This window comes from Kitasatospora sp. NPDC057904 (genome assembly GCF_042887925.1).
Taxonomy (GTDB): Bacteria; Actinomycetota; Actinomycetes; order Streptomycetales; family Streptomycetaceae; genus Kitasatospora.
Genome location: NZ_JBHVOL010000005.1, coordinates 1 through 55788, shown reverse-complemented (window position 1 = coordinate 55788; position 55788 = coordinate 1). Strand labels below are relative to the sequence as shown.

At 72.7% G+C, this 55788-nt stretch carries 53 protein-coding genes and 1 tRNA gene (1 of these 54 only partly in view); 17 read left to right on the top strand and 37 right to left on the bottom strand.

Annotation, left to right across the window (positions count from 1 at the left end):
- Positions 1-399 carry the end of a TIGR02452 family protein gene (locus tag ACFVSN_RS14665; RefSeq protein WP_380440626.1) on the top strand. The gene continues 426 nt to the left of window position 1, outside the view, so 399 of the gene's 825 nt are visible here — the last part of the coding sequence; its start codon lies beyond the left edge, outside the window; its stop codon occupies positions 397-399.
- A gap of 16 nt (positions 400-415) precedes the next feature.
- Here the strand turns inward: ACFVSN_RS14665 and ACFVSN_RS14660 are convergent, their stop codons facing one another.
- Entirely contained in the window at positions 416-754 is a 339-nt protein-coding gene (locus tag ACFVSN_RS14660) for a hypothetical protein (RefSeq protein WP_380440624.1), read from the bottom strand.
- 125 nt (positions 755-879) lie between these two features.
- A complete protein-coding gene (locus tag ACFVSN_RS14655; protein ID WP_380440622.1) occupies positions 880-1974 on the bottom strand; it encodes a hypothetical protein in 1095 nt (364 codons plus the stop codon).
- A 127-nt stretch (positions 1975-2101) separates the two neighbouring features.
- Here ACFVSN_RS14655 and ACFVSN_RS14650 point away from each other — a divergent pair, with 127 nt between their 5' ends.
- Together ACFVSN_RS14650 and ACFVSN_RS14645 are read left to right on the top strand one after the other, a co-directional pair.
- Entirely contained in the window at positions 2102-3256 is a 1155-nt protein-coding gene (locus ACFVSN_RS14650; protein ID WP_380504239.1) for a low temperature requirement protein A, read from the top strand.
- A complete protein-coding gene (locus tag ACFVSN_RS14645; RefSeq protein WP_387955328.1) occupies positions 3249-3689 on the top strand; it encodes an RICIN domain-containing protein in 441 nt (146 codons plus the stop codon). Before ACFVSN_RS14650 ends, ACFVSN_RS14645 begins: the two co-directional genes overlap by 8 nt.
- 24 nt (positions 3690-3713) lie before the next feature.
- Here the strand turns inward: ACFVSN_RS14645 and ACFVSN_RS14640 are convergent, their stop codons facing one another.
- The 3 genes from ACFVSN_RS14640 to ACFVSN_RS14630 form a co-directional block, all read right to left on the bottom strand.
- Positions 3714-4418, bottom strand: coding sequence for a tyrosine-protein phosphatase (locus ACFVSN_RS14640; RefSeq protein WP_387589782.1), 705 nt, complete (start codon positions 4416-4418; stop codon positions 3714-3716).
- A 99-nt stretch (positions 4419-4517) separates the two neighbouring features.
- On the bottom strand, positions 4518-5276 hold the full coding sequence (locus ACFVSN_RS14635; RefSeq protein WP_387955327.1) for an SDR family oxidoreductase: 759 nt from the start codon (positions 5274-5276) through the stop codon (positions 4518-4520).
- 80 nt (positions 5277-5356) lie between these two features.
- Positions 5357-6580, bottom strand: coding sequence for a DNA glycosylase AlkZ-like family protein (locus ACFVSN_RS14630; RefSeq protein ID WP_387589787.1), 1224 nt, complete (start codon positions 6578-6580; stop codon positions 5357-5359).
- 183 nt (positions 6581-6763) lie between these two features.
- On the opposite strand from ACFVSN_RS14630, the gene ACFVSN_RS14625 reads away from it, so the two are divergent.
- The 6 genes from ACFVSN_RS14625 (at position 6764) to ACFVSN_RS14600 (ending at position 12385) form a co-directional block, all read left to right on the top strand.
- Positions 6764-7534, top strand: a complete 771-nt coding sequence (locus tag ACFVSN_RS14625; RefSeq protein WP_387955326.1) for a DNA polymerase beta superfamily protein — start codon at positions 6764-6766, stop codon at positions 7532-7534.
- A gap of 36 nt (positions 7535-7570) precedes the next feature.
- Positions 7571-7643 (top strand) — tRNA-Lys (locus ACFVSN_RS14620).
- A 223-nt stretch (positions 7644-7866) separates the two neighbouring features.
- The gene (locus ACFVSN_RS14615) at positions 7867-8199 is read left to right on the top strand and encodes a hypothetical protein (protein WP_380436721.1); all 333 of its coding nucleotides are present in this window, start codon (positions 7867-7869) and stop codon (positions 8197-8199) included.
- 80 nt (positions 8200-8279) lie between these two features.
- Positions 8280-8597, top strand: coding sequence for a pore-forming ESAT-6 family protein (locus tag ACFVSN_RS14610; protein WP_380436719.1), 318 nt, complete (start codon positions 8280-8282; stop codon positions 8595-8597).
- Positions 8598-8624: 27 nt separating this feature from the next.
- Positions 8625-11504 carry a hypothetical protein gene (locus ACFVSN_RS14605; protein ID WP_387955324.1) on the top strand — a complete coding sequence of 960 codons (2880 nt, stop codon included), beginning with the start codon at positions 8625-8627 and terminating at the stop codon, positions 11502-11504.
- A gap of 14 nt (positions 11505-11518) precedes the next feature.
- The gene (locus ACFVSN_RS14600; RefSeq protein ID WP_387955323.1) at positions 11519-12385 is read left to right on the top strand and encodes an immunity 49 family protein; all 867 of its coding nucleotides are present in this window, start codon (positions 11519-11521) and stop codon (positions 12383-12385) included.
- Positions 12386-12461: 76 nt separating this feature from the next.
- On the opposite strand, the gene ACFVSN_RS14595 is transcribed toward ACFVSN_RS14600, so the two are convergent.
- From ACFVSN_RS14595 to ACFVSN_RS14530, 14 genes are all read right to left on the bottom strand, one after another.
- Positions 12462-13016 (bottom strand): hypothetical protein, encoded by a 555-nt coding sequence (locus tag ACFVSN_RS14595; protein WP_387955322.1) that lies wholly within the window; start codon positions 13014-13016, stop codon positions 12462-12464.
- The gene (locus tag ACFVSN_RS14590) at positions 13013-14812 is read right to left on the bottom strand and encodes a pentapeptide repeat-containing protein (RefSeq protein WP_387955320.1); all 1800 of its coding nucleotides are present in this window, start codon (positions 14810-14812) and stop codon (positions 13013-13015) included. The genes ACFVSN_RS14595 and ACFVSN_RS14590 overlap by 4 nt, the downstream gene beginning before the upstream one ends.
- 89 nt (positions 14813-14901) lie before the next feature.
- The gene (locus ACFVSN_RS14585; RefSeq protein ID WP_387589803.1) at positions 14902-15795 is read right to left on the bottom strand and encodes a pentapeptide repeat-containing protein; all 894 of its coding nucleotides are present in this window, start codon (positions 15793-15795) and stop codon (positions 14902-14904) included.
- Positions 15796-15848: 53 nt separating this feature from the next.
- Positions 15849-16862 (bottom strand): hypothetical protein, encoded by a 1014-nt coding sequence (locus ACFVSN_RS14580; protein ID WP_387955319.1) that lies wholly within the window; start codon positions 16860-16862, stop codon positions 15849-15851.
- Positions 16859-20338, bottom strand: coding sequence for a hypothetical protein (locus ACFVSN_RS14575; RefSeq protein WP_387955317.1), 3480 nt, complete (start codon positions 20336-20338; stop codon positions 16859-16861). The genes ACFVSN_RS14580 and ACFVSN_RS14575 overlap by 4 nt, the downstream gene beginning before the upstream one ends.
- Complete coding sequence (locus ACFVSN_RS14570; RefSeq protein WP_380436717.1) at positions 20335-20769, bottom strand: DUF6507 family protein; 435 nt, start codon at positions 20767-20769, stop codon at positions 20335-20337. The genes ACFVSN_RS14575 and ACFVSN_RS14570 overlap by 4 nt, the downstream gene beginning before the upstream one ends.
- Positions 20770-20811: 42 nt before the next feature.
- Complete coding sequence (locus ACFVSN_RS14565; protein ID WP_380436719.1) at positions 20812-21129, bottom strand: pore-forming ESAT-6 family protein; 318 nt, start codon at positions 21127-21129, stop codon at positions 20812-20814.
- A gap of 119 nt (positions 21130-21248) precedes the next feature.
- Entirely contained in the window at positions 21249-21581 is a 333-nt protein-coding gene (locus ACFVSN_RS14560; RefSeq protein WP_380436721.1) for a hypothetical protein, read from the bottom strand.
- Between the two features lie 141 nt (positions 21582-21722).
- Positions 21723-23141: a DUF6177 family protein gene (locus tag ACFVSN_RS14555; RefSeq protein ID WP_387589812.1), complete on the bottom strand. Its 1419-nt coding sequence runs from the start codon at positions 23139-23141 to the stop codon at positions 21723-21725.
- 17 nt (positions 23142-23158) lie between these two features.
- Entirely contained in the window at positions 23159-27133 is a 3975-nt protein-coding gene (eccCa, locus tag ACFVSN_RS14550; protein ID WP_380436726.1) for a type VII secretion protein EccCa, read from the bottom strand.
- A 2-nt stretch (positions 27134-27135) separates the two neighbouring features.
- Positions 27136-28305: a MinD/ParA family protein gene (locus ACFVSN_RS14545; protein WP_380436728.1), complete on the bottom strand. Its 1170-nt coding sequence runs from the start codon at positions 28303-28305 to the stop codon at positions 27136-27138.
- 42 nt (positions 28306-28347) lie between these two features.
- Complete coding sequence (gene eccD, locus ACFVSN_RS14540) at positions 28348-29703, bottom strand: type VII secretion integral membrane protein EccD (RefSeq protein ID WP_380493934.1); 1356 nt, start codon at positions 29701-29703, stop codon at positions 28348-28350.
- A 49-nt stretch (positions 29704-29752) separates the two neighbouring features.
- Entirely contained in the window at positions 29753-30169 is a 417-nt protein-coding gene (locus ACFVSN_RS14535; protein ID WP_380493936.1) for a hypothetical protein, read from the bottom strand.
- A 212-nt stretch (positions 30170-30381) separates the two neighbouring features.
- Complete coding sequence (locus ACFVSN_RS14530; protein WP_380493938.1) at positions 30382-31857, bottom strand: tryptophan 7-halogenase; 1476 nt, start codon at positions 31855-31857, stop codon at positions 30382-30384.
- A gap of 157 nt (positions 31858-32014) precedes the next feature.
- On the opposite strand from ACFVSN_RS14530, the gene ACFVSN_RS14525 reads away from it, so the two are divergent.
- Complete coding sequence (locus ACFVSN_RS14525; protein WP_359973862.1) at positions 32015-32242, top strand: DUF6269 family protein; 228 nt, start codon at positions 32015-32017, stop codon at positions 32240-32242.
- A gap of 54 nt (positions 32243-32296) precedes the next feature.
- Here the strand turns inward: ACFVSN_RS14525 and ACFVSN_RS14520 are convergent, their stop codons facing one another.
- Complete coding sequence (locus tag ACFVSN_RS14520; protein ID WP_387955314.1) at positions 32297-34180, bottom strand: BTAD domain-containing putative transcriptional regulator; 1884 nt, start codon at positions 34178-34180, stop codon at positions 32297-32299.
- A 218-nt stretch (positions 34181-34398) separates the two neighbouring features.
- On the opposite strand from ACFVSN_RS14520, the gene ACFVSN_RS14515 reads away from it, so the two are divergent.
- The gene (locus ACFVSN_RS14515; protein ID WP_380436737.1) at positions 34399-34626 is read left to right on the top strand and encodes a hypothetical protein; all 228 of its coding nucleotides are present in this window, start codon (positions 34399-34401) and stop codon (positions 34624-34626) included.
- Between the two features lie 21 nt (positions 34627-34647).
- On the opposite strand, the gene ACFVSN_RS14510 is transcribed toward ACFVSN_RS14515, so the two are convergent.
- The 4 genes from ACFVSN_RS14510 to ACFVSN_RS14495 form a co-directional block, all read right to left on the bottom strand.
- Positions 34648-37632, bottom strand: a complete 2985-nt coding sequence (locus ACFVSN_RS14510) for a BTAD domain-containing putative transcriptional regulator (protein ID WP_387955312.1) — start codon at positions 37630-37632, stop codon at positions 34648-34650.
- Positions 37633-37747: 115 nt separating this feature from the next.
- On the bottom strand, positions 37748-37960 hold the full coding sequence (locus ACFVSN_RS14505; protein WP_380436741.1) for an acyl-CoA carboxylase epsilon subunit: 213 nt from the start codon (positions 37958-37960) through the stop codon (positions 37748-37750).
- Positions 37961-37977: 17 nt separating this feature from the next.
- Positions 37978-39522 carry an acyl-CoA carboxylase subunit beta gene (locus tag ACFVSN_RS14500; RefSeq protein WP_380436917.1) on the bottom strand — a complete coding sequence of 515 codons (1545 nt, stop codon included), beginning with the start codon at positions 39520-39522 and terminating at the stop codon, positions 37978-37980.
- 50 nt (positions 39523-39572) lie between these two features.
- Positions 39573-40631 (bottom strand): polyprenyl synthetase family protein, encoded by a 1059-nt coding sequence (locus tag ACFVSN_RS14495; protein ID WP_380436744.1) that lies wholly within the window; start codon positions 40629-40631, stop codon positions 39573-39575.
- A 233-nt stretch (positions 40632-40864) separates the two neighbouring features.
- Between ACFVSN_RS14495 and ACFVSN_RS14490 the strand changes: the two genes are divergently transcribed.
- A complete protein-coding gene (locus ACFVSN_RS14490; protein ID WP_387955311.1) occupies positions 40865-41566 on the top strand; it encodes a hypothetical protein in 702 nt (233 codons plus the stop codon).
- Here the strand turns inward: ACFVSN_RS14490 and ACFVSN_RS14485 are convergent.
- From ACFVSN_RS14485 to ACFVSN_RS14470, 4 genes are read right to left on the bottom strand one after another with little or no spacing between them, the layout of a single operon-like run.
- A complete protein-coding gene (locus tag ACFVSN_RS14485; protein WP_387955310.1) occupies positions 41560-42054 on the bottom strand; it encodes a lasso peptide biosynthesis B2 protein in 495 nt (164 codons plus the stop codon). The two genes, ACFVSN_RS14490 and ACFVSN_RS14485, sit on opposite strands and share 7 nt — an antisense overlap.
- Positions 42051-42308 carry a lasso peptide biosynthesis PqqD family chaperone gene (locus tag ACFVSN_RS14480; protein ID WP_359973877.1) on the bottom strand — a complete coding sequence of 86 codons (258 nt, stop codon included), beginning with the start codon at positions 42306-42308 and terminating at the stop codon, positions 42051-42053. The genes ACFVSN_RS14485 and ACFVSN_RS14480 overlap by 4 nt, the downstream gene beginning before the upstream one ends.
- 32 nt (positions 42309-42340) lie before the next feature.
- Positions 42341-44143, bottom strand: a complete 1803-nt coding sequence (locus tag ACFVSN_RS14475) for an asparagine synthase-related protein (protein ID WP_387955309.1) — start codon at positions 44141-44143, stop codon at positions 42341-42343.
- Positions 44144-44168: 25 nt separating this feature from the next.
- Positions 44169-44282: a lasso RiPP family leader peptide-containing protein gene (locus ACFVSN_RS14470; RefSeq protein WP_380436753.1), complete on the bottom strand. Its 114-nt coding sequence runs from the start codon at positions 44280-44282 to the stop codon at positions 44169-44171.
- 312 nt (positions 44283-44594) lie between these two features.
- Between ACFVSN_RS14470 and ACFVSN_RS14465 the strand changes: the two genes are divergently transcribed.
- Both ACFVSN_RS14465 and ACFVSN_RS14460 read left to right on the top strand, forming a co-directional pair.
- Positions 44595-45143, top strand: coding sequence for a hypothetical protein (locus ACFVSN_RS14465; RefSeq protein ID WP_387589842.1), 549 nt, complete (start codon positions 44595-44597; stop codon positions 45141-45143).
- 54 nt (positions 45144-45197) lie between these two features.
- Positions 45198-47156, top strand: coding sequence for an ABC1 kinase family protein (locus ACFVSN_RS14460; RefSeq protein WP_380436757.1), 1959 nt, complete (start codon positions 45198-45200; stop codon positions 47154-47156).
- A 62-nt stretch (positions 47157-47218) separates the two neighbouring features.
- On the opposite strand, the gene ACFVSN_RS14455 is transcribed toward ACFVSN_RS14460, so the two are convergent.
- The 6 genes from ACFVSN_RS14455 to ACFVSN_RS14430 all read right to left on the bottom strand — a co-directional run bounded on the left by ACFVSN_RS14455 (position 47219) and on the right by ACFVSN_RS14430 (position 50063).
- Complete coding sequence (locus ACFVSN_RS14455; RefSeq protein ID WP_387955307.1) at positions 47219-48307, bottom strand: methyltransferase domain-containing protein; 1089 nt, start codon at positions 48305-48307, stop codon at positions 47219-47221.
- Positions 48308-48496: 189 nt separating this feature from the next.
- Positions 48497-48724, bottom strand: coding sequence for a hypothetical protein (locus ACFVSN_RS14450; RefSeq protein WP_387955306.1), 228 nt, complete (start codon positions 48722-48724; stop codon positions 48497-48499).
- A gap of 35 nt (positions 48725-48759) precedes the next feature.
- Positions 48760-49323: a glycine-rich domain-containing protein gene (locus ACFVSN_RS14445; protein ID WP_387955305.1), complete on the bottom strand. Its 564-nt coding sequence runs from the start codon at positions 49321-49323 to the stop codon at positions 48760-48762.
- 168 nt (positions 49324-49491) lie between these two features.
- Positions 49492-49677: a hypothetical protein gene (locus tag ACFVSN_RS14440; RefSeq protein ID WP_380436765.1), complete on the bottom strand. Its 186-nt coding sequence runs from the start codon at positions 49675-49677 to the stop codon at positions 49492-49494.
- Positions 49667-49858, bottom strand: coding sequence for a hypothetical protein (locus ACFVSN_RS14435; RefSeq protein WP_387955304.1), 192 nt, complete (start codon positions 49856-49858; stop codon positions 49667-49669). Before ACFVSN_RS14435 ends, ACFVSN_RS14440 begins: the two co-directional genes overlap by 11 nt.
- Positions 49845-50063 (bottom strand): hypothetical protein, encoded by a 219-nt coding sequence (locus tag ACFVSN_RS14430; protein ID WP_387955303.1) that lies wholly within the window; start codon positions 50061-50063, stop codon positions 49845-49847. The genes ACFVSN_RS14435 and ACFVSN_RS14430 overlap by 14 nt, the downstream gene beginning before the upstream one ends.
- A 252-nt stretch (positions 50064-50315) precedes the next feature.
- Here ACFVSN_RS14430 and ACFVSN_RS14425 point away from each other — a divergent pair, with 252 nt between their 5' ends.
- The 3 genes from ACFVSN_RS14425 (at position 50316) to ACFVSN_RS14415 (ending at position 52526) form a co-directional block, all read left to right on the top strand.
- Positions 50316-51569, top strand: coding sequence for a helix-turn-helix domain-containing protein (locus ACFVSN_RS14425; protein ID WP_387955301.1), 1254 nt, complete (start codon positions 50316-50318; stop codon positions 51567-51569).
- Positions 51570-51697: 128 nt separating this feature from the next.
- Positions 51698-52165 (top strand): NUDIX hydrolase, encoded by a 468-nt coding sequence (locus ACFVSN_RS14420; RefSeq protein WP_387955300.1) that lies wholly within the window; start codon positions 51698-51700, stop codon positions 52163-52165.
- Between the two features lie 160 nt (positions 52166-52325).
- Positions 52326-52526 (top strand): hypothetical protein, encoded by a 201-nt coding sequence (locus ACFVSN_RS14415; RefSeq protein ID WP_387955298.1) that lies wholly within the window; start codon positions 52326-52328, stop codon positions 52524-52526.
- A gap of 46 nt (positions 52527-52572) precedes the next feature.
- Here the strand turns inward: ACFVSN_RS14415 and ACFVSN_RS14410 are convergent, their stop codons facing one another.
- From ACFVSN_RS14410 to ACFVSN_RS14400, 3 genes are all read right to left on the bottom strand, one after another.
- The gene (locus ACFVSN_RS14410; RefSeq protein ID WP_380436779.1) at positions 52573-53367 is read right to left on the bottom strand and encodes an ABC transporter permease; all 795 of its coding nucleotides are present in this window, start codon (positions 53365-53367) and stop codon (positions 52573-52575) included.
- Positions 53364-54350 (bottom strand): ATP-binding cassette domain-containing protein, encoded by a 987-nt coding sequence (locus ACFVSN_RS14405; RefSeq protein WP_380436781.1) that lies wholly within the window; start codon positions 54348-54350, stop codon positions 53364-53366. Before ACFVSN_RS14405 ends, ACFVSN_RS14410 begins: the two co-directional genes overlap by 4 nt.
- A gap of 26 nt (positions 54351-54376) precedes the next feature.
- The coding region (locus ACFVSN_RS14400; RefSeq protein ID WP_387955296.1) for an alpha/beta fold hydrolase at positions 54377-55788 on the bottom strand (1412 nt) is incomplete at its 5' end.

Genomic DNA, 55788 nt, shown 5'->3' with positions numbered 1-55788 from the left:
CGGTACAGCCACCGGGTGATCGTCTCGCCCGGCGTGCCCGTCGTCCGGGGCGAGGGCGGCGCCCTCCTCGCCCGGCCCTACCCCGTCACGTTCCTGACCTCGCCCGCGCCCAACGCGGGCCAGCTGGCCCGGCGTTCGCCCGGCGTCGACGTCCGCGGCGTGCTCGCCGAGCGGGCCGTGCGGGTGCTCGCGGCGGCGGCCCGGCACGAGGTCCGCACGCTGGTGCTCGGGGCGTGGGGCTGCGGCGTGTTCGGCAACGACCCGGCGGAGGTCGCCGAGGCCTTCGAGGGCGCGCTGGCCCGGTACGGGGCCGCCTTCGAGCGCGTCGTGTTCGCGGTGTGGGACCGCTCGCCGGTGTCGGCGAACCGGGCCGCGTTCGAGGCCCGGTTCACCGGCTGAGCGCTTCGGCGGCCGGTCAGGCCTCGGCGCGGCCGGACAGCGCCGTCGCCACGGCCGAGGCGGCGGCGACCACCCCGGTGACGGCGAACACGGACGGCCACGCGCCGATCCGCTTCGCCAGCGGGTGCGAGCCGCCGAAGGCCACCACGTACAGCCCGGTCAGCACGGCCGCCGTCCGCGCGCCCGAACGGCGGTGCCACTGCGCGGCCGCCCCGGCACCGGCCACCGCCAGCACCGCGCCGCCCAGCTCGCGCCGCCCGGTCCAGCGGGCCACGCCGTAGCCGCCGACCAGGCCGCTCGCGGCGGTCAGGGCGGCGGGCGCGCCGTCCGCGATCACGTTCGGGACCTTCGCCATCGTCGACTCCACTCGTCCGCTCGGGGGATGCGTTCCGGCTTCCGACCATAACTCCACGCGCTCGGGCACCCGCTCGCGGCCCTTGGTGCCTAGTGCCGTGGCCCTTGGTGCTTACTGCCGTGGTCCTAGCGGAACGCCTGCGCGGCGGTCTGCGCGGGCACCGTCCGCGACAGCCGCTCGGCCGCCTCCGCCGGGGACAGCACGCGCTCCAGCCGCAGGTCGCCCGGGAGGTCCGGGATGAACCGGCCCGCCGACCACGTCCGCTCGTACGGCTGCGGCTCCAGCACCAGCGTCCGAACACCGTCCAGCACCGGGATGTCGGCCGGCGTCCCCTCGTTCCAGAGCCACGAGCCGTCCGGCGCCACCAGGTTGAACGCGCCGGCCGCGATCAGGCGGCGGCCGTCCGGGTGCGCCGTGCGGCACAGCGCCACGACCTCCGGGTCCTGCCGGACGCCCGGCAGGTGGCCGCCGCCGATCAGCACGTCGGCGAGGAGCGTGTGCAGCTGGAAGGTGTCGCTCAGGCCGTCCATGCGGAGCAGGTAGCCCGTGCCCGTCGGCCGGTCCAGCACCAGCAGCGGTTCGTCGTCGAGCACCTGGGCCAGGTACGAGAGGCCCTTGAGGTCGTGCCGCTCACCGCCGTACCGGGCGATCAACTCCAGCAGCACGGCCGTCACGCCCGAGGCGCGCGCCTCCGCCCGCACCGGCGCGTGCGCCAGCACCGCCCACGCGGCGCGCTGCCACAGCTCCAGCGTCCACCAGCCGACGACGGCCAGGTGCGCCTGCCAGGCGTCCAGGACGGCCGGATCCGCGATCCGCCCGTGGGCCGCGCCCGGGTCGTCCTCCTCCGGATCGGGCAGCGGACCGCCGCCCGTCGCCTCCCACCGCTCCACGAGCCGCTGCGCGCCCGTCAACGCGCCCCGCAGCCCGGCCAGCACCGGGCCCGCGCACGCCGACGGATCGGCGCCCCGCTCGACGCAGGCGCCCACGAGCATCGCCAGGTGCGAACGCGGGAACGGCGGCGCGTCCGGCAGCAGCGCCGCCAGCCGGGGCCCGGCGGTCGCCACCTCCTCCGGGCCGGCCGGGCCGAAGAGCCCGCCGACCAGGCCGAGCGCCGGGCCGAACCGCTCCTCGTCCTCCGCCGCGACCACCGCCTCCAGGACGGCCACCGCCTCGGCGAAGGTGGGCTGCTGATGGGGCGTGGGGGTGTGCTGGGAGGCCATTCGCCGCAGCATAGGCGGCGGGCGGGGCGGGGCGGGGAGCGGAGCGGGGGCCGTGCGGGGCCGCGTGGGGTGCGTGCGTCGGCGGAAGCAGCGGCGCGGCGAAGGCACCGTGACGCATACTCACGCGGTGACTGCGCCCCATCCGATACGAGTCCCCGGCCCCGGCACCGAGGCGGAACCCGCCCTGAAGGTCGCCCCGCTCGAACTCTTCCTCGACCTCGTCTTCGTCTTCACGATCACCCAGCTCACCGGCAGCCTGGCCCACCACCTCACCGTCGACGGCCTCGTCCAGGTGCTCGTCATGCTGGCGGTCATCTGGTGGATGTACGACGCCTTCATCTGGCTCACCAACGCCATGCCGCCCAGCAACCACCGCCGGCGCGGCCTCCTCATGCTCGCCATGGGCGCGTTCCTGGTGATGTCGCTGTCCGTCCCGCACGCCTTCGAGGGCAGCGGCGTCGCGTTCGGCTGGGCGTACCTGGTGGTCGTCGCCGTGCACACAGGCATGTTCGCGGCCTCCGGCGTCGCGCTGCCCGCCGTGCTGCGGATGGGCGGGGCCAACCTGGTGGGCGGCGCGCTGGTCGTGACCGGCGGCTACTGCACGGGCACCCTCCAACTCGCCTTCTGGGCCGCCGCCTTCGCCATGCAGTTCGTGACCCCGCGGGTCGCCCGGCTGCCCGAGTTCCGGCTCCGCGCCGACCACTTCGTCGAACGCCACGGACTGATCGTGATCATCGCCTTCGGCGAGTCCGTCATCGCGATCGGCGTCGGCGCCGGCGGCCTGGACCTCACCCTGCCCCTCGTCGCCGTCGCCCTGCTCAGCCTCGCCGTGTGCGTCGGGCTCTGGTGGGCCTACTTCGGGCACGACGACGACGCCCGCGCCGAGCACCACATGGCCGCCCTCACGTCCGCGCGCCGCAACTGGACCGCCGTCACCGTCTACTACCTCGGGCACGGCGGACTCCTGCTCGGCATCCTGCTGTTCGCCGCCGGGGTCAAGTCCGCCGTCGCCCACCCGGGGGCCCCGATCACCCTCCCGCAGGCCGGCGCCCTCGCCGGCGGCATCGCGCTCTACCTCGTCGTCAACACCGCCGTCCGCCGCACCTTCCGCCTCACCCCGAACGCGCCCCGGCTCGTCGCGGCGGCCCTCCTGCTCGCCACCGTCCGGCTCGGCACCGCCGTCTCCGCCCTCGCCCAGGTCGCGGCCACCGCCACCGTCCTCGCCGCCGCCTTCACCTACGAGGCCCGTCGGTCCCCGGTGGCAGACTTCCCCCGTGACTGACACCGCGATCACGGACGGCGCCTACCTGATCCGCAACGCCGCCGACGGCCTGCTCCTCGAAGTCGCCGACGGCAGCCGCCGCAGCGGAGCCCGCATCCGCTGCGGCGAGGCCACCGGCACCGACGCCCAGCTCTGGCACCTCACCGCCGTCCACCCCGGCGGCGCCCTCTACCACCTGGAGAACGCCAACAGCGGCAAACGCCTCGACGTCACCAACGCCTCCCCCGACGACGGCGTCCCCATCCAGCAGTGGTCCGCCAACGCCTTCGGCGCCCAGGAATGGCTCCTCGAACACCACGACGACGCCCCGGGCACCTACACCATCACGAGCTTCATCAGCGGCAAACCCCTGACGGCCACCGAGGGCGGGGTCGAGCAGCGGGCGGACACCGACTCCCCGACACAGTGGTGGCACCTGGAACGCCGGGGGTAAGCGGGTGGGGCTTCGGCGGTTCGCTCAGGCGGAGAGGTTGGTGCGGAGGGCGGTGAGGTCGGTGTCGGTGATGCCGTGGGGGGCGAGGTAGGCGGGGATGGAGCCGTGGTGGGTTTCGATCCAGGCGAGGGAAGAGGCGAGGAGGGCGGCGGAGACCGGGCGGGAGACGCGTTCGGTGCCGGTTTCGTCGACGTACGGGGTGGGGCCGTCGAGGAGGCCGAGGCCGGCGTTGGAGCGCAGGAAGTCGGCGGTGATCTCGGCCTCGGAGGCGCCGAGGAGGGACTGGACGACCGCGATGGTGAGGCCGGTGCGGTCCTTGCCGACCGCGCAGTGGACGACGGCCGGGACGGCTTCCGGGGCGGCCAGGCGGCGGACGGTCGCGGCGATCGACGGGCCGCCGGTGCGGGCCATGAAGGGGTAGAGCGCGGCCTGGTCCTCGGGCCACGGGTGCTCGTCGTCCTCGCGGTCGGCGGGGAGGGTCGGCACGTGGAGGGTCTCGTGGTCGAGGCCGTGCCGCAGGTCGGGCCAGACCTCCAGCTCGAACGCGCTGCGCAGGTCGACCACGGTGCGCAGGCCGAGGGCCTTGAGGCGCCGGGCGCCTTCCTCGGTGAGGGTGTGGAAGGAGCCGGAGCGGTAGAGCACACCGCGGCGGAGGGTGCCGATGCCCCCGGCGTCGCGGAAGTTGCGCACGCCGGGGATGTCGATGAAGGCGTCGATGGCGTCGGTCATGGCACCACGGTACGGGTGCGGGCGGTGGTGGCGGAAGGAAACCGGAGGAGGCCTTTCGGTGCCGCCGGGTGACGTCCGGTCACCTCGGGCGGACCGTTCTCAGCGTCCGCCGGCGACGTCCAGGAACGCGCCCGTCATGTACGACGAGGCGGGGGAGAGGAGGAAGAGGATCGTCTCGGCGACCTCCTCCGGCCGCCCGCCGCGCCCCATCGGCAGGGTGGGGCCGACCCGGTCGACCCGGCCGGGCTCGCCGCCCAGGGCGTGGATGTCGGTGTGGATCAGCCCGGGGCGGACGGCGTTGACGCGGATGCCCTCGGCGGCGACCTCCAGCGCGAGGCCTCGGGTCATCGAGTCGACGGCGCCCTTGGCGGCGGCGTAGTCGACGTACTCGTTCGGCGAGCCGAGCCGGGAGGCGGCCGAGGAGACGTTGACGATGGCGCCGCCGCGACCGCCGTGCCGGGTGGACATCCGGCGGACGGCCTGCGCCGCGCACAGGAACGGGCCGGTGATGTTGGCCGCCCAGATCCGGTTCAGCCGCTCCTCGTCGAGGTCTTCGAGCCGGCACTGCCGCTCCAGCGTGCCCGCGTTGTTCACCAGGCCGGTGAGCGGCCCGAGTTCGGCGTCCACGGTGGCGAACAGCCGCTCCACCTCGGCGGTGCGGGTGACGTCCGCCCGGACGGCGACGGCGGTGCCGCCCTCGGCCCGGATGGCGGCCACGACGGCGTCCGCCGAGGCCTCGTCGGCCCGGTAGTTGACGCACACGTGGTGGCCGCGACGGGCGGCGAGCAGGGCGGTGGCGGCGCCGATGCCGCGGCCCGCGCCGGTGACGAGCAGGACCTCGGGGGGAGTGGTCGACATGTCCGTACGCTATCCGGTGGCCCGCTACCCGGTGGGCGCTACCGGGTGGCAGCTATCCGGCGGGCGTCACCGGGTGGCCGCTACCGGGTGGCCCGGTCCGTGGTGCCTGCCGCCGCCCGTAGGGCCGCGATCTTCGGCGCGCGGCTCTTCGGCGAGTCGAGGCTGAACCCGCGCGCGTCGCCGAGCTCGTCGCGGACGAACGCCTCGGTGCGGGCCACCGCCTCGCGCAGCGCGTCGTCCGGCGGCACGAAGGACTGGTGGACGATCTCCGCGCGCTCGGTGTCGTACTCCCACAGCCCGACGATCCGGCCCCGGTCGAGCACCACGTGGGTCTGCGGGTCGGCCTCGCTGCCGAACGACCGCCCGGCCCGGCCGGCGGGCAGCGGGCGTGCGGCGTCGGCGGGGTCGAGCAGCCGGGGCAGGTCGCGGTGCAGGAGGTGGATGCCGTCGATGCCCGCGAGCAGGGTGTAGCGCGGCTCGGCGGGGATCCTGAACTCGGCGTACTCGTCCAGCAGTTCGGACGGCATCAGGAACTCCGAGCCGGGTGCGAGCGGGACCAGCCCGGCCTCGGCGACGGCCCGGCGGGCGGTGGCCGCGGTGAAGCCGGAGAACCAGCGGAAGTGCCGCAGGGTGGCTGGGGCGGCCCAGGAGAAGTAGCGGCGGGCGAGGTCGACGGTGCCTCCGGCGACCGGCTGGTCCCAGCCCACGTAGCCGTAACGCTGCTGGTCCAGACGGCCGTTGACGGGCACCCGGCGGATCCGTCCGCGCGACTGCATCAGCCCGAGCGCGAGCGGCAGGGTCGTCGAGACGCCGCGTTTCTTCCCCGCCTCGCCGAGCGACCGGACGGCGTCGCCGACCTCCTCCCGGATCGACGTCGGGTCCAGCGGCTCCGCCTCAGACAACACGCGCTCGATGGCCAGGCAGAGCTTCTCCACCTCGTCCCGGCCGACCCCCAAGTGCTTCTCCGCGGAGGTCAGTTCGGCCACCGGTCCGGCGGCGCCGGCGGCCAGCCCGAGCGCGAAGTCGGCGGCCGGCAGGACGTACGTGCAGCCGCGCGCCGCCGGCAGCTCGTGCACCTCCAGCCGCGCCACGGCCGCGTCCACCGCCGCCCGGCGGAGCCCGGCCCGGGCGAACAGCCCCAGGTACGGCGCCGCGCCGCCCACCGACCGCGCCCACCCGGTGGCGGCCAGCACCTCGGCGGCGGGTGCGCCGGGGTGCGGGCGGTCCAGCCACTGGCGGTGCGACCACCAGGCGCGCAGTTTCGCGGTGTCGGCGTCGGTGCGGGTCTCCGGTCCGTGCTCCATGGGGCCAGTATCGGCCGACGGGCGGGCCCCGAGCAGGAAATCGGTCGCCCGGCGCGGCCGGGCTCGGGGAGGATGCGATCACCACCGCCACGGCCGACCGAGCTGTTCGAGAGGAGAACGCGCATGCCCGTAGTGCCCATGGCTGCCGCAGTGCCCGCAGTGCCCGCAGTGCCCGTAGTGCCCATGGCCTCCGCAGTGCCCGTAGCGCCCGTAGCGCCCGGGGCCGTCCTGCTCGCCGGCATCGTCGGCTCGACCGCGTACGGCTTCGCCCACGCCGGCTCCGACATCGACCGGCTGGGCCTGTTCGCCACCCCCACCGAGGAGTTGCACGGCCTGCACCGCCCGGCCGAGTCGCACGTGACCACCCGGCCGGACGCCACCCTGCACGAGGCCGCCAAGTGGTGCCGCCTCGCGCTCTCCTGCAACCCCACCGCGTCCGAACTCGTCTGGCTGCCCGACGACCTGTACGAGACGCGCACCCCGCTCGGCGACGAACTCATCGGCATCCGCAGCTCGTTCCTCAGTGCGCCGGCCGTCCGGAACGCCTACCTCGGCTACGCGGACCAGCAGTTCCGCAAGCTGCTGACCCGCGACACCACGGACGCCGCCGCGCGGCGCCGCGCCGCCAAGCACGCCCGCCACCTGGTGCGGCTCGTCGAACAGGCCGTCCACCTGCACGAGACCGGCACCAACCTCGTCCGCCTGCCCGACCCCGAACGCATCCGCGACCTCGGCGAACGCATCGCCGACGACCCGGACGTCGCCCGCCCCGTCCTCGTCGCGGCCGCCGACCGCCTCGACCGCCCCGGCGTCCTCCCCGCCGCCCCCGACCAGCGCCCCGCCGAGGCCTGGCTCCGCCGGGTCCGCGCCGCCCACTACACCCCGCCCCCGGCACCCCCGGCCCCCGGCGAGTCCCTCCAATCCACTGGCGGACCCCTGGGGCCCACCGGGTAGGATCGCGGTGGCCCTCCCCACACGGGGCAGGGTCGCGGGCCACTAGCTCAATTGGCAGAGCTGCGGACTTTTAATCCGTAGGTTCAGGGTTCGAGCCCCTGGTGGCCCACCGTGCGAAGAGGCGGTCCGACCTCCTCCGACCTGCGGTCCGGCACTGCGGCTGCTCGATGCGGCTGCGGTGCCGCTGCGTTTTCGGGGCCGTGGAGGGGTGGCGCCGGAGGCAATAGGTCGGTCATGCCTTCGTCTCAGCTCTGTCGCGAGGGGTTCGCCGGGCGGTCGAAGGTTGGTAGAACTGGAACAGGCATGTCTGGTCGAGCGGACGGGGGAGCGGTATGAAGTTCGACATGGGGAACCAGGCGCTGCAGACGCTGATGTCGGGGTCGAAGACCTCGAACCAGGATCTGGGTGCGCTGGTCAAGCAGCTCGTGGCGGCGGCGGAGCCGCTGGAGGGCAAGTTCAACGGTCAGGGCAAGCAGATGTTCGACAGCTTCAAGTCGCGGGCGGACGAGATCGCGAACGCGCTGAACTCGTCGCTGTCGGCGATCCTGGGCGGTCAGTCGGGCATGGAGCAGGCCTTCGGCCAGGGTGACCAGGAGCAGGGCCAGAACGCGAAGACGAACATGACGTCCGCGCGCTTCGACGCGGCGCGCTTCGGCGCCCGCTGACCGCGACCGGGTGTCGGGGCTTTCGTACGGTTCTTCATCGGGTTCTTCAGCAGGTTCTTCAACGGGGAGTGTGATCTGTCATGGCCGGTGGCGGGGGTTCGGACCGTCGTTCCTACGACCACGGTGCTTCGTCCGAGGCGCAGCGCAACATCCAGGGCGTGATCGGGCAGCTGGAGCAGGTGATGACCGCGCGTGACGCGCAGGTGAAGGCCGTCATGGGCGACTTCCAGGCCGACGGCGTGTCCGAGGAGTACCACGCCAAGGAGCTGCGCTGGAAGAACGTCTCCCAGGAGGTGCGCAACATCATCTCGCTGCTGCGCAAGACGCTCGAGGAGAACGACAGCACCGCGCAGCAGACGGTCGCCCGCGCCAAGACCGCGGTCGACAACATCGGCTGACACGCGCTCGACACGGGGGGGTAGGACGTGAGCGACGAGAATCCGGTGAACCCGGCCGAGGTGCCGGTCTTCACGGGCAACCTGGGCACTCTCGACGAGAAGGTCAAGTCGATTTCGACGGGCGGGGCGAAGATCGCCACGGCCGCCGGGGACGTGCACACCAGCTTCGGCGCCCTGAGCGCGTTCTACAAGGCGCCCGAGGCCGACCAGCTGTTCGGGACGACGAAGCCGGTGTCGGACCTGGGCCTGAAGCTCAGTCAGGACGTCTGCACGATCTCGGGTGCGCTGGGCCAGTACTCCAAGGACGCGGCGCCGATCAGGGACAGGCTCAAGACCCTGAAGGACGAGGCCATCGCCTTCAAGGCGATGGCCGACAAGAACCATGACTGGCGCCAGGACGAGGACAAGGTCAAGGAGAACAACAACCGGCGCAACGACATCGCCGACGCCTGGACCCAGTTCCAGGGCGTCGAGCGGGACGCGTACGCCAAGATCGTCGCCCTGGTCGGCGGCAAGCCGCTGCGCGTCAACGACGGCTCCAACGCCGACGACATGTACGGCTACAACGCCAAGGACCTCAAGGACTCCAAGGACCTGCCCTGGGGCAGCGCCGTCGACCGCGACATCCCCTGGTGGGACCTGCCGGACCAGGTGATCGAGTTCGGCAAGGGCGTGATCATCGACGGCGTCTGGGGCACCATCAAGGGCCTGGGCACGCTGGTCGGCTTCGGCGGCTGGGACGCGTGCAAGCAGGCCTGGACCGGCCTCGCCAAGCTCGCGACGGGACTCGTCATCACGGGCATCCCGGGCGTGGGACCGGCGTTCTGGGCGATGCCGGACAAGGACCTCCCGTCCTGGCTCCGCGACTCGCGCACCGCCGTGAAGGAGACCGGCAAGGCGCTGGTGGCCTGGGACCAGTGGAGCTCGAACCCCTCGCGAGCGGCGGGCGCCGTCACGTTCAACGTGCTCACCACGGTGTTCACCGGCGGCGAGGGCGCGGCCGCGGAGGGCGCGGGCAAGGCCGGTCTCGCCGGGAAGGCGCTGTCCGTCGCGGGCAAGGTCGGCAAGGCCATCGACCCGATGACGTACGTCTTCAAGGGCGCCGGCTTCGGCATCTCCAAGGTCAGCGACGTCATGAAGGGCCTGAAGGGCATCACCGACTTCAAGATGCCCAGCATCAACCTCGACAAGGCGGTCTCCATCCCGGAGGGCGCCATCAAGCTCCCCGACGGCTCGTTCAAGCTCCCGCCCGGCGCCCAGATCCCCGAAGGCGCGATCAAGACCGCCGACGGCGGGATCAAGTTCCCCGAGAAGACCGTCGAACTCCCGCCCAACACCATCAAGTTGGAGCACGGCGGCAAGGTCGAGTACATGGACCCGCACGGCAACGTCTACGACGAGGCCGGCAACATCCGCCAGCACGGCGGCGAAGCGCCGAAGGAGAACCTCCCCGGCGACCACACCGGCGCGGACCACGACCCGGTCAAGCCCCACAACCCCGTCGTCCCGGCCAAGGCCAAGGTGCCCGAGATGGCGGGCGTCGGCGGCCGCGACGGCGTCATCAAGCTCGGCTCGGACCTCTCCGAACCGGTCCACGTCCCGGACCACGTGCCGGACCACGTCCCCGACCACCTGGCCCCCGGCGGCCACGCCCCCGACCACACCCCCGGCGGCCACGCCCCCGACCACACCCCCGGCGGCCACGCCCCCGAGGGCCCCCGCAACGACCTCAACCCGTCCGGCAGCGGCCACGACACCCCGGGCACGGGTGGGCACGACGGTACGGGCGGCCACGACGGTACGGGCGGGCACGACGGTACGGGCGGCCACGACGGCTCCGGCACGGGCGGGCACGACGGCTCCGGCACGGGCGGGCAAGACGGCGGCTCGACGGGCGGTCACGACGGCGGCTCGACGGGCGGTCACGACGGCACTGGCGGTCACGACGGCGCCGGAACGGGCGGCCACGGCCACCAGAACCAGGGCAACGGCACGCACCAGGGTGAGCCGGAGATCAGTCCGGAGCGGCGCAAGGAGCTGATGGACAAGCACGTCCGGCTGGCCAACGATGATCCGGCCTGGTTCGAGGAGCACTACCGGGTCGACAAGAACGGTGTCGTCAAGCGTCAGAGCATCGATGCCCTCGTCGACGGCGTCGAGCTCCCGCAGCTGGCGAAGGACGCCAACGGCCACTACGTCGCCACCCACGACCTCCCGAACGGCCCGAAGGCGACCACCTTCGGCAAGAAGACGTTCGGGCTCGACACCGTCCCCGACGGAGCCCTCAAGTCTCTCCGGGATGCCGCGATGGACCGCCGTGTGTCGGTGAACCTGAACAACGCGGAGATCGCGCTGCACGACGCGACGACTCCCGAGGCGAAGGCGAAGGCCCAAACGGCGGTCGACGCGGCCCGGAAGGCGTTCGATGACCGGCTCCCCGGGGTCAAGAACAACAGCAAGATCTCGGAGGAGTTCGGTCACCAGGTCGCGGTCAAGCACGTGATCCCGCACAAGTTCCCCGAGGCCGAGATCATCGACCTCCCCAAGACTCCCAACGGCGCGAACATGTTCGACGGGGCGTACAAGCTCCCCAACGACGAGTACCTCCTGGTGGAGGAGAAGGCCCCGTCCAACGGCCCCGACTGGCGCCAGGGGAAGGCCGACCCCGACCCGCTGAATCCGGCGGACCACGGCGGCGCCCAGGGCATGCGCGTCCAGCAGGGCACCCTGCCCTACGTCCGGACGATCCTGGCGGAGATGACCTCCCGCGGCGGACGGGACGCCGAGATAGCCAAGGATCTCCGTGCCGCGCTGAAGGCGGGAAAGCTGAAGTACGTGCTGGTCAAGGCCAGGGAAGACATCGCAGGCGCTTACGATGGCGGCGTGATGGAACAATTCCACCTCTAACCCGAGGACATCAGATGACAACGCGCGTTCCGCGCCACGAATTCCGCACGGATGACGCGGACCAGGCCATGGCACCGGTCATCGAGTCCGCCAACGAGGCCGTCGACGGCATCGAGACCTCCGAGTACGACCGTGCCGATGCGCTCGACATGACGCTCGCCGCGGCGGACTGGCGCTGCGCGAAGGACCCCAGGGCCGGTGCCCTGGGGACCTGGGAGGCGTGGGTGTTGGCCATGCAGACCGGGTCCGCCCTGTTCGCCGCCGGCACGGCGAAGGAGGGCCCGGTGGAGTGCCGGGTCGGTGTCGAGGGCGAGCTCCGCAAGCTGCCCGCGACCGGGCCGCAGGACTACCTGAACGCGGGCAGCTGGCTGAAGGCGTTCTACCTCGCGGTGATCTGCCGCGAGGACGACCGCATCGACCAACTCGCCCAGGTGCCAGTCGAGTTCCTGCGCGCGTCCGGGATGGAGTTCGACGAATACGTCTACCACTGGATCCGGGCGCTCCAGCTCGCCTGGTCCGGCGAGCCCCAGACCTGGGAATCCCTCGTCGCCGCAATCAAGGGAACGGCTCCGGAGGACGCGCGGATCGCCGGCGCCGAGTTGATGCTGAAGATCCTCTACCCGCCGCTGGAGCTCTTCCAGCTCTACCTGCGCCGCGAGGGCGAGGCCTTTAACAAGTCCCTGGCCGACGCCCTGACTTGGCACAAGGAGTACTGGACCGCGAACGAGGCCCGTTCGCTCAACGCCACCGGCCTGGTCGCCCTCGCCCCGCTCGCGATCGCCTGCCTCGCCCACGACGCCGACATGCCCGTCGACGTCGAGTCGGAGTACCTGCCGCACCACCTGCTCCGCCGTGGCTGGGTCGGTGAATTCCCGACGTAGACCCCGCGGAAGTGCCTGTCGGCCCGACCACCGAAATGGTGGTCGGGCCGACGCGGCTCTCGGTCGGTTCGAGCGGTCAGGCCTTTCCCGAGGCTGCCGCCCGGGCGTCGATGGCATCGAGTGCGGATCGTTCGAGCGGGATGACCGGATTCGTGCCCAGGTGGTCCTGCCATCGGCCGAAGGGGACGCGCAGCGTGAAGAAGTCGGCGACCCTGTTCTCGATGACGAGGCCGCACCAGGCTCCCCTGTCGAACATCCGGAGCAGCGGCTCGAACGGGTCGGGCAGCGAGGGCAGTCGGACCGTCGAGCTGTCGAGCAGGGCGGCCCAGCGCAACGCGGCCCGGCACAGGGCCTTCGCCTTGACGAACCCGACGCCGGCTTCGAGGAAGGCATCGAGCTGCGAGGCGAGTTCCGCATCGACCTGGACGGACGGGTCGACGTGCGCGGCGAGATCGACGAAGGGCCAGTCGTCTGTCGCCTGGTACGCCTGTGCCCAGAGCGCCGAGCGGCGGAGGTACTCGCGGAACAGGCGCGAGCGCGAAGGGGCGTGGGCGTAGGCGGCATCCTCGTCCCACCAGTCGATGGCGGTGAGACGGTCGAACGTCGCCCGGGCTCGATCGCTCTGCGTCATCGGCCCGCCTCATGGGCCTGCTTGACGCGCTTGATGAAGGCGTCGGCTTCGGCCCTGGTGATCTCGACGTGGTCGATGTCGTTGTGGCCGAGGTAGTAGAGACGGAAGTATTCGGTCGGCTCCCAGCAGAGGTTGCGGGTGTAGGCCTCGTCGTAGTCGATGCCGTCCGCCGAACTGCGGCGCGCGATTCCGCTGGGGTTCTCGCGGGAGTCGCCGGTGTGGAGCTTCGCGTAGTAGACGAAGCCGCTGAGGACTTCGACGTCGGCGCCCTGCGTGGTGAGCCAGCGCTGGAGGGCGAGGCCGTCGAGTTCCTGTTCGGTGTCGTCGGTGACGACGGTGACGGGGCCGAAGAGGGTGCCGGACAGGCCGCGGAGCACGGTGTGGTCGTCGACGGTGACGGTGAACGAGGTGTTCGCCGTGGTGGCGTCGGACAGATCGGCGCCGCGCAGGTCGACTTGGAGGAGGGTGGCGTTGGTGAGGTCGGCGCGGCGGAAGGTCGCGGCGGTGGCGTCGACGTCGATCAGGGAGGAGGAGGTCAGATCGGCGCGGTCCAGGCAGGCGGACCGTAGGGTGGCCAGGTCCAGGGTTGCCTTGACCAGACTCGCCCCGGCGAGGTTCGCGCCGGTCAGGTCGGCCTTCTCCAGGCGGGCGCGCCAGAGTTCCGCGTTGGCCAGGGAGACGCCGGCGAGCACGGAGTGGGCGAACCACGCTCCGGTGAGGTCTCCGTCAGAGAGGGCAGCTCCGCGCAGGTCGAGGCCGGTGGCGTCCAGCGGCTCGCCGTTCGCTGCCGTCACCCAGGCGCTGAGCCGGGCTGCGGCTTCCCGGTCCAGCGGCAGGCTCTTCGTGGACCACGCGGCGCGGTTGCGCAGTGTCGCCAGGGCGACCGGGCCTTTGGTGTCCTCCGGTGCGCGGCCGGTCAGTTCGGTGAGGGCCTGGGTGGGGGACAGCTCGCGGTCGTGGGCCGAGCGCAGGCGGTCCAGCCAAGCGAGGGCGGCGCTGTAGCGCTGGTCGTTGTCGACGTCGGCGGGCTCGAAGCTCGCGGCGTCCTCGGTGTCGGAGGCCCAGAGGTAGCCGAGCAACCCGTGGCCGTCGGCGATCGGGACGTACCGCACGTCTCCGTCCGTCGTACGGCGGTAGCCGGGTGCGTGGGTGAAGCGCTCGTACCGGCGGGCGAGCTCGAACCGGGACCACGAGTCGGCCGGGGCCCCGTCCTGGTCGAAGTGGGGGTCGACGCCGGTTTCGGTCGGCGTGCCGAAGTAGGTCGGGTCCTCCGGGTCCATGTCGGAGCCGAGGACGTCGGTGAGCTCGGCCAGGGCGGCCGCGAGCCGGGGCGCGTTCGCCTCGTACACGGCGGGCTGGGGCCGGCCCCGGAGGTCGAAGGGCAGCCAGGCGTCGGAGAACGTCGTCAGGTCCACGGCCGCGAAGTCCGTGTATGCGGATGTCGAGAGATGGAACAGGCGCTCCGTGTGGACGTCGCCCGCGGGGCCGAGCAGCATGCCGGCCGGGGAGATGGTGGCATCGACGGAGCCGATGGGGCCCGGTCGCAGGGCGGCGCGGACCTCGGCCGCCAGTTCCTCGGCGGAGCCGTTCGCCCGGAGCTCGCCCTTGTACAGTGCCGAGCGCGGCTTGCCGGACTCCGAGACGGTGAGACGGACCCTGGGCTCGCCGACCACCATCCGGTGCGCGGCCAGGACGGCCCGTGCGGCCAGCAGATCGGTGAGGCAGCGGAGGATCGGTTCGCCGCCCTCGGTGGAGTCGCCCCAGGTCCAACGGGAGACCGGCGTGCTGGCGATCACTGTGCTACCTCCGGTGTGAACGTACGAAATCCGATGGCCCGACCGCCGGAGTGGTGGTCGGGCCATCGGGCGTCCATGAGTCCCGGAGGTCAGCTCTCCTGGGACGGGGTGCCGAGGGCTTGCTTGACCCGTGCGATGAAGGCGTCGACCTCGGCCCTGCTGATCTCGACGTGGTCGTCCTCGTTGTGCCCGAGGTAGTAAAGCCGGAAGTATTCGGTCGGCTCCCAGCGAAGATTGCGAGTGAATTCCTCGTCATATTCGATTCCGTCGACGACGCGGCGACGCATGACGGTTTCGGGGTTCTCCCGCGAGGAGATCTCACTGAAAACCGCATAGTACGTGACGGGCTCGCCGCTGAGTACCTCGACCTGGGCGCCGCGTTCGCCGAGCCACTTCTCGAGGGCGACGCCGTCGAGTTCCTGCTCGGTGTCGTCGGTGACGACGGTGACGGGGCCGGACAGTGTGCCGGACAGACCGCGGACCACGGTGTGCTCGTCCACGCGGACCTTGAACGAGGTGTTCGCCACGGTGGCGTCGGTCAGGTCGGCGCCGCGCAGGTCGACACGGAGGAGGGAGGCCCCGGGGAGCTCGGCGTTTCGGAAGGTGGCCTCCCGGGCGTCGACCCCGTACACCGAGGCCGACGTCAGGTCGGCCCCGTCCAGGCAGGCGGACCGCAGAGAGGCCTCGTCCAGGGAGACCTTGACCAGGCTGGCGCCGGTGAGGTTCGCGCCGGTCAGGTCGGCCTTCTCCAGGTGAGCGCGCCAGAGCTCCGCGCCGGCGAGGGAGACGCCGGCGAGCACGGAGTGGGAGAACCACGCACCGGTGAAGTCCCCACCGGAGAGGTTGGCCCCGCGTAGGTCGAGCTCGGAGGCCTGCAGCGACTCACCGGCGGAGGCCGTCACCCAGGCGCCGAGACGGGCCGCGGCCTTCTGGTCCAGCGGCAGGGTCTTGGGATACCACTTGTCAGGGATATCGGATGCCACGATCGCCCCAACCCCCTTTCTGCTCATTGGTTTTCTTGGGGAGGCGCACGTCGTCAGGATTGTGCGAGCTCCTGCAGCTTCCGGAGTTCGTCCACGTCCGTCAGTCCACCCGGAGTCGCGTGCCCCGCCTCGGGATCTCCGGGGAGCGCCGTCAGTTCCGTCAGCGCGGCGGTGGGGGACAGTCCGCGGTCGTACGCCTTCTGAAGCCGGTCCAGCCAGACCAGACCCGCCCGGTAGCCGTCGAGATCCGCAGTTTCGGAAGGTTCGAAGCTCGCGGCTCCGTCGGTGTCGGATACCCATAGGTAGCCGAGGACACCGGTGATGCCGATCACGGGGACGTACCGGACAGGGCCGGACGTGGTCCGCTTGTAGCCGGCCGTGAATCTCGGGGTTTGGTTGAAGATGCCGTTGCGATAGGGAATTTCGAAGCTCCCCCACACATCCCAAGGGGTGCCGGCATCGTCCCTGAAGTGGTTCTCGATCCCTGACTCCGTCGGAACGGCGAGCCGCGTCGGATCGTCGGGATCGATCTCCAGGTCCAGCGCCTCGGAGATCTCGGCCAGGGCCGCGGCCAGGCGCGGCGCATTGACGGCGAATACCGATTCCTGAGCACGCCCGCGCAGGTCGAGCGGTAGCCAGGCGTCGGAGAACGTTGTCAGGGTCACGTTGAAGAAGTCTTGGGACACCTCGACGGAGAGGGTGAACATCTTCTCTGTGGGCTGTCCGCCGTTGTCGGTGTCCACGATTCCGTCGCACGGCGCGTACAGGTTCACGGTGCCGATTTCGCCTGGGGCGAGACGCTTTTCGATGTGCGAGACCAGGGCGTCGGCGGCCCCCGAACCGTCTTCGGCGAGCGCACCGACCCGGAGGTCCGCCTTGAGGAGGTGGCTCCGGTTGCCCGGCTCCGGGATCGACACGGCAACCTGCCCATCGTGGGGCGTGCCCAGGCGGTGCCGATCGAGGACCCGGATCGCCAGGGCGAACCGGTGGACGGCCTCGCTGACCAGGTCGGTGGGACGGCCGCGCACGCCCCAGTACCACCGCGCCACAGGGGTGCTGGCAATCACGGCTGGCCTCCAGGCATGAATCGGGCGCCGGGCGGAGATAGGAGTGTTCCGTCCTCGGTGCGAAGAACGACGATCACGTTATTCCGCTCGTAGATCCTGGCGAGGTCCTTCTCGACACCCGCAGCCAGCATATCGGCCATGCTTCCCTTGGTGTCGACGACGAAGACCTTGACGTCGGCGCCGGAGTCCGCGAGCTGCCCCATGTTCTGCCACATCTTGTTGGCGACCTTCTTGGGGTTCGCGATCTCCTTGAACTGATAACCGAAGGTGGTCCCGTCGTGGGCACGGGCCATCACGTCCAGGTCGGTCTCCGGCCCGGCGGTCACACCGGGCTTGATCTCCGAACCGTCCTTGAGCTCGAAGCTGATGTCCGTGATGCCACTCCGCTGCAGACGGTCGGCGAGGCGAAGCTGCTCGATGCCACCCGACATCGCATTCTTCTGGCTGAGGCTGCCCACCACCTGGTCGAAGTTCGTCATGCCCTTGAACCGACCAGAAGCGATCAGGTCGGCCGTCTCCTGGCCGGCCGGGTGGCTCGCCAGGTTTTCGATGGCTTTGTCGAGGTCCGCACGTTTCGGCTTCGGGCCAGGCAGGAGGTCCCTGATCTTCTGCTCCGTCTCGCCCCCGAGCTGGAGGGGACGGTTCTCGGTGGGTGGACGGTCCCAGCCGTGGTCACCGGCGTCCGGAGCCGCCGGGTGGTCGCCTGTTCCCGAGGGGCCCTGGTCGCCGCCGGTCGGGCCGTCGTGACCGCCGGTGTGGTCGCCGGGGGCGTGGTCGCCGCCGCCGTTGTGGTCGCCCGGGGTGTGGTCCCCGCCGCCGGGGTGATCGCCCGGAGTGTGGCCGCCGTCGGGCTTGGGGTGTTCGGTGCCGGGGTTGTGGCCGGTGCCGTGGGGTTCGTGGGTGGTGCCGGTCGGGATGTCGTGGACGGGCTCGGTGGGGAGCTTGATGTCGCCGGCGCCGTCGGGGACGTGGACCTTGCCGAAGAGGTCGGCCTGTTCGGCCTTGATGACTTCGAGCTCGTGGGGGGTGAGGCCGGGGAGGCGTTCCTTTTCGTAGAGGACGTGGCCGTCCATCTTGGCCTTGAAGCTGTCGGCGGTGTGGAACTGGAGCTCGAACTTCTGGCCGGTGACGGCGTCGCGCCAGGTGGAGTTGATGCCCTTGTAGCCGGCGGCGTCCCAGGTGTTCTTGAAGGTGATGTTCTCGAAGCCGCGCTTCTGGAGGTCCTCGATGGCTTGCGTGACGCCGTGGGCGTAGTTGTCGGCGGGGACTTCGAGGGTGTAGCGGACGGAGTCCTTGATCTTGGCGATGGCGTCTTCGGGGCGGATGCCGGGCCTGGCGAGGTCGGTGGCGAGCTTGCGCTTGAGGGAGTCCTCGCCCTTGAGGCGGTACTCCAGGCCGATGAGCTTGCCGTTGTCGACCTTGCCGGCGACCTGCTGGACGGCCTCGGTGACCCGGGGCTCGTGGGTGGCGGACTCCTGCATGAACTTGTCGGCTGCGGCGTTGGCCTCGGGGTTGAGCTTGAGGCCCTTCTCGCCCTCCCACGAACCGTCGGGACGGTTGCCCAACGGCTCCTCGGCGGGCGGGTGTTCACCCGAGCCGGGGCCGGAGCCACCGTCGTGACCGCCACCCGTGCCGGCACCACCGTCGTGGCCGCCGGGGGTGTGGTCGCCGGAACCGCCGTCGTGGCCGCCGGTGTTGTGGTCCCCACCGGTGCCGTCGTGGCCGCCCGTGTGGTCGCCGGTGCCGTCGTGGCCCGGCCCGTCGTTGTGGCCGGGGGGCTCGTGGCTCGCGTTGGGGCCCTCCGGGGCGTGACCGCCGGGGGTGTGGTCCGGCACGTGGTCGGGCACGTGATCCGGGACATGGTCGGGCACGTGGTCCGGCACCTTGAACGGGTCGGACAGGTCCGAGCCGAGCTTGATGACGCCGTCGCGGCCGCCGACGCCCGCCATCTCGGGCACCTTGGCCTTGGCCGGGGTGTGGAGCGGGTCGGGGCCGTTCGGCTTGACCGGGTGGTCGGGGGTGGTGCCGCCGGGGTGGTCGCCGTTGTGGTCGCCGGGGACGGTCTCCTTCGGCGCGGTCTCACCGGGGTGGATGTTGCCGGCGTCGTCGTAGACGTTGCCGTGCGGGTCCACGAACTCGGTCTTGCCGCCGTGCTCGAACTTGACGGTGCCGGGCGGGAGTTCCTTGGTGCCGGCGGGCAGCTTGATGGTGTCGTCGGCACCCTTGATCGCGCCCTCGGGGATCTGGGCGCCGGGCGGGAGCTTGAAGGAGCCGTCGGGGAGCTTGATGGCGCCCTCGGGCAGGGAGATGGCCTTGTCGAGGTTGATGCTGGGCATCTTGAAGTCGGTGATGCCCTTGAGGCCCTTGACGACGTCGCTGACCTTGGAGATGCCGAAGCCGGCGCCCTTGAAGACGTACGTCATCGGGTCGATGGCCTTGCCGACCTTGCCCGCGACGGACAGTGCCTTCCCGGCGAGACCGGCCTTGCCCGCGCCCTCCGCGGCCGCGCCCTCGCCGCCGGTGAAGACGGTGGTGAGCACGTTGAACGTGACGGCGCCTGCGGCGCGGGACGGGTTGGAGCCCCACTGGTCCCACGCGAGGAGGGCCTTGCCGGTCTCCTTCATCGCCTTGCGCGAGTCGCGCAGCCAGGACGGCAGGTCCTTGTCGGGGACGGCGAGGAAGAGCGGGCCGACGCCGGGGATGCCCGTGATGGCGAGGCCGGTGGCGAGCTTGGCGAGGCCGGTCCAGGACTGTTTGAAGGCGTCCCAGCCGCCGAAGCCGACCAGCGTGCCCAGGCCCTTGATGGTGCCCCAGACGCCGTCGATGATGACGCCCTTGCCGAACTCGATCACCTGGTCCGGCAGGTCCCACCAGGGGATGTCGCGGTCGACGGCGCTGCCCCAGGGCAGGTCCTTGGAGTCCTTGAGGTCCTTGGCGTTGTAGCCGTACATGTCGTCGGCGTTGGAGCCGTCGTTGACGCGCAGCGGCTTGCCGCCGACCAGGGCGACGATCTTGGCGTAGGCGTCCCGCTCGACGCCCTGGAACTGGGTCCAGGCGTCGGCGATGTCGTTGCGCCGGTTGTTGTTCTCCTTGACCTTGTCTTCGTCCTGGCGCCAGTCATGGTTCTTGTCGGCCATCGCCTTGAACGCGATGGCCTCGTCCTTCAGGGTCTTGAGCCTGTCCCTGATCGGCGCCGCGTCCTTGGAGTACTGGCCCAGCGCACCCGAGATCGTGCAGACGTCCTGGCTGAGCTTCAGGCCCAGGTCGGACACCGGCTTCGTCGTCGCGAACAGCTGGTCGGCCTCGGGCGCCTTGTAGAACGCGCTCAGGGCGCCGAAGCTGGTGTGCACGTCCCCGGCGGCCGAGGCGATCTTCGCCCCGCCCGTCGAGATCGACTTGACCTTCTCGTCGAGAGTGCCCAGGTTGCCCGTGAAGACCGGCACCTCGGCCGGGTTCACCGGATTCTCGTCGCTCACTTGCCCTTGTCCTCCGGCTGGATGCCGAGCGCCTTGAGGTCCACGGACTTCGCCGCGTCCTGGGCGTTCTTCGCGGCGGTCAGGTCGCCGGCGATGTACTCGTTGACGGCCTTGACCGTGCCGGTCAGGCAGGCCTCGATGCGCTCCGACATCGACTTCAACTCGGCCTGCCGGCCTTCCAGGTACTGCGAGAGGGCGGCCGCGACCGGGCCCATCGCGCCGTGCGACAACGAGGGTGCGCCCACGGGCACCGGGCCCTGGACCTCGACCGTCGCATGCGATCCCGGCACCGCCGTACCGGCGGCCTGCGCTGCCGCCTGCATGTCCGTCACCAGGTTGTTCAGTGCCGTCGAGAGGTCGCCGGCGTGTCCGCCGACGATCTTCAACTGGCCCTGGACGCCCTGCGGCTGGATATCCCAGTCACCCGCCATGTCGAGCTCCCCCGTTGTCCGTGCCTACTGGATCGGCCCGTGTCAGCCGATGTTGTCGACCGCGGTCTTGGCGCGGGCGACCGTCTGCTGTGCGGTGCTGTCGTTCTCCTCGAGCGTCTTGCGCAGCAGCGAGATGATGTTGCGCACCTCCTGGGAGACGTTCTTCCAGCGCAGCTCCTTGGCGTGGTACTCCTCGGACACGCCGTCGGCCTGGAAGTCGCCCATGACGGCCTTCACCTGCGCGTCACGCGCGGTCATCACCTGCTCCAGCTGCCCGATCACGCCCTGGATGTTGCGCTGCGCCTCGGACGAAGCACCGTGGTCGTAGGAACGACGGTCCGAACCCCCGCCACCGGCCATGACAGATCACACTCCCCGTTGAAGAACCTGCTGAAGAACCCGATGAAGAACCCGTTGAAGAACCTGCAGAGGACCTCGTGGAGGACCCTGCAGAGAAGGAACCGACGACCCGGTCGCGGTCAGCGGGCGCCGAAGCGCGCCGCGTCGAAGCGCGCGGACGTCATGTTCGTCTTCGCGTTCTGGCCCTGCTCCTGGTCACCCTGGCCGAAGGCCTGCTCCATGCCCGACTGACCGCCCAGGATCGCCGACAGCGACGAGTTCAGCGCGTTCGCGATCTCGTCCGCCCGCGACTTGAAGCTGTCGAACATCTGCTTGCCCTGACCGTTGAACTTGCCCTCCAGCGGCTCCGCCGCCGCCACGAGCTGCTTGACCAGCGCACCCAGATCCTGGTTCGAGGTCTTCGACCCCGACATCAGCGTCTGCAGCGCCTGGTTCCCCATGTCGAACTTCATACCGCTCCCCCGTCCGCTCGACGAATCGTAAGTATGTCCATTTCTATCAACCTATATCCCGCCCGCAAGGTGCGGCCCCCGGCTTGTGACCAACGTATGACACACCACCAGGCGTGTTGCCGCCGGTCGCCGCCGAGGCCTTCACTCACCCTTCAAATGCCGCACCAGACGCTCGAATTCCGTCCACCCGGAGAGGTCGGACGGATCCCCGGGCATCGGGTAGTAATAGGCCGGCCGGGCCTTCGGACCCAGTCTGACAGGCTCCGCCGACAGCGGCGTCCGGCGGGCGCGGTCGTCCGGGACGGCCCGGACCTCCTCCGCGCCGAGCACGAAGGCCAGCGGCACGCCGGGGCCCTCGAAGTACGCGGGCACCGCCAGGTCGCGGCGGGCGCGGCGCAGCTGGAGCAGCATCGACTTGAGCCGGTGGCGGGTCACCAACGCCTCGGCCATCCGCGGCAGGGCGTCCAGCGGCGGCTCCTCGCCGGGCCCGTAGCCGAAGGCGAGGGTCACCTCCTCCTCGACGCCGGATTTGGTGCGGGTGACCTTCAGCGTGGCCAGGCCGGGGCGTTCGGGGCTGCCGACGACGACGAACCAGGTGGGCTCGGGTGCCCGGGAGTAGGCGAGGTCGGTGAGCCGGCCCGGGGACCACGGCAGGTTGGCGGGCTCGGCGCTGCCCCAGCCGGCCGGCGGCTCGCCGGTCAGTTCGCGCCAGACGGTCTCCAGGGCGCCGCCGAGGACGAGGCGGGCGTCGGCGGGGTGGGCGGTGCGGAAGGTGACGGCCAGCTGGAGGTCGCCGGTGGCGGAGACGTCCTGGTAGGAGGCGGCGACCGGGGTGCGCGGGTCGTCCTCGGTGCCCTCCGGGTTCACCACGGTGGCGAACATGCCCTCCTGCCAGCGCAGGACGGCGCCGGTGAGGCCGTCGTAGTAGCCGTCCCGCTCGTCCTGGACGACCCAGCGGGACGGCCAGCCGGGCAGGTTGCCGCGGACGGCGGGGGACAGCGTGGTGCCGGCCGGGGTGACGATCTGCAGGCCGCGGTTGGAGTCGGCGGCGGCCCGGAAGGCGTCGGAGAGCCAGGCGGTCATGGCGACCACCGGGCGGTCCATGATGACCACGGCGACCTTCTCGGTCAGCACGTCGACGGCGGGCTGCGCGGCGGCCGGGGTGGGCGCGGCGGTGATCCCGGCGGTGTCGACGACGGCCAGCGAGCGGGTCGCCTCCCGCGGCCACGCGGTGCCGTCGGCGAGGTGGGCGACGCGGGCCGCGAAGGTGCCGGCGAGCTTCTCGGCGTCCGGCACGCCGGTGGTGGCGCGGGCCTCGGTCCACCAGTACGGCACGCGCGGCGGGGTCGCGCCCAGCAGCCGCTCGGCCTCGCCCGGGACCTGCACCAGCAGCGGCGCCTCGACCGAGACCAGCGGCCGGGCCTGCTCGTCGAGGAGCTGGACGACCGCGCCCTCGCCCGTCGTGTCCAGGAGCTTGTCGGGGCCGCCGGAGAGGAGGCCGGCGAGCACCGTCCAGGCGTCCGGCATCCGCGGGGTGAGGGCGATGACGTCCTTGGTCATGTCGTCGAGTCCTTCGGTTACTCGGGCGTGTACACGGTCTGGACCAGCCGGTTCGGCTGGCCCCGGCGGACGATGACGCCGCGCCCGGCGGGCTGCAGCGCGGCGTACACGCCGGGGAACAGCTGCCCCTCGCCGCGGTCGCCGGTCATCACCAGCGCCGAGGCGCCGGACTCGCGCAGGCCCTGCACGAGCGGCTCGTACATGCCGCGCGAGGCGCCCGCGACGCGGCGGGTCACGACGAAGTGCAGTCCGATGTCGGCGGCGGAGGGCAGGTACGGCAGGAACGGCGCGAGCGGGCTCTGGCCGGCGGTGGTGAGGACGTCGTAGTCGTCGACGAGCACCACGATCCGCGGGCCGCCGCCGCGCCAGCGGCCCGGCTCCAGGTCCTCCAGCGGCGCGTTCTCGTCCGGCAGCCGCTTCTCCAGCTCGCCCGCGACGGCGGCGGCGAGGCCGGCGCACATCCGGGCGTTGTAGGCGTAGCCGCCGTTGTACTCCTCGGGGATCACGCCGCGCAGGCTGCGGCGCGGGTCCATCACGGCGAACACGATCTCGTCCTCGCCGTGCCGCTCGATCAGCCCGCCGGCGACGGTCTTCAGCAGGTTGGACTTGCCGCACTCGCTGTCGCCGAGGACCAGCAGGTGCTGGTCGTGGTGGAACAGGTCGAGCAGGACGGGTGCGAGCGCCGCCTGGTCCAGGCCGATCGGCACCCGCCGCGGCTCGGCGACCGGGCCGGGCAGCAGGTGCGGCTCCAGGACGTGCGGCAGCACGCGGACCGGCTGGGCGAGCTCGCCGGTCCAGGTGGCGCGGACGGTCCTGGCGCTCTGCTCCAGGACGGTGCCGAGCTCGCCGTTGTCGGCGAGGCCGTCGATCCGGGGCAGCGCGACCTGGGCGAACAGCCGCCCGTCGGTCAGGACGCGGCCGGGCTCGTCGGCGGAGAGGGTCTCGGAGAGCTTGCGCTCGATGCTGGATTCGCTGGGGTCGTTGAGCCGCAGCTCGGCCCGGGTGCCGAAGTTCGACTGGGCGGCGATCCGCACGTCGTTCCAGCGGAGCATGCCCGCCACGACGTGGATGCCGTAGCCGCCGCCGCGCTTGAGGATGTCGAGGACGGCGTCGTCCAGCTCCTCGAAGTCGTCGCGCAGCGCGCCGAAGCCGTCGATGACCAGGACGATCTCGGCGGAGGCGAGCTCCGGCAGCCGGCCCGCGGCGTGCAGGCTGCGCAGCTGGTCGACGGAGTCGATGTTGTGGTCGCGGAAGAGGTCCTCGCGGGCGGTGAGCATCGCCCGGACCTCCTCGACCGTGCGGGCCGCGCGCTCGCGGTCGGCCCGGCCCGCGATGCCGCCGACGTGCGGCAGGCCGGCCAGCGCCTGGAGGCCGCCGCCGACCAGGTCGAGGCCGTAGACGCCGACCTCCTGCGGGGTGTGGGTGAGCGCGAGCGACAGGACCAGGGTGCGCAGCAGGGTGGTCTTGCCGGACTGCGGGCCGCCGATGAAGGCGACGTGGCCGCCGGCGACGGTCAGGTCCAGGACCCAGTTGCCCTGCCACTGCCGGGTGGGGTCGTCGAGCAGGCCGAGCGGCACCTGGAGGCGTCCGCGCCGGCCGGTGAGCTGCATGCCGCGCGGGCCGACGTCGAGCGGGCCGGCGACGCTGTCGAGCGCGATCGCGGCGGGCAGCGGTGGCAGCCAGATCCGCCGGACCGGGGGTGCGGCGTTCTCCAGCTGGCCGACGACGACGCCGAGTTCGGTCGGGCCGGTGGTGCGGCGGCGGGCGGCCGGCTCGGGGCCGTCCTGGTCCTCGGCCTTGGCCGGGGTGTTGAAGGCGCCGTACTCCAGGGCGAGCGGGCCGGCGTCCTCGTCCCCGCGCTGGACCGGGCCGCGGTAGGCGCCGGAGACGTAGCTGGCCTTGAACCGCTCGTAGTGGCTGGTGTCGACCTTGAGGTAGCCGAAGCCGGGCAGCGGCGGGAGGTGGAAGGCGTCGGTGGTGTCGAGGACCGTGCGGGACTCGTCGGCGGAGAAGGTGCGCAGGCCGAGCCGGTAGGACAGGTAGGTGTCCAGGCCGCGCAGGCTGCCGCCCTCGATGCGCTGGCTGGAGAGCAGCAGGTGCACGCCGATGGAGCGGCCGATCCGGCCGATGGACAGGAAGAGGTCGATGAAGTCCGGCTTGGCGGTGAGGAGTTCGCCGAACTCGTCGATGACGACGAACAGGTGCGGCAGCGGTTCGAGGTCGGGCCGGCGCTCGGCCCGCAGGGCGGCGTAGGAGCCGATGTCGGCGACGTTCCCGGCATCCTTGAGGACCTGCTGGCGGCGCTTGACCTCACCGGCGAGCGAGGCGTGCACGCGCTCGACCAGGCCGGCCTGGTTCTCCAGGTTGGTGATCACGCCGGCGACGTGCGGCAGGTTCGCGAACGGGGCGAAGGTCGCGCCGCCCTTGTAGTCGACGAGGACGAGCGAGAGGTCCTCCGGCGGGTGGGTGGCCACCAGGGCGAGCACCAGGCTGCGCAGCAGCTCGGACTTGCCGGAGCCGGTGGCGCCGACGCACAGGCCGTGCGGGCCCATGCCCAGCTCGGAGGACTCCTTGAGGTCGAGCAGCACCGGCTCGTGGCCGTCGCTGATGCCGATCGGCACCCGCAGGAAGGCGCGTTCGCCGCGCGGGGCCCACAGCCGGGCGAGGTCGAGGTGGGCGACGTCGTCGATGCCGAGCAGGCCGGCGAACTCGACCGGGCCGCTCAGCGGGGCGTCGCCGAGCGACTCGGCGGACAGCCGCAGCGGGGCGAGCATCCGGGCCAGGCCCTCGGCGAAGGAGGGGCCGACCTCGTCCACGGTGCCGTGGGCGCTGATCGGCTGCTCCTGGCGGAGGTCCTCGATGAGCACCTGGTCGCCCTCGACCGTGATCCGCACGCCGATCTGGCCGGGCTCCTGGACGCGCCGTTCCAGCAGGTGCAGGACGGTGACGCCCATCTCGCGCAGGCCGACCGCGTCGTCCGGGCGCGGCAGGTCGACGGCGTCCTCGCCGTGCCCGTCGGCCACGACGAGCAGCCGGGAGGTCATCGACAGCGCGTCGGAGCCGGACAGGCCGCGGCGGACCTCGGTCGCGTAGGAGGCGCGGCGACGCAGTTCGGCGCCGATCTGGCGGGCCAGCTGCGGCATCGAGGGGGCGATGCGGCGGGCGGCGACCGGGCCGTCGTACTGGTCGGTGTCGAGCAGGTGGGGGAGCCACTTGGCCCACTCCCAGTCGGGGAGGCGCTCGCCGGGCACGGCCAGGGCGACGGCGACGTCGTCGGGCGCGTGCAGGGCGGCGCTCTGGGTGAGCAGGGCGCGGGCGACCCGCAGGCAGTCCTCGCGCGGGCCGATGACGCTGACGTCGCCGACGCGGTCGAGCGGCACGGTGAGCGGGAGTTCGGTGCCGGTGCGGAAGCGGGTGGTGAGCGCCGAGGCCTCGTTGAGCATGAAGCGGTCGGGCGGGGTCATCGCGGAGGAGGCCTGCTGGCCGATCCGTAGGTCGCGCACCGGCATCTCGCCGGTGCCGACGCGGACCCGCAGGAAGTCGCCGTCGACGCGGCGGCGCTCCCACAGCCGGGCCGGGTCGCGGACGATGTCGTACAGGGCGCCGGGCGGCGGGTTGAGCACGTCGGCGTGGTCGCCGCGGGCGCGCTCCTCGGCGGCGAGCTCCTCGCGCAGGTCCTCCAGGTAGGTGAGGTAGGCCTCGCGCTGGGTGCGGCGGGTGCGCTGGGCCTTGCCGCGCTGGGAGAACAGCAGGCCGACCGAGCCCAGGACGGTGACCAGCAGGATGATGGCGCCGAGTCCCGCGAACTGGCTGTTGCGGACGACGGTCATCATGATGACCGAGGACATGACGCCGGCCATCGGCAGCAGCGACATCGCGATGTTGCCGGCCTTGCCCTCGGGCAGGTTGGGCGGGGCCTCGATGGTGCGGGCCTCGGGGGCGGCCGGCGGACGGACCGTCCGGGCCGGGCGGTGGATCAGTCGGGTACTCATCGTCAGTGGCGCTTCTGGGAGAGCTGGAAGACGTCGGCGGCGAGCCGGGTGGCGGTGCTCCGGGTGGCGCGGGCGAGCAGGTCGGTCCGGATGACGCCGCCGGCCGCGAGGTGGCGGTCGTACGGGAGCACGTGGACGGCCGTGCCGGTGGCGCGCAGGGTGCGCACGGCCGCCTCGACGTCGACGCCCGCGTGCGGGGTCAGTTCGGTGACGACGACGACCGTCCCGGCGATGACGTGCGCGGGCAGGGCGCGCATCCACTGCAGGACGGCGTGGGTGCTGGCGATGCCGTCGAGGGTGGCCGGGGTGGTGATGACCCGGGCCTGGGCGGCGGAGAGCGCGACGCGGGCGACCTCGTCGGGCAGCGTCTGGCAGTCGACGACGGTGACGCCGAAGTAGCGGCGCAGCGCGACCATGACGCGCTGGTAGCCGCGGGCGTCGAGCATCGCGCCGATCTGGCCCTGACTGCCCGGCAGGAGCCAGGAGTTGTTCTGCAGCTGGACCAGGTAGCCGGTGATGTCCAGCAGCGACATCTGCGGCTTGACGATCTCGGCGAGGTCGCTGGCGGTCCAGCGCAGCGTCTCGGTGCCCAGCCGGATCGGCAGCGAGCCGAGCGCGGTGTCGGCCTCGACGAACAGGACCGGGTCCTGGCGGTAGTGGGCGTAGGTGGTGCCGAGCAGGGCGGCGACCGTCGACTTGCCGGCGCCGCCGCGGATCGAGGTGACGGCGATCTGGCGGCCGGTGGTCACCGGCTGCTGGAGGCTCTCGGCGATCCGCGTGATCTCGGCGACCTCGCGGGAGGCGGAGGAGGAGACGTTCTTCCACACCGCGTGCGCGGCCCGGGTGGCGAACGGCTCGCCGCCGCGCGGCTTGCGGCCGAGCGCGGTCAGGCTGCCATCGACGGTGGGGCGGGACTCCGGCGTCCGCTGGGTCGTCACCTGCGGCTGCTGCTCGTACGGCTGCTGCGGGTACGGCTGTCGGCCCTGCGGCGGCTGGTACTGCTGCGCGGCGGGGTCCTGCGGCGGCGCCTGGTCGTACGGCACCCGGTCCTGCGGCGGTCCCGCGGGCGCGGGCCGGGCGCCGTCGGCCGGCGGTGGGCCCCACGCGGAACCGTCGAGCTGGGCCCGCAGATCGCGCAGGACGTCGCCCTGCCAGTTCTCCCCGTTCGACATGACTTCCTCTGCCCCTCCAGATCCGACCTGCTGACGGGTGGCTCAGAACTTGCTGAGCAGTTGCCCGTACACCCCGAACACCCCGACGGCCAGCGGGAACAGCCCCACCATGCCGATCGACTCCACCAGGTCGGCCACCCGGCGCAGCCGCACCTGGGTGTGCTCCGGCGGCTGCACCGCCAGCGCGACCAGCGGCAGCACCGCCGCGACGCACAGCACGGCCAGTGCCCCGGCCCCGCCGCCGTGCCCGACCCACAGCACCACCAGGCGCACCGTGAGCACCGCGGCCGCGGCGAGCAGCGCCACGACCTCGGCGACCAGCGGGAACGCCCGTGCCCGGGACAGCAGCACCACGGCGACGAGCGACGGTAGCACCACCGTCCAGGCCGTCGGCTTCGCGGCCAGCGTCAGCAGCCAGCCCGCGGCGGCGGCCGACGCGGCGGTCGCGATCGTGGCGAGCGCGAGGCCGCGGTGCGTCGCCGCGAGCGCGGTGCCCACCGAGTGCCGGCTGACCGACGCGCCGGCCGAGCGGCGGTCGTCCAGCGCGGTCAGGCCCGAGGCCATCAGGGCGAGCCGCGGCAGGACGCCGAGCAGCACCACCGAGAACAGCGCCATCAGGGCGCCCACCCGGGCCGGTTCGGTGTGGACGGCGGCCACCGCCTCCCACACCGCGGTGATCACGGTGAGGGCGCCGGCGCCGATCAGGCCGCCGCGGCCGAGCGGCGAGAAGAAGCCGAGCATGACGACGGTCACGGCGAGCGCGCCCGCCACCGCGGCCAGCCGCACCGGCGGCCCCCAGTGGTAGGCGTCCGCCGCGGTCCACGCGCCGAGGATGCCGAGCCCGCCCGAGGCCAGCAGCAGCGCCGTGGCCAGGCCCCGGTTGCCCTCCCCGATCTTCGACACCAGCGCGCCGGCGGCCAGCAGCACGGCGGCCACCGCGAGCAGTCCGCCGGCCAGCGGGGCCAGCGGGAACTCGTGCCGGGCCAGCACGGCGGCCGTCACGGCGAACGCCACCGTCGCGACCCCGGCGCTGCCCCGGCGCGCGGCCGGGCGCCAGCGCCAGGCGCGCAGGTCCAGGTCGTCGGAGACGAGGTCGACGACGTCGTGCACGACCGGGGCGGGCGGGGCGGAGTGCGCGCGGACCAGCCGCAGGACGGCGCCGTCGGCCACGCCCGCGGAGTCCAGGGTGCTGTCGTGCGGCAGCGCCGAGCCGTCCGGGGTCACCAGCTGGCGGGTCATCGGGCGGTTCGCGGCCCGGTCGTCGAGCAGCTGCAGCACGTCCGGGAGCAACATGCCGATCGGTGTGTCGGAGGGCAGGACCACGTCGGCCCGGCGCCGCTCCCCGATCAGGGTCACCCTGCTGAGACGGGCCGGGGAAGTCGTTGCTGTGCTCACCACTTGCGGGAACCTATCATCGCGACCTTTGCGACCTCTCGGGCCGATGCTTCTACGAATGGGCCGGTTCGGGGGACTTCGCGGCCTTTGTCGGTGCGGCCTGCTGCGTCGACTGCGGCCCGGCCTTCGGCGCCGACTGCGGGGTCACCGCGTGGGCCGCCGACGGGGACACCGACGGCGTGGGCGGGCGCGACGGGTCCGGCGAGTCGTGGGGCACCTGGAACTGCTGCTGCTGTTGCTGCTGCTTCTGCTGGTCGGCCTTCTGCTTGGCCAGCGTGGTCTGCAGGAACGACCACCCGACGCAGCCGGCGCACAGCACGGCCGCGATCGCGATCCCCGCGAACACCTTCCCGAACCGTTCGTCGGCCGTCCGCCGCACCCGCTGCGCGCCGAAGAGCAGCGCGTCGCGCATCCTGCGCCGACGCACCGCCACCGACTCCAGCAGCTGACTGTCGTAGTCCCGTGCCATTCGCCGCCCGCCGTCTCCCCCGTGTCTTGCCTGTGCAACATAAGGCATGGGTCGGGCCGAAGCACACCCCGTCGGTGGGGGGAAGAGGCGGGGGCTTCGGGGCGGGGGGAGGAGATGGGGGGAAGGGGGACGGGAGCTGTGGGGGATTGGGGGAGAGGGGGAGGCGGCGTCGGGCGGGGGTCGGAGTGGGGGCCGGAGAGGGGGAGACGGCGTCAGGCGAGGGCCGGTGTGGGGAGGGAGCCGGCGGCGGTCAGGTAGGTGTGGGTGTCGGGGAGGGTCTCCAGCAGGGTGCGCTGGTGGCGCTTGATGCGGGTGAACGCGTCGTCGGCGGTGCGGATCGCGTGCGGGTGGTGGGCGAGGGACGGGGGCGGGGCGGCGGTGTGCGGGGTGAGGGCGGTGAGGAGGGCGCGCAGCGGGAGCTCGTCGGGGGTGGGGGCGAGGCCGGCGGCGTGGGCGTCGAGGACCTGGCGCAGGTGGTCGGGGGCCGGGACGGGCGGCGCGTAGGGGGAGGTGAGCCGGCGGAGCCGGGCGAGGTCGAGGGCCTGCTCGTGCAGGGCGGCGGCGGTGGCGTCGAAGCGGGCGGCCGGGGTCGTGCGGCCGTCGCGGGAGGGGAGGTCGCGCACCAGCCGGTCGAGCAGGGCGAGGGTGTCGGCGTGGTCCTCGTCCAGGGGGTCGGCACTGGCGGCGGCGGTGCCGAGGGCCAGGCAGTTCCCGACCCAGCTGCGGCGCAGCCGGCCCGCGGGGGTGGCGGTGTGGGTGACGACGGCGCCGGCCGGGGCGCCGAGGATCCGTTCGGCCTCGGCGGCGCCGGTGCGCCCGCTCGCGTAGGCGAGGCCGGTGGTGCGGCGGCCGAGGAGGGTGCGGTGCCAGGTGTGGCCCTCGGGGCGGGTCGTGACGGCGGTGTAGGGCGCGACGCCGTGGCGGGCGCTGTCGTGGGGGAGCGTGACGGTGGCGAGCGTGTCGGCGACGAGGCCGTCGGCGGCGGGCCGGAACGGTTCGCCGAGGATGCCGGTGAGCAGGCGGGCGGCGCGGCCGGTGCAGTCGAGGAAGAGGTCGGCCTCCTCGCGGCCGCGGGTCGTGTGCAGTGCGGTGACCAGGCCCGCCGGGTCGCGTTCGGCGCCGAGGATCTCCGCGCTGTGCAGCCGTACCCCGCAGGTCTGGACGGCGGTGCGGCGCAGGAAGTGGGTGAGCATCGCGGTGTCGGCGTGCCAGCCGTGGGGGAAGGCGGTGCGGCCGTCGAGCCAGCGCGGTGACTTCCGGGCGTCGAGCAGCGGCGGGGTGACGAAGCACGCGTGGTCGACGGGTTCCAGGGTGTGGCCGGTGCTGCGGCGCAGCTGCCAGAAGTCGGTGAGCGGGAAGCCCTCGCAGCTGGGGGTGGCGCCGGGGTCGGGCAGGTAGACCGGGTCGGGGCGCCAGCCCCGGTACCGGGTGGCCGCGTTGAAGGAGGCGCAGCAGGCGCGCAGCCACGTGCTTTCGGGGGTGCCGAGCCGGTCGAGGAGGTCGCGCCGGAAGGCGGGGGCGAGCGCGGTGACCTGCGCGGTGGGGCGTTCGGCGGTCTCGACGACCGTCACGCGGACGGTGTCCCGGAAGGCGGAGGCCAGCCGGGCCGCGGCGATCCAGGCGGTGAGCGTGCCGCCCGCGATGACGATGCGGTCGACGGGGGCGGGCGTGCGGGCGTCGAGGGTCATGGCGGGAGCGTCCAACGGCCGTGTATGGCGGGCCTATCGGGGATCTGTACCGGTGCTGCAAGACGGAGCGGAGGGCGGGTACAGACGGCGGTTCCAGTCTGTTGGTGCGGGGCCGGGGATGGCCCGACGCCACCGACGGAACGGAAACGAGGGAACGATGTTCGAGGAACTGAAGGTCGAGCACCCGCTGGACGTCCTGACCGAGATCGAGCGCAGCGCGGCCCTGGACCAGGACCTGCTGCTGCAGGACGGGGGGACGCCGTGGGCCGAGCTGCTGGCGGACTACGTCGACGCGCTGAGCGAACTGGCCGTGCGGGGCACCGCGGAGAACGGGTACATCGCGACCTACGGGCTGGACGAGGGCCACGCCGGTGGGTGCGGTTGAGGGCGGGCCGGCGGCCTGGTCCGGCGGCCTGATCCGGCGGCGGGAGCCTCGGGGTCAGGCCGCCAGGACGGCGGCGCGGCCGAGCCGGCCGAGGAGGCCGACGAGGGCCGGCATCCGGTAGCGGGCGGGGCGGTCGGCGCCGGAGCCGGGCTCCAGGAGCCGGGCGTCGCAGAGCCGCTCCAGGACGTCCTCGGCGTCGTCGAGGGGCAGGTCGAGCAGGGCCGCCGCGTCCGCCGCGGTGAGGGCGGCGAGGCCGGCGGCGGCCAGGACGGCGAGGGCGTGCGCGGCCGGGGCGTCGAGCGCGGCCAGGGCGGGGCGCAGCGCGGTGGTGATGTCCAGGCTGCCGATGCGCAGTTCGCCGAGCCGGCGTTCGGCGGGGGCCAGCCGGTCGGCGAGCCGGGCCGGGCGCCAGTGCGGGCGGTCGGCGAGGCGGGCGGCGGCGATCCGCAGGGCGAGCGGGAGGCGGTCGCAGTACTCGGCGATCCGGGCGGTGGACTCGGGGTCGGCGGCGAGGCGTTCGGGGCCGGCGATCGAGGCGAGCAGGCGGGCGGCCTCGGCGGGGCTCATCGGGCCGAGCCGCACCAGCCGGGCGCCCTCCAGGGCGGCGAGGTCCGGGCGCAGGCCGGTGACCAGGGTGCGGGTGGCGCCGCCACCGGGCAGCAGCGGGCGGACCTGGGTGTCGTCGGCGGCATTGTCGAGCAGGACGAGCATCCGGCGGCCGGCCAGCAGGGTGCGGTAGCGCTGGGCGCGTTCGTCGAGGCCGTCGGGGACGTGGGCGGGCGCGGTGCCGAGGGCGCGCAGGAACCAGCCGAGGACCTGCCGGGGGCTGCGCGGGGTGCCGTCGGCGTCGCGCAGGTCGGCGTGGAGCTGGCCGTCGGGGAAGGCGTCGCGGGCGTGTTCGGCGGCGTACAGGGCGAGGGCGGACTTGCCGGTGCCGGGGGCGCCGGTGACGGTGACGTCCCTTCCGTCGTGCAACGCGTCGAGGACGAGCCGGAGTTCGGTCTCGCGGCCGGTGAAGTCGCGGGGCGCGGCGGGGAGCAGCGCCGGGCGGGCGACGGGCTCGGCGGTCGGCTCACCGACGGGTTCCGTGGCCCGCTCCGCGACGGGTTCGGCGGTCGGCTCCGCGACGGGTCCGGCGGCGACGGGCTTTTCGGCGGGCGCGGCCGGGGCGACGGCGACGGCCGCCCGCTCGGGCGCGGCCGGTCCGGCCAGGGTGCCGGTGAGGATCTCCTGGTGCAGGGCCCGCAGTTCGGGGCCGGGGTCGATGCCGAGCTCGTCGGCGAGCAGCCGCCGCGCCTCCTCGTACTGGGCGAGCGCGTCCGCCTGCCGTCCGGCCCGGAACAGCGCCGTCATCAGCTGGGCGCGGGCCCGCTCCCGGACGGGGTGGCCGGTGACGTGCCGGGTGAGGCCGGGCAGCAGTTCGTCGTGCCGGCCGAGCGCCAGGGCGGCCTCGGCGTGCTGCTCGACGGCGGCGAGGTGGGCCTCGGCCAGCCGGGGGCCCTCGGCGGCGGCCAGGTGCTCGGTGACGTCGGCGAGGGCCGGGCCGCGCCAGAGCGCGAGCGCGTCGGCGAGGCGGCGTTCGGCCTCGGCGTAGCGGGCGGCCCGCAGGTCGGCGCGGCCGGCGTCGGCGAGTTCGCGGAAGCGGTCCCAGTCGACGGTGGTGCCGTCGGTGTCCATCCGGTAGCCGGCGCCGTGGCGGTGCAGGCCGTGGCCGGCGCCGAGCCGGGTGCGCAGCCGGGAGACGTAGGTGTAGAGCTGGTTGGTGCTGGTCGCGGGCGGCTCCCAGCCCCACAGCAGGGTGGTGAGCCGCTCGTCGGGGACGACGCGGCCGCGGGCGAGCAGCAGGGCGGCCAGCGCGGTGCGCTGCTTGGCGCCGTCGAGCTCGACCGGGCGGCCGTCGACCGCGGCCGACACCGGCCCGAGAAGCGTGAAGTCCATGCCGGCCCCCGACCGTCCAGGGCCCGCGAACGCCCGCGGGCCGACCTGGGCGAAACGCTATTGACCTGCGGTTGTATCCGGCTGTTCGGTCGCTCTCGGATCGATTTCGACGGATCGAAAGCGCTTTGAAAGCGCCCCAAAACGCGGTCTCCGTAGCGTTCGTGTCGTACCGCAGGACACCGGGTCAGGCGGACGAACGAGAGGTCCTGGAGGCCACCGTGAACAGCGCTCTTCTCTCCGCCCGCAAGACCGCGCACACCGCGGTGGTCGCTCCGCTCGGCAGGCTCGCGGCGAGCGCGGCCGTGCTCCTCGTCGCGGTCGGCGGGGTGGCGGCCGGCCAGGGCAGCGCGGTCGCGGCGGACTCCTCGAACGCCTCGGTGCAGGCCGCCGCCATCAGCACCCACCCGGTCGGCTACACCCTGAAGAAGGACGACCCGTGGACCTGATCCCGCCGAGCGCCCGGACCGTCAGGGCTGCACGAGTTCGAACAGCCGCCCCGAGTCGACCGGTCCGCCGTCCGCGATCGCCACCATGAGCCGGTCGATCCGCTCCGACCAGCCGCCCGCGCCGACCTCGGCGAAGAGGCCCGACGCGGCCCGCAGCATCGCCACCGCGCCGTCGCGGTCCCCGCGCAGCGCCTGCACGCAGCCCAGCACCGCACCCGCCCTGGCCTGGAGGAACGTGTCCGGCACCGCCTCCGCGGCTTGGAGCGCGCTGCGCAGCACCGGCTCCGCCTCCTCGCCCCGGCCCTGGCACCACAGGGCCTCGCCCAGCGCCCTCAGCACGTGCGTCTCGCCGCGCCGGTCCCCGCTGCCGAGCACCAGCTCCAGCGCGCGCCGGCAGGCCTCCTCGGCCCGGACCCCGTCGCCCGCGCGGATCAGCGCCTCCGCCAGCCGGACGGTGCTCTGCGCCTCGCCCCGCACGGTGCCGAGCCCCCGGCTGCGCGCCACCGCCTCCGACGACAGCACCAGACTCGCCTGCGCGTCCCCGCGCTCCAGCTCGATCTGCGCCAGCAGGCCCAGCACATGGGCCTCGGCGTAGCGGTCACCGCCCCTGCGGAAGATCTCCAGGGAGCGGCGGCCGGTCTCCACGGCCCGGTCCAGGTCGCCGCGCTGGCGTTCGCACAGCGCCAGGTTGCGCAGGACCAGGGCGCGGCCCTGGTCCTGGCCCTGCTCCTCGAACAGGCGCAGGGCCAGGCCGAGCCGCCGGTAGGCGCTGTCGTGCTCGTACTGGACGATCTCCAGGGTGCCGAGCGAGTGCAGCATCGCCGCCTCGGCGAGGGCGTCGCCGGTGCGGTGGGCGGTGGCGAGCGCGGCCTCGGCGCCCTCGCGCCAGTCCTCCAGGTAGTTGCGGTTCTGGTAGAGGGTGACGGTGGTCATCACCAGGTCCCAGGCGTAGCCGGACTCGTCGTCGCGGGCGGCCTGCTGGATCAGTCCGTTGATCGCGGCGCGCTCGGCCTCGAACCACTCCATCGGGTCCTCGACCAGGTCGTCGGTGAGGTGGCGGGGCAGCGGGTGCAGCGGCGCGGTGCCCGGCACCACGGTGAAGTCGCCCCCGTAGACCCGGCGGTGGGCCTCCTTGGCGAGGCCCAGCCACACCGCGCAGGCCCGCCGCAGGGCCTGCCTCAGGTCACCTTCTCCGTCCTCGGCAAGCGCGCACTCGCGAGCGAAGAGGCGGAGGAGGTCCTGGAAGCGGTAGCGGACGTGGCCCGCGCTGGCGCTGAGCGGCTCCAGCAGCTGGGCGTCGACGAGCTGCTCGATGAGGTCCTCGGCGTCGACCGGGTCGATGTCGAGCACGGCGGCGCCGGCCCAGGCCGAGAACTCGGTGACGTTGAGCGAGCCGAGCAGCCGGAACATCCGGGCCGCCCCGGCCGGCAGGTCGCGGTAGCTGAGCCGGAAGCCGGCCCGCACGCCGCGGGCGTCCAGGCTGAGTTCGTCCAGCCGCCGGCGCTGGTCCTCCAGCCGGGCGACGAGGATGCGCACCGTCCAGTGCGGTTTGGCGGCCAGGCGGGCGGCGGCGATCCGCAGGGCGAGCGGCAGGCGGTCGCACAGTTCGCTGAGCCGGGCCGCGCCGGCCGGGTCGGCGGCGAAGCGCTCGGCGCCGGCCACCCGGGACAGCAGCGCGACGGCCTCGTCCTCGCCGAGCGAGGGCAGGTGCAGCGGGACGAGCGCGTAGTCGCCGGCGAGCCGGCTGCTCAGGCTGTCGCGGCTGGTGACGAGCACGCAGCAGGTCGAACTGCCGGGCAGCAGCGGGCGGATCTGCTCGAAGGAGCGGGCGTTGTCGAGCACGATCAGCACCCGCCGGTCGTACAGGACGCTGCGGAACAGCGCGGTGCGCTCGGTCGGGTCGGCCGGGACCTGCGGCCCCGGCACGCCGAGGGCGCGCAGGAAGCGGTCGAGGACGGCGGACGGGCGGCGCGGCTCCTCCTCCTCGTCGTAGCCGCGCAGGTCGGCGAAGAGCTGGCCGTCCGGGAAGCGCGCGGCGACCTGGTGGGACCAGTGGACGGCGAGCGCGGTCTTGCCGACGCCGCCGGTGCCGATGATCGAGCCGACCGGCAGCGAAGCGCCGCCCTGGTGCTCCAGCAGCCGGTCCAGCGCGGCGAGTTCCTGGTGGCGGCCGGTGAACGCGGCGGGCACCGGCGGCAGGTGGGCGGGCACGGCCAGGGCCGGCGCCGCCGCGGGCGTCGTGGGCAGGGTGAGTTCGGGGGCGTCGTTGAGGATGTCCTCGTGCAGTTCCTGGAGCGTCGGCCCGGGGTCGATGCCGAGCTCGTCGGCGAGCAGCCGGGCGCCGTCGCGGTAGGCCTCCAGGGCCTCGGCGCGCCGGCCGGCCCGGTAGTGGGCGAGCATCAGGTGCGCCAGGGACTGCTCGCGCAGCGGGTGCTCGCGGACGAACGCGGTGAGGTCGCCGATGAGTTCGCGGTGCTCGCCGAGCTCCAGGCGCAGCGCGCTGAGCTGCTCGTGGACGTCCAGCCGCAGTTCGGACAGCCGGGCGGCCTCGGCCTCGACGGCGTCGGCGGTGATGCCGGCCAGGGCGGGGCCGCGCCACATCGCGAGGGCGTCCTCGTAGTGGGCGCGGGCCTCCTCGGCGCGCCCGCGCCGGGCGGCCTCCCGGCCCTCGGCGGCGCGCTCCTCGAACTCGACGGCGTCGATGCGGTGTTCGCCGGGGTGCAGCAGGTAGCCGGGGTGGCTGGTGACGATCAGGTCGTCGATGCCGATGGCGGTCTTGAGGGTCTTGCGCAGGCCGGAGACGCAGATGGCGATCTGGTTGCGGGCGGTGGCGGGCGGGCTGCCGTTCCAGACCGCGTCGGCCAGGGTGTCGACGGAGACCACCCGGCCGGGCGCGAGCAGCAGCATGGACATCACGGTGCGCTGGCGGGCGCCCTGGAGGGCGACCGGCCGTCCGTCGGCGCTGATGTCCAGCGGCCCCAGGATCCGGAACACCACCTGAAGCACGGCTGCCCTCCTCCACTCGGCCGCCGCCACATCCGGAATGGCCCCGACCTCTTCACTCTGAGTTACAGGTCGTCGGCGCGGGGCCGCAACGCGGACGGCAGCAAGCTGCCAGCGTTCAGCGGTGCGCGGCCCAGGAGGCGGGCGGGAGCACGCCGCCCGCCTCCCAACGGGCGGGCGGGGCCGGGTCGGCGGGGTCCCGCGCGGGCGCGCGGGTGCTCAGCAGGACGGCGATCGCGGCGAGCTCCTCCGCGGTGGGGCTGCCGCTGATGACCCGGAACAGGGCGGGCCCGAGCGGGCCTTCGAGCACGGACGCGGTCTCGCCGGGCATGACGCTTACTCCTTCGCTTACACCGGGGGGTTGCCGTGCTTGCGGGCCGGTCCGACGGCGTGCTTGGTCCGCAGCATGGCGAGGGCGTGGATCAGGGTGGCGCGGGTTTCGGCGGGATCGATCACGTCGTCGATCAGGCCGCGCTCGGCCGCGTAGTACGGGTGCATCAGCTCGGCCCGGTACTCCTTGACGAGCTGCCGGCGCATCGTCACCGGGTCGTCGGAGTCGGCGATCCGGCGCCGGAAGACGACGTTGGCCGCCCCCTCGGCCCCCATGACGGCGATCTCGTTCGAGGGCCAGGCGTAGGTGAGGTCGGCGCCGATCGACTGGGAGTCCATGACGATGTAGGCGCCGCCGTACGCCTTGCGCAGGATGAGCGAGATGCGCGGGACGGTGGCGTTGCAGTAGGCGTAGAGCAGCTTGGCGCCGTGCCGGATGACGCCGCCGTGCTCCTGGTCGACGCCGGGCAGGAAGCCGGGCACGTCGACCAGGGTGACCAGCGGGATCGAGAAGGCGTCGCAGAGCTGGACGAAGCGGGCGGCCTTCTCGCTCGCGCTGATGTCGAGGACGCCGGCCAGCCGCAGCGGCTGGCTCGCGACGATGCCGACCACCTGGCCGCCGAGCCGGGCCAGGGTCGTGATGACGTTGGTGGCCCACCGCTCGTGGACCTCCATGTGCTCGCCGTCGTCGACGAGCTCCTCGATCACCGCGCGCATGTCGTACGGGCGGTTGCCGTCGACGGGGACGAGCTCCAGCAGGCGGTCGTTGCGCCGCTCGGCCGGGTCGCCGGCGGGCGTGGCGGGCGGGGTCTCGCGGTTGTTCTGCGGCAGCAGGGAGAGCAGGTAGCGGACCTCGGCGAGGCAGGTCTCCTCGTCGTCGTACGCGAAGTGCGCGACGCCGCTGGTGCCGGCGTGGACGTCGGCGCCGCCGAGGCCGTTCTGGGTGATCTCCTCGCCGGTGACGGCGCGGACGACGTCCGGGCCGGTGATGAACATCTGCGAGGTCTCGCGGACCATGAAGACGAAGTCGGTCAGCGCGGGCGAGTACGCCGCGCCGCCCGCGCACGGTCCGAGCATCACCGAGATCTGCGGGATGACGCCGCTCGCCCGGGTGTTGCGCTGGAAGATGCCGCCGTAGCCGGCGAGGGCGGTCACGCCCTCCTGGATGCGGGCGCCGGCGCCGTCGTTGAGCGAGACGAGCGGCGCGCCCGCGGCCAGGGCCATGTCCATGATCTTGTGGATCTTCTGCGCGTGGGCCTCGCCCAGGGCGCCGCCGAAGATCCGGAAGTCGTGCGCGTAGACGAAGACCGTCCGGCCGTGGACGGTGCCCCAGCCGGTGATCACGCCGTCCGTGTACGGGCGCCTGGCCTCCAGGCCGAAACCCGTGGCGCGGTGCCGGCGCAGCGGCTCGACCTCGTGGAAGGAGCCCTCGTCCAGGAGCAGGTCGATGCGCTCGCGGGCGGTCAGCTTGCCCTTCGCGTGCTGGGCCTCGGTGGCCTTCTCGCTCGGCCCGTGCCGGACGTCCCGGCGGATCAGGTCGAGTTCGGCGACCCGGGCGGCCATGGTCATGAGGGGGGCTCCTTGGGTACGCCCGCGTCAGCGGGGGCGGAGGGCTAGCGGAGGGCCAGGTGCTCGCACAGGGCGAGGAGGGCGCGCCGGGCCGGGAGGTCGGGCAGGGTGTCCAGCGCGGTCCGGGCCCGGTCGAGGCGGCGGTGCATCACGGCCTCGGTCTCGGCGAGCGCGTCGGAGCGCTCGAACAGTTCCAGTGCGCGCGGCACGTCGGCGGCGGGCACGGGACCGGCCGCGAGCAGGGCGCGCAGTTCGGCATCGGCCGGGTCGGCGCCCTCGCGGGCGAGCAGGACGGGCAGGCTCGGCACGCCGGCGAGCAGGTCGGTGCCGCGCGGTTTGCCGCTGAGCTCGGCCGGCCGGCGCAGGTCCAGCAGGTCGTCGGCGACCTGGAAGGCGATGCCGAGCTGCTCCCCGTACTCGGTGAGCGCGGCGGCGGCGGAGGCGGGCGCGCCGGCCTGGACGGCGCCGATCGCCAGCGACATCGACAGCAGGGCGGCGGTCTTGCCGGCCGCCACGTGGAAGTAGTGGGTCACCGGGTCCACGTCGGGGCCGGGGCCGGTGAGTTCGCGCAGCTGGCCGGAGACCAGGCGCCCGGCGGTGCGGGCGTTCAGGTGGACGGCGGCCGGGCCGAGGTCGGCGGCGAGCTGGGCGGCGCGGGCGAGCAGCCAGTCGCCGCTGAGCACGGCGGCGCGCTCGCCCCAGCGGGCGTGCACGCTCGGGATGCCGCGCCGGGTGGCGGCGCCGTCCATGACGTCGTCGTGGCACAGCGAGGCGAGGTGGACGAGCTCGGCGATCGCGGCCGCCTGCGGGACGCCCGGCGCCCACGGGTCGCCGAACTCCGCGCCGAGCAGCACCAGCAGCGGGCGCAGCCGCTTGCCGCCGGCGGCGGCGAGGTGGCCGGTGAGGGGCCCGATGCGCGGGTCCAGGGCGTCGTGGGCGCTGGCCTGGAGCCACTCCTCGGCCCCGGCCAGTGCCGCGCGCAGCCGGTTCTCGAACTCGGGTTCGGCGAGTTCGAGCCGATCGAGCAGCTCGGCGGCGGACGGTTCCGGGGTGGTGCCCGGGCCGGTGACGGCCACGGCTTCGTACGTCTGTCCGGCCGTCATGCGGAAACCTCCTCCGCGGCCGCGCCGCGCTGGATTCAAGGGATTCGTGCGCCAGCTTCGAACGGGTGCGCACCGGTGTTCAACAGCGCTGTCAGGAAGGTGCCACTAGGACCGTCGCGGGCGTTTTGACCAGGGAATCGTCAGCTTCCTGCCAAGATTTCCGCGGACCGGCCGACCATGAACGCCCGCCGCTTACGCTCCCTGGCGATCACCCACCAGGAAGGCACGGACAATTGCGCACCCGAATAGCCCTCGCCGCGGCCCTCGCCGCCGGCGCCCTCGCGCTGACGGCCGCCCCGGCCACCGCCGCCACCACCGCGGCCGGGGCGGCTGCGGCCCCGGCCGCGAAGGACTGCGGCGAGCTGAAGCTGACCGGCGCCCTGCCGGCCCCGCCGGCCGGGATGGCCGTGCAGCAGCAGGTGTCCGTCGGCGCCGACTGCAAGCCGGTGCTGGGCGAGGTCAGGCTCGTCCCGGCCAAGTCCGGCGCCGTCGCGGCCCGTTCGGCCCGTTCGGCACAGGCCGCTGTGGAGGCCGGCACCACGCGCCAGTTCAAGAGCGCCAGCGAGTGGTACGACTGCTGCAACATCCGGATGACCGGTCTGTACACGACCTCGTCGTGGACCACCGACGGCACCCGGATCAGCGCCGCGAACACCGACGCGACCCAGCAGTGGAACCGCGAGCCGTGGAATGCCGGCTGGTCCCTGAAGTCCGCGACGAAGAACACCGACTGCACCGCGGACTGCACCGTCTCGCACACCCAGGCCGACGCCGAATTCACCTACAAGGGGATATTCGACGTGACCGGTGCGTGGTACGCGAACACCATGCACTCGTTCATCGACCTCAATGCGGACGGCACCGCCACCTGCCGGTTCGAGACCGAGACCCGGCACACCTTCATCGGGTGGAATTGGCAGCACAGCTGTCAGTGACCCGATTTCCCTGAATTCGCGGATTCTCCGGACTTTCCGGACGTTCCGGAACTCGTGTGCGGGCTGGGCGCGGCGACCGTCAGGAGCCGCGCCCAGCTGTCGTGGCGGCCCTTCTCCCCGATCAGCCGGCCCTCGGCCTCCACCCACGCGTGCGCGGTGAACGGCGGCGCGGTGCGCACCCCGACGCACCAGGTCGGCCAACTGCCCCGGGCGCGGCACAGCAGGGTGACGGCGACCGAGCGCGGCAGGCAGCTGCGCAGCCCGTTCATGGCGAGGCTGGTGGCCAGGACGGCGTCCCGCACGGCCCCGGTCTCGTCCGCGCCGGCGGGCCGGGCGCCGCGGCTGAGCACGGCCAGCACGCGCTGGAGCCGGTGCGCGGGCAGCAGGACGAGCAGCCGGGCGAGGCCCACCGCCGTCCGGATCGCCAATCGCCTGGGCAGCGGCGGGCGTTGGCTGCGGTCCTGCTCAAGGGCGAAGGTGAAGCTCACGGCGCGACCAGCCCGGCCTCCCGCAGGCCGTCGACCAGGGCGGCCACGTCGGCGGCGGCCCGCTCCCGGTCGACGTCGAAGGCCTCGGTGAGGCCGTCGACGGCGTCGGCCTCCGACCCGCCGTCGAGCAGGGTGCGGGCCACCACGGTGGCGGTGGGGTTGAGCTGCCAGTACTGGCCGATCCTGGCGTCGAGCAGGACGCCGCCGTACTCGGTCTCGGCCACGGTGAGGTGTTCGTGGTTGCGCAGCTTCATCGGCGCTTCTCCGTTCGGCAGGTCGTCGGTGCTCAGGCGGTGCGGAGCCAGGCCTCGCAGGCGAGCGTGGACGTCAGGGGGTTGTAGGCGAGTTCGGGCGAGCCGGGGGTGCGGCAGAGGCGGCGCAGCGCGTCCGGGTCGACCAGGCCGGCCCGGGCCAGCGCGCTGTCCTCCCAGACCGCCGCCAGTTCCTCGCGGTGCCGGTAGAGGCCGAGCGTCGCCTCGGGCGAGCCGTCGCCCTTGGTGCGCCGGGCGAGGCTGCGGTCCGGGACGATCCCGCGCATCGCCTCGACCAGCAGGGGCTTGTACGCCCAGGGCGTGGCGCGGAGTTCGGGGCGGGCGCCCAGTGCGGCGTCGACGACCCGGTCGTCGAAGTACGGGTTGGCCACCGGCACGCCGGCCAGGCGGCCCATCTCCTCCAGGCCGCGCATCTCCTGGGTGCCGGCGTGGATGCCGGCGAGGTCGTGGTGGCGGCCGCGGGTCGCCGCGAGCGGTTCGACGGTGGGGGCGGCCTCGGCCAGGGCCTGCTCGACCCGTTCCAGGCAGTCGAGGGTGAACCACGACGCGATCACCGGGTCGTGCAGCCAGCCGAAGGACGGGCGGCCCGGGTCGAGGGAGCCGGAGGAGCGGGTGGTCAGGGCCGCGAAGCTCCTCCGGTACGAGCGGCGGTCCAGCAGTGCGCCCGCGACCGCGCGGCGGGACCAGCCGAACAGGGTGCGGTAGCCGCGCAGGGCGGCGAGCGTGAGCAGCGGCCGGGTGGGCAGCAGGGCGTGGTAGTCGACCGCGCTGCCGAGGAACAGGTGGTCGCCGCCGTTTCCGGTCAGGTGCAGCCGGGAGCCCCGCTCGGCCATCCGCTCGATGAAGTGGGTGACCCGGTCGCGGCTGACGACGATCCCGACCGGGGTGTCGTGCCGGCCGCCGTCGTTCATCGCCCCGCTGTAGAAGAGCGGGAGTTCGGAGGCGGGGGCGAGGAAGTGCTCGGTGTCCACGAGGCGTTCGGCGGCGAGCCGGGCCCAGTGGCCGGCGTCGTTCTCGGACTCGTCGCCGGTGGCGGTGCAGGCGATGAGCTTCGGGTTCCCCGGGCTACCCGCGGCCAGGAAGCACAGCGACGTGGAGTCGAGCCCGCCGGAGAGGTCCGCGCTGATCAGGCCGGAGTCCGCGGTGCGCAGGGCGACGGCCTCGGTCAGCGTCGACCGGACGTCGCGGGCCGCCTCGGCGAGGCCCAGGACCGGCTCGGGCGGCCGGTGCCAGCGCCGCTGCCTCGGCGGCAGCCCCTCGCGCAGCTCCAGGCAGTGGCCGGGCGGGACGGGCCGGACGCCGTGCCACATGGCGCGGTCGGCGAACGGCGCCGGCAGCGGGTTGAGCAGCCGCAGCGCCACGGAGGTGAGGTCGGGCCCGGCGCCGGCGAACCGGGCGAGCTCGGCGGCGCGGTCGCCCGCGACGACGGCGCCCGCGATCCTCGTCCAGGCGATCCGGCGGGTGCCGTACGCGGTGCCCTGGACCCTCATCGCGCCGTCGGTGGCGGCCAGCAGGTGGAACTGTCCGGGGAGTTCGAGCCCGAGCCGGTCCAGGCCGGCCGGCTCGCGCACCGGGGCGACCCGCCGGGCCAGGTCGGCCGCGGTGACGCCGAAGGTGCCGATCAGGGCGACCGTCAGGTGGGGGGACCGGACGACCAGGAGCTCCCCGGCGGACCAGTGTCCGACGATCCAGGGCCGCCCGGAGGCGTGGGGGATGACATCGAGTTCCGGGCGGTCGGCGCACAGGCGCCGGGCCACGGCGCACGCGGCCGCGCTGTCTGGGAACGCGAAGAAGAACGGTGTGCCGTGGCCGGACATCACATCAGCTCCAGTTTTCCGGCGGTCACATGATCTGGCCGTGGAAGAAATCCCAGCTGAAGATTCCCTTCCAGCCGGTGACGGCGCGGAACGTTCCGGCGGACTCGAAAACCGGGGTCTCGTACTGCTTCTTTGACATGTTTTCTTCCTTTCTCGGGAGGGATTGCAGGGATCGTCCGGAGTTCCCTCAGGAGTTTCCTCAGGGGTGTTTCCCCGACGAAGAGTCTTGGCCCGAACGGGCGGCTGCTCAACGGCGTTGGCCTGAAGTGCCGGGGAACGCGGAATTCCGCCGGGAATTCCAAGATCGGCTGGCAGTGAGTGGACATGTGATCGGATGGTGCACGGGTGGCCGGATCCTGGCAGCAAGCTGTCAGTGCCACCGGAAAGGCACAGGTCAGCGCCATACGATTTATGGCCAGCATGCACCTGACGATCTGATTGGCAGTGTCATATGACAATCGAAGCCAGCCGAGTCCTGGCCCCCGGAGCCGCCCTGGACGGCACGCCCCCGCCGCCGCGCTGGGCGGTCTGGGTCGCACACGCGGTGCCGCTGATCGCCCTGCCCTCCACCCTCTGGCGCCTCGCGATGGCCATCGGCGTGCCCGTCGGGTACAGCACGGAGGTGCTGCGCCACGACTACGGCATCCCCGGCAACGGCTACCTGGTGCTGCCCGCCATCTGCGTGCTCCAGGAGGGCGCCGCCCTGCTCACCCTCGGACTCGTCCGCGACTGGGGGATCGTCGCCCCGCGCTGGCTGCCGCTGATCGGTGGTAAGCAGGTCCGCACCTGGGCCGCCGTGACGGCCGCGCTGCTGGGCGCCGCCATCCTCACCGCCGTGACGATCAGTCAGGCCGCCGTGTGGGACAGCGTCGACAGCGAGAACCTCAAGGGCATGCACCGGGCTGTCATGGGCTGGCTCTACATGCCGCTGCTGCTGTGGGGGCCGCTGCTCGCCGTCGTGACGGTCAACTACGCCTCGCGCCGGCGCCGTCGGGCATGAGCGAGCGGATCGCGGAGGAGCGGGCATGAGCGAGCGGACTGCGGAGGAGCGACCATGAGCGCTGCCGCGATCGTCCTGCTGGGGGCGCTGTCGCTGTTCGTCTTCGTCACCGGCCTCGCCTCGGGCGCGCGCCGGCTGCTCGGGGTCCGGCTGGGCAAGGGGCGCGCGATCGCCACCGGCGCGGTCGGTCTGGCCAGCGGCAGTCTGGTCAGCTACCCGCTGCGCGACGTCCAGCCCTTCGCCCTGGTGACCCTGGAGATCGGGGTCTCGCTGGTCGTCGCCATGCTCTTCCTGGCGGCCACCGAGGTGTTGCTGCCCTCGTCCCCGATGCGCGGACTCGCCCGGCTGCCCGGCTCGCTGCGCCGCCAGGTGGCCCGCACCCGGCGCTACGGCCGGCTCAGCCGGATATTCGTCCGGCACGGCCTCGGCCGGTTCCTCAGCGGGCGCACCCGGCGCGGGCCGGGCGCCGCCGCCGAACGGGCCGTGCTGGCGGCCTCGTTGCGGCTCGCGCTGGAGGAGGCCGGGGTCACCTTCGTCAAGCTCGGGCAGGTGATGTCGACCCGCTACGACCTGCTGCCGCCCGAGTTCATCGCCGAGCTGAGCCTGCTCCAGGACCAGGCCACCCCGGAGCCCTGGGAGTCCGTCGAGCAGGTGCTGCGCGAGGAACTGGGCGCCGCGCCGGACGAGGTGTTCGCCGAGTTCGACACCAAGCCGTACGCGGCCGGCTCGATCGCCCAGGTCCACCGGGCCAGGCTGCCCGACGGACAGCACGTCGCGGTCAAGGTGCAACGGCCCGGCGCGCGCGAGATCGTCGTCGACGACCTGGACATCCTCTACCGCTTCGCCGAGCGCCTGGAGCAGCACACCGAGTGGGGCCGCAGCGTCGGCGCCGTCGCGCTGGCCCAGGGCTTCGCCGTCTCGGTGCACGAGGAGCTCGACTTCCGCATCGAGGCCCGCAACACGATGGCGGTGGCCGCGGCCATCGAGCAGGCCGGGGGCAACCCGATGGTCCGGGTGCCCGAGGTGCACGAGCGGCTCACCGGCAAGCGGGTGCTGGTCAGCGAGTGGATGACGGGCATCCCCCTGCACAGCGCCCCCAAGGTGCTCGACGAGCGCGGGCTCGACCGCAAGGCGCTGGCCGGCGCGCTGCTGGAGTGCCTGCTCGGCCAGATCATGACCAGCGGCGTCTTCCACGCCGACCCGCACCCGGGCAACCTGCTCCTGCTCGACGACGGCACCCTCGGCATGCTCGACTTCGGCTCGGTCGGCCGGATCGACCGCTCCCTGCGGGCCACCCTGCGCGGCATGCTGCTGGCCCTGCACCGCGGCGACCCGGGCGGCCTGTCCGACGCGCTGATCGAGCTCGTGGTCCACCCCGAGCACATCGACGAGCGCCAACTGGAGCGTGCCGTCGGACAGTTCCTCGCCCGGCACTTCGCCCCGGGGGTCAAGCCGGACCGCGAGATGTTCGCCGACCTGTTCGCGATCGTGGCCCGGCACGGCATCAACGTGCCGCCGGAGATCGCCGCCGTCTTCCGCGCGCTCGCCACGATGGAGGGCTCGCTCGACCGCCTGGTGCCGGGCTTCGACATCGTCGCCGAGGCCCGCTCCTTCGCCGTCACCCAGCACCTGCGCAAGCTCAAGCCCGAGACGCTCGGCCGCAGCATGGCGGAGGAACTCCTCGGCCTGGTCCCGATGCTGCGCCGGCTGCCCCGCCGGGTCGAGCGGATCGGCGCCGCCATCGAGGGCGGCCAACTGACCGTCGGCGTGCGGATGTTCGCCGACCCGGAGGACCGCCGCTTCCTGCGCTCACTGGTCCACGAGATCCTGCTCGCCTTCCTTGGCGGAGTGATCGGCCTGGTCGGCGTACAGCTGCTGCGCACAGGCGGCGGGCCGATGCTCAGCAAGGGGCTCGGCCTGTTCGAACTCTTCGGCTACAACCTGCTGGTGATCAGCTCCGTGCTGGTGATGCGGGTGCTCTTCCTGATGATCGGCCCCAAGCACAGACGGTGACGCCGGCTATCCGGTCGCGGCCCCTGCCCTGGGAGCTCCGGGGGCAGGGGCCGTTTGTCGGGTCAGGTGATGGGATTGCCGGGCTCGTCCAGCCACGGGTGCTGTTCCCCGGCGACGGTCACGGTCAGGCCGAACCGGGTGAGGTCCGGCCTGCCGTTGCGGACCCACCAGGCGTGGGCGGCGGTCAACTCGTCCCACAGGTCGCGCGGACCGGACTGGGAGACGGCGTGCCTGCCGTCCCAGTCGGCGAGGCGGCAGTGGGCGTAGGAGACCCCGTCCCACACCTCGGCGCGGCCGGTGCCGAGACGGTCGTAGCCCGCCCAGAGCTCCCGACGGAACAGGTCCGGCATGCGCAGACCGATCGCGAACGCGGCGTGCGTGTGCTCGGCGACTTCGGACGGGTCGAGAGCGGACGGGCCGTGGCGGACGTCTTCGATGTCGAAGTCGCCGCTGTCGGGCCGCTGGTCGCGTACCCACATGAACGACACGTCCTCGACGAACGGCCCGCTCGCCGACCGGCCGTCCTCGGCCACGGTGAGCCGCAGCAGGCCCCCGTTGCAGAACGGCGTGCCGTACGGGATGACGATCACGCCGCCGGGCTCCACCTGCTCGATGGCGGCGGACGGTACCCGCTGGACGGCCGCGGTGAAATGGGCGCACTGGTACGGCGCACCCGCGGGGTGGCCGAGCGTACCGTCGCCGGCGAGGACGGTGGGGCGCAGGCCGGTGGCGTGCAGCCGGTCGCGCGCGTGGGCGGCGAGCTCGGGATCCAGCTCGACGCTGGTCACCTGGGCGGCGCCGAGCTGGTGGGAGAGGAGGGCGGCGGTCCAGCCGGTTCCGGTGCCCACCTCGAGGACGCGGGTGTCGGCGGTGGCGTTCAGGTGGTGGAGCATCTGGGCGACCACGGTGGGCATGGAGCTGGAGGAGGACGGGGTCGTGCCGTCGTCGTAGACCTGGGTGACGAGGGGCAGGTCGGCGGTGACCAGGTCGTCCCAGCACTTGGGCCGCGTCGCCCGGTCGATCCACTCGCCGTCGTGGAGGATCCGGTCCGGGGTGAAGAGGGAGCGGGGAACGGCACGGAAGGTCCGCTCCCACTCGGCTGACAGGGCTCCGGACTGCCGGAGCGCATCGACGAGTTGGTTCCAGGACATTTCGGCGGTCCGACTTCCCGGGCTTGGGGAGGTTGGTCGGCGGCGCGTCGCGCTTGCCGGAGTGCTACCCGCCGCTGCCGCCGCCCGCCTTTCCGGGCCCGTCTGTGCCCGGTCCTCCGCCGTGCGGCCGGCGCGCGTTCGGGTGCGGGGAGGCCCCGTCCGGACTTGCCGGACGGGGCTGTTACGGGGCTACCGGGAGGTGGGGACGATGAATCCTCGCGTCGGACCGGTCTTACGGGACATGCCTCTGATGATCGCTAGTGCTTCGTCGGTGATGTCCCGCCGGGTGACGGGGTCAGTGCCGTCGTAGACCCGCCAGTGCCCGTCCGGGTTACCCGGGTCTTCGGGAGAGACGATTCCCCGAATCCCCAGGCGGCGGAGTGTGTTGGCTACCTGTTGGGCTTCGACCTTGTCCATGCGTCCCGCCCTCTCCGTGTTGGGTGGGGTTCAGGCTAGCTGCCTTCGCCGCCTCCGCCTCCACCTCCGCCGTTGCAGTGTGAAGCGCACCCTCCGGGGTTGATGGGTCCGCATCCGCCGGGGATGGGGGTGTGGGAGCACTGAGCGGCCACGGCCACCATGGCGTGGGTGGGACCGGTCCACAGTTCGTGGTCCGGGGTGTACCCGGCCTCCTCGATCAGGGCGGCGGTCCGTGCGAGGGCGTCCGGGTCGTGCCGCGACGGGTCGGGGCGCTCGGGGTAGTGGTGGACGAACCCGCCGAGCCGGGCGCACAGGTCGGCGTACGGGCGGGTGTGGAGGATGAGGGCGTGCCACCCTTCGTCGACGACGGTGGACGGCGTGATGCGCATGGTGGGGAACGTGCGTGCGGTGGCGACGAACTTGAGCGCTTCGGTGACGATGCGCTTGGCGGTGTCGTCCGGCATTCCGGGGTTGTTGTCGAGCACGGTGCACACGACGGCCCCGAACGTCTTCGCGGTGACGAGCGAAACCGGGTCCACCGGGAGCATCGGGCCGGGGGAGGGCGGCGCCGGCGACAGGGCCGGTTCGGGAGTGGTCATACTGGAGCTCTCCTCACACTGAGGGGTTCTCGGGGCGTCGGACGACGCCCCGGTCCGTTCGGTGTTGCGGGACCCGCTCCGGTCGGCTGCCTGCCAGGGATGACGGCCGGGGCGGGAGTCTGTTTGGGCTGCTCCCTGGGCGGAGGGTTCGACGGAGACTGGAATGGCTCAGGGCCGCCAGTAGCGGCGGTTGATCTTGCGGACTTCGGCACGAAGCCGTTGGAGAGTCGGCGATTCGGCCGCCGGTTCGAGGGGCGGCGTGGCCGGCCCGGCTTCCTCGATGTCGTCGTACCGGACGGGCCCGCCAAGGAAGTTGGTCCAGGGCGGGAGCGGGTTCTCCGGTTTATCCGTCATCGCGCGCCGCCAGGCATTCATCGTGCTCCAGGTGCAGGGCACGCCATTTGGCGACCTTGCGCTGGATGGTCGGGTGCTCGGTGTACTGGCGTTCGAGGTCGTCGAACCAGAGGCAGGAGGGACACTCGTCAGCGTCGGCGGCGGGTTCTTGCTTGCGCATCGCGATCTCACGCAGGGACATCGGCCACCGCCCTGCACGCCCCCATGTGCCGGGCGCGGATCTTTTCGAGCTCCGCCAACACGCCGGGCATCCGGGCCTCCGGATACCTCCTGCGCATCTCCGCATCCGCGATGCGCTCGAACGCCGCGCAGACGACGCACTTGGGCTTCGAGGGCGTGGTTTTTGCGGCTCTCGGGACGTCGAGAGGACGCTCGGCAGTCGCCATGAGTGCTCCAGTTCGCTCGATCGGGTATCGATGCGACGGCTCTGCGCTGTATGGAACGCCTTGTCGAGCCGCAGCAATCACTCCGCAGGCGCCGGGGCCGGACGCTCGGCTGTTTCCGGAGGAGTGACTGTTAGCAAGTCAACGCCCTGGGCATGCCGTAGGGGAGGGGCCGCAAAGAGGGCCGATGATTCGGCCCTGGGCCGCTTTCCGGGCCACAATTGAGACATCGTCACCTCAGAGCTAGGGGATGCCGTGACCCTCACCCCGAACGGGATCGGCGAGCTGTTGCGCAGGACCCGGGAGCGATCCGGACTGAGCCGGGAGGAGCAGGCTGCCGTCGTCGGCCGCGAAACGGGTGAGTGGTGCAGCCCGGACACGCTTAAGAACTGGGAAACGGAGAAGCGGATTCCGCGCCAGCCCTCGCTCCAGGGGATCACTGATGCTTACGGTCTTCCCGTGGACCAGGTGGCCGAGGCCGTAGCCCGCTCTCGGCGGCATCGGCGCGAACACGGCACGGAGGACAAGGTGGACCGGCGGAAGTTCATCGGGGTGGGCGCGGCGGTGGCAGGTGTCGTGGTTCTGCCCGGCATCGCCCAGGCCCGGGATGGGATCGATTCAGCGCTGACGCCGTCCGAGGACGGTGATCTCGCCTACTTGGAAGCGGCCTTCGAGCGGCACCGGGGCGGATACCGGGGTCGGTCGCCGGATCGTGTCCTCGGTGAGATGCTGTCCGACCTCGACCTCCTCCGGGATGTTCTCAACCGTCCGCACCCGACGCGAACCAGGGCGGAACTGGCCCGGACGGCTGCGGGGATCACGGGCCTGGTCGCCATCGTCCAGCACGACCGCGGGGACCAACGTGGCGCCTTCCAGTGGTTCGCGACCGCTGAGCGGGCCGCCCGGGAGTCGGGGGATCAGCGGATGCTCGCCTGGGTTCTGGCCCGGCACGCCATGGTGCCGCTCAACTACGGGGCACCCGAGACGGCGGCCCGGATCGCGGCCCGTGCACGGTTCGAAGCAGGGAGCGGTTCGACAGCGGCCGGTGCCCTGGCCGCGGCGGTCACCGCCCGCGCCCTTGCTGCCTCCGGTGACTACGAAGGTGCACGGCGCGCGGTCAACGATGTCCGTACCGTTGCGGAGCACTTGGACGGTGCCGAGGCGGCCGACACCTGGTTCGGCTACCCCGAGCAGAAGCATCATGTCCACCTCTCACAGGCGTACACGCTGCTCGGCGAGTCGCGCAACGGCTACGCCGCGCAGGACCAGGCGCTCGACCTCACGGACTCCCCATCGGTCATGACACGCGCTCTTTTGGCGATGGACACGGCCGCCTGCCTGCGGATCGACGGGGACCACACCGGAGCAGCCGAGATGGCGGTCGGGGTGTGGGAACGGCTACCGAGCGGCTACCGGGAGGGGTTGATCCGATCACGAGCCGAGTTGCTGCACGAGAAGCTCGCCGGTCAATCGCGTGAGGCGCTCGGGGAGGCACTGATCGCGAGCTGAGCGGGATGGACAAGACGAAGCGCCCCCGCTCGGCCGCTGCCGAGCGGGGGCGCCAGAATCAGGGGTTCAGCTTTCGGGCAGGAGATGATGCGCCGCAGGTGACGTGTGGACGATCCCGGAGGTGGAGCATGCCCAGGCGTGACTACGAGAACGATCCGAACGCTCCCAAGGCCAACAGCCTGGTGCCGGCCGCATCGGTGGTCGTAGTCGACGCGGCGGGCCGCATCCTCCTCCAGCGCCGGACCGACAACGGGATGTGGGGTCTTCCCGGCGGCATGATGGAAATCGGCGAGTCTCTCGGGGAGTGCGGCATCCGCGAGACGTACGAGGAAACCGGAATCCGCATCGAGATCACCGGGATCGTCGGCACCTACACCAACCCCGGGCGCGTCCTCGCCTACGACGACGGCGAGGTCCGGCAGGAGTTCAGCATCTGCCTCCTCGGGCGCCCGGTCGGCGGCGAACTCCGGATCTCGGAAGAGTCCCACGAAGTGGCGTGGTTCGGCCCCGCCGACACGGACGGGCTGCCGATGGTGCCCAGGGTCCGCAAGCGAGTGTCCGACTGGCGGTCCGGAGACATCCCGGTCGTGCGCTGAATTGCTCTTCCCGTTGCCGAGCGGGGGCGTTGTCGGGGGCCAGCGCTTTGGCTCGGAGAGCAGTACGCTGCTGAGCCAGGGCCGCAGCCTGAGTGCCCGCATGTGGTCGGCCTGCGGATGGGGTGCCACCAACCAAGCTCGACATCCCCGGGAGGACCCGATGGCGAACTGCGTGCAGTGCTCCGCACCCGCCGCGATCGAAGACCTCGACGAGCAGCCTCCGCAGGCCTGGTGCCTTGGGTGTGCCACCGCTCTCGTCCGGGCCGGTGATCCCGTCGTCAATTACCGGCCCTTCGATGACCCGGACGAGTACGCGCGCGTGCTTGCCGGTGGCAGCACGGCGGTACTGCCCTTCGGCTGAAACGCCCCCGCTCGGCCGGGGCCGAGCGGGGGCGCGGCCATGCGGCTCAGCGCTTGGCGGCGGCGCGTTGGTAGGCGCGGCCGGCCAGGGGGATGACGATGGCCAGGAGCACGCCCATCACGATCGTGGCGGCGAGGATCGGGTGGTCGGACGGGAAGGCGCCGTCAGACGCCCCGCGGTCGTTGCCGAAGAGGTCACGGGCGGCCGACACCACCGCGCTGACCGGGTTCCACTCCACGACGACCCGCATCCAGCCGGGCAGGCCCTGCGGCGGGACGAAGGCGTTCGACAGGAACGCCAGCGGCATCATCACGACGCCCGCGAGTGCGCTCACCGCCTCCGGGCTGCGCAGCGAGAGGCCGACCAGCGCGCCCACCCACGACATCACGAAGCCCATCAGCAGCAGCAGCCCGAAGCCGGCCAGTGTCTGCAGGATGCCGTTGTGCGCCCGCCAGCCGATGAGGTAGCCGACCAGTGCCATGATCGCGGAGGTCCACGAGACCAGCACGAGGTCCGCGACGGTACGGCCGAGGAGGACCGAAGAGCGCGAGATGGGGAGGGCGCGGAAGCGGTCCACGAGACCGTTGTTGAGGTCCTCGACCACCCCGACCGCCGTGGTGGTCAGGTTGGCCAGCATCACCTGGGCGAAGATGCCCGCCATGATGTATTCCTTGTAGCCCCCCTGCCCCGGCACCTGCATCGCGCTGCCGAACAGGTACCCGAAGACCAGGACGAACGCCACCGGCATGACGGTGATGCCCAGGAGCTGCTCCGGCATCCGCCGGATGTGCCGCATCTGGCGGCCCGCGAGCGCGAACGTGTCGCTGAACACCTCGGTCATGCTGTCTGCAACTCCTTGGACTGGGCGGGGGCGGCAGCGGGCTCCGCGCCCTGCTTGCCGGTGAGGGCGAGGAAGACGTCGTCCAGCGAGGACCGGCGGACGGCGAAGTCCTGCGGCTCGATGCCGAGTTGCTGCAAGCCCTGGGCGGCGGCGGCGATGGTGGTCACCCCGCCGCTCATCGGCACGGACACCGTCCGGGCGTCCTCGTCCACGCTCGGTTCGCCGGAGGCGAGCCCGGCCAGGACCCGGGTGGCGTCGGCGAGGTCCGCGGCCGTGGCCAGCGACACCTCCAGGCGCTCGCCGCCGACCTTGCGCTTGAGCTCGTCCGGGGTGCCGTCGGCGATCACGACGCCCTTGTCGATGACCACGATCGAGTCGGCGAGCTGGTCGGCCTCCTCCAGGTACTGGGTGGTGAGGAGGACGGTCACGCCGTTGCGGACCTGTTCGTTGATCATGTCCCAGAGCGCGAGCCGGCTGGTCAGGTCGAGCCCGGTGGTCGGCTCGTCCAGGAACAGCACCGGCGGCGCGGCGACCAGGCTCGCGGCCAGGTCGAGGCGCCGGCGCATGCCGCCCGAGTACGTCTTCGCCGGGCGCCCGGCCGCGGCCGTCAGGTCGAACTTCTCCAGCAGCTCGTCGGCCCTGGCCTTGGCGCCGCGCCGGCCGAGGCGCAGCAGGCGGCCGATCAGCTGGAGGTTCTCGCGGCCGGTGAGCCGCTCGTCGACGGCCGCGTACTGGCCGGTGAGGCCGACGTTCGCGCGGATCTGCTTGGCCTGGGTGTGCAGGTCGAAGCCGGCGATGGTGGCCCGGCCCTCGTCCGGCGCGAGCAGGGTGGTGAGGATGCGCACGGTGGTGGTCTTGCCGGCGCCGTTGGGGCCGAGCACGCCGAGGATGGTGCCGGCCGGCACCTCCAGGTCGATGCCGTCGAGCGCCTGGTGGTCGCCGTAACGCTTGCGGAGGCCCTCCGCCGAGATCGCCGTTTCCATGACGGCTCCTTTGCTGTGTGAGGTGGTCAGTTGACGGAGGTCAGCCGGGCGAGCAGGACGCGGCCGATCTCGGCCGCCGGCTCCGGCTGGAGCAGGTGGCCGTGGTGCGCGTGCACCGGGTGGGTGGTGATGCGGCCGGCCACGTGCGGCCGCCAGGCCGCCGCGGAGGCCGCGATCCGCGCCTCGGGGTCGTCGGTGCCGACCGTCGAGACGAACAGCAGCAGCTCGCCGTCGAAGCGGCGCGGCCGGTAGCCGTCGCTCAGCGCGTGGTTGTTGACGCCGACCTTCACGAAGGCGGTGATGTGCTGCTCCGAGAGGCTGCCGAGCGCGCTGTCCCGGCCGCGGATCAGCTCCATCGCCCGCTGGTGGTCCAGGGGGCGGGAGCGGATCTCGTCGAGGTCGTAGCCGACGAAGTCGAGCAGCGTCTCCAGGACGTCCCGTTCGGTGGGCTTGGTGTAGCCCTCGTCGGTCGTCCAGGACTCGTCGAACGGGGTCTGGTCGAGGTTGGCGAGCAGGGCGACGTCGGCGCCCTGCCCGACGAGCAGGGTGGCCACCTCGTGCGCCACCAGCCCGCCGAAGGACCAGCCGATCAGGTGGTACGGGCCCTCGGGCTGCACCGCGCGGATCTGCTCGACGTAGTCCGCGGCCATCTCCTCGACGCTGGTCGCGATGCGGGCGTCCGCGCCGTCCAGGCCGCGGGCCTGGAGGCCGTAGACCGGGTACTCGGCGGCGATGTGCTTGAGGAGCGACGAGTACGGCCAGCTGAGGCCGCCGGCGCCGTGCACGCAGAACAGCGGGTGGCGGTCGCCGCCGGTGCGCAGCGGCAGCAGCACCTCGAAGCCGTCGCCGTCCTGGCCGGTGCCGAGCTTCTCGGCGAGGCGGGCGACGGTCGGCGTCTCGAAGATGCCCCGGTTGCCGAGCTTCACGCCGAGGACGGACCGGATCCGGCTGACCAGCTGGATGGAGGTGATGCTGTCGCCGCCCAGCTCGAAGAAGCTGTCGTCGATGCCCACCCGGTCCACCTTCAGGACCTCGGCGAACAGGCCGCACAGCACCTCCTCCTGCGCCGAGCGCGGGCCGCGCGCAGTGGCCGCCGACTCGGTTGCGGGGGCCGGGAGTTGCTTGCGGTCGAGCTTGCCGTTGACGCTCAGTGGGAGGGCGTCGAGGGTGACGAAGGCGGACGGGACCATGTAGTCGGGCAGGCCGGCGGCGAGGTGGGCGCGGAGGGCTTCGGTGTCGAGGGTGCCGGGGGTGGTCGGGACGATGTAGGCGACGAGGCGCTTGAGGCCGGGCTGGTCTTCGCGGACGACGACCGTGCTTCGGGCGACGGCTGCTTGGCGGGTCAACACGGTTTCGATTTCGCCGAGTTCGATGCGGAAGCCGCGGATCTTGACCTGGTCGTCGGTGCGGCCGAGGTAGTCGAGGTGTCCGTCGGGGG

Bases quoted from the DNA above. Each gene is read 5' to 3' on its own strand.
- ACFVSN_RS14660 (WP_380440624.1), bottom strand. From the start codon at position 754: ATGGCGAAGGTCCCGAACGTGATCGCGGACGGCGCGCCCGCCGCCCTG.
- ACFVSN_RS14655 (WP_380440622.1), bottom strand. From the start codon at position 1,974: ATGGCCTCCCAGCACACCCCCACGCCCCATCAGCAGCCCACCTTCGCC.
- ACFVSN_RS14640 (WP_387589782.1), bottom strand. From the start codon at position 4,418: ATGACCGACGCCATCGACGCCTTCATCGACATCCCCGGCGTGCGCAAC.
- ACFVSN_RS14635 (WP_387955327.1), bottom strand. From the start codon at position 5,276: ATGTCGACCACTCCCCCCGAGGTCCTGCTCGTCACCGGCGCGGGCCGC.
- ACFVSN_RS14630 (WP_387589787.1), bottom strand. From the start codon at position 6,580: ATGGAGCACGGACCGGAGACCCGCACCGACGCCGACACCGCGAAACTG.
- ACFVSN_RS14625 (WP_387955326.1), top strand. From the start codon at position 6,764: ATGGCCTCCGCAGTGCCCGTAGCGCCCGTAGCGCCCGGGGCCGTCCTG.
- ACFVSN_RS14615 (WP_380436721.1), top strand. From the start codon at position 7,867: ATGAAGTTCGACATGGGGAACCAGGCGCTGCAGACGCTGATGTCGGGG.
- ACFVSN_RS14610 (WP_380436719.1), top strand. From the start codon at position 8,280: ATGGCCGGTGGCGGGGGTTCGGACCGTCGTTCCTACGACCACGGTGCT.
- ACFVSN_RS14600 (WP_387955323.1), top strand. From the start codon at position 11,519: ATGACAACGCGCGTTCCGCGCCACGAATTCCGCACGGATGACGCGGAC.
- ACFVSN_RS14595 (WP_387955322.1), bottom strand. From the start codon at position 13,016: ATGACGCAGAGCGATCGAGCCCGGGCGACGTTCGACCGTCTCACCGCC.
- ACFVSN_RS14570 (WP_380436717.1), bottom strand. From the start codon at position 20,769: ATGGCGGGTGACTGGGATATCCAGCCGCAGGGCGTCCAGGGCCAGTTG.
- ACFVSN_RS14565 (WP_380436719.1), bottom strand. From the start codon at position 21,129: ATGGCCGGTGGCGGGGGTTCGGACCGTCGTTCCTACGACCACGGTGCT.
- ACFVSN_RS14560 (WP_380436721.1), bottom strand. From the start codon at position 21,581: ATGAAGTTCGACATGGGGAACCAGGCGCTGCAGACGCTGATGTCGGGG.
- ACFVSN_RS14555 (WP_387589812.1), bottom strand. From the start codon at position 23,141: ATGACCAAGGACGTCATCGCCCTCACCCCGCGGATGCCGGACGCCTGG.
- eccCa (WP_380436726.1), bottom strand. From the start codon at position 27,133: ATGAGTACCCGACTGATCCACCGCCCGGCCCGGACGGTCCGTCCGCCG.
- ACFVSN_RS14545 (WP_380436728.1), bottom strand. From the start codon at position 28,305: ATGTCGAACGGGGAGAACTGGCAGGGCGACGTCCTGCGCGATCTGCGG.
- ACFVSN_RS14535 (WP_380493936.1), bottom strand. From the start codon at position 30,169: ATGGCACGGGACTACGACAGTCAGCTGCTGGAGTCGGTGGCGGTGCGT.
- ACFVSN_RS14530 (WP_380493938.1), bottom strand. From the start codon at position 31,857: ATGACCCTCGACGCCCGCACGCCCGCCCCCGTCGACCGCATCGTCATC.
- ACFVSN_RS14525 (WP_359973862.1), top strand. From the start codon at position 32,015: ATGTTCGAGGAACTGAAGGTCGAGCACCCGCTGGACGTCCTGACCGAG.
- ACFVSN_RS14520 (WP_387955314.1), bottom strand. From the start codon at position 34,180: ATGGACTTCACGCTTCTCGGGCCGGTGTCGGCCGCGGTCGACGGCCGC.
- ACFVSN_RS14505 (WP_380436741.1), bottom strand. From the start codon at position 37,960: ATGCCCGGCGAGACCGCGTCCGTGCTCGAAGGCCCGCTCGGGCCCGCC.
- ACFVSN_RS14500 (WP_380436917.1), bottom strand. From the start codon at position 39,522: ATGGCCGCCCGGGTCGCCGAACTCGACCTGATCCGCCGGGACGTCCGG.
- ACFVSN_RS14495 (WP_380436744.1), bottom strand. From the start codon at position 40,631: ATGACGGCCGGACAGACGTACGAAGCCGTGGCCGTCACCGGCCCGGGC.
- ACFVSN_RS14480 (WP_359973877.1), bottom strand. From the start codon at position 42,308: ATGAAGCTGCGCAACCACGAACACCTCACCGTGGCCGAGACCGAGTAC.
- ACFVSN_RS14475 (WP_387955309.1), bottom strand. From the start codon at position 44,143: ATGTCCGGCCACGGCACACCGTTCTTCTTCGCGTTCCCAGACAGCGCG.
- ACFVSN_RS14470 (WP_380436753.1), bottom strand. From the start codon at position 44,282: ATGTCAAAGAAGCAGTACGAGACCCCGGTTTTCGAGTCCGCCGGAACG.
- ACFVSN_RS14465 (WP_387589842.1), top strand. From the start codon at position 44,595: ATGACAATCGAAGCCAGCCGAGTCCTGGCCCCCGGAGCCGCCCTGGAC.
- ACFVSN_RS14460 (WP_380436757.1), top strand. From the start codon at position 45,198: ATGAGCGCTGCCGCGATCGTCCTGCTGGGGGCGCTGTCGCTGTTCGTC.
- ACFVSN_RS14455 (WP_387955307.1), bottom strand. From the start codon at position 48,307: ATGTCCTGGAACCAACTCGTCGATGCGCTCCGGCAGTCCGGAGCCCTG.
- ACFVSN_RS14450 (WP_387955306.1), bottom strand. From the start codon at position 48,724: ATGGACAAGGTCGAAGCCCAACAGGTAGCCAACACACTCCGCCGCCTG.
- ACFVSN_RS14445 (WP_387955305.1), bottom strand. From the start codon at position 49,323: ATGACCACTCCCGAACCGGCCCTGTCGCCGGCGCCGCCCTCCCCCGGC.
- ACFVSN_RS14440 (WP_380436765.1), bottom strand. From the start codon at position 49,677: ATGACGGATAAACCGGAGAACCCGCTCCCGCCCTGGACCAACTTCCTT.
- ACFVSN_RS14435 (WP_387955304.1), bottom strand. From the start codon at position 49,858: ATGTCCCTGCGTGAGATCGCGATGCGCAAGCAAGAACCCGCCGCCGAC.
- ACFVSN_RS14430 (WP_387955303.1), bottom strand. From the start codon at position 50,063: ATGGCGACTGCCGAGCGTCCTCTCGACGTCCCGAGAGCCGCAAAAACC.
- ACFVSN_RS14420 (WP_387955300.1), top strand. From the start codon at position 51,698: ATGCCCAGGCGTGACTACGAGAACGATCCGAACGCTCCCAAGGCCAAC.
- ACFVSN_RS14415 (WP_387955298.1), top strand. From the start codon at position 52,326: ATGGCGAACTGCGTGCAGTGCTCCGCACCCGCCGCGATCGAAGACCTC.
- ACFVSN_RS14410 (WP_380436779.1), bottom strand. From the start codon at position 53,367: ATGACCGAGGTGTTCAGCGACACGTTCGCGCTCGCGGGCCGCCAGATG.
- ACFVSN_RS14405 (WP_380436781.1), bottom strand. From the start codon at position 54,350: ATGGAAACGGCGATCTCGGCGGAGGGCCTCCGCAAGCGTTACGGCGAC.